Here is a 55,717-nt window from a genome sequence, read left to right as displayed (position 1 = left end):
GGCCAGCCGATGCTGGGCGCCGCCGCGCCAGATGTGGCAGATGGCCAGGGCCAGGGCGTCGGCGGCGTCGGCCGGCTTGGGCATCTCGGCCAGCCGCAGCAGCCGGGTGATCATCGTGCCGACCTGCTTCTTGTCGGCCGTGCCGCTGCCGGTGACGGCGGCCTTGACCTCGGAGGGCGTGTGCAGCGCGACGGGCAGCCCCCGCCGGGCCGCGCACAGCACGGCGATGCCGGCCGCCTGCGCGGTGCCCATGACCGTGCGGACGTTGTGCTGGCTGAAGACGCGCTCCACGGCCACGGCGTCGGGACGGATCTCGTCGAGCCACCGCTCGATGCCGGCCTCGATGCCGACCAGCCGCGTGCCGAGCTCCTCGTCGGCGCCCGTGCGCACGACCCCGACGGCCACCAGCGACAGCGGCGCGCCCGGCCGCCCCTCGACCGCGCCCAGGCCGCACCGGGTCAGCCCCGGATCGACGCCCATCACCCGCACCGGCTTGCCTCCCGCGCCGCCGAACATCTGTTCGGCACGAGACTCTACCCCGGCTGAGCTGGCCGCGCACCGTGAATCGCCCGCCGCGAACGGCGGGCGGGCCCGTCAGAAGTAGTCGAGCATGTACGGCTTGGCGGCGAAGGCCGTGTCGAGCAGCTCGTCGTGGCGGTCGTCGCCGGACATGAGGCCGGTCCTGCGCAGCGTCGCGGTGGGGACGCCGGCGTACAGGGCGGAGAAGCCGCCCGCGCTCAGCGCCGCTCCCCCGCCGGCCGCCGGGGTGGCCGTTCCTGAGCCGCCGGAGAACTCCAGCCGGAAGGAGCCGCCGCCGCGCAGCGGGTCGTCCACGGAGACCACGGCTTCGCCGGTGACGGCGGCGGGGAAGCCCCGGCGTTCGACGGCGGCGGCCACGTCCAGCACCCTGAACATCCACCGCACCTGCGTGACGTGGTCGGTGGAGCGCTCGCCCAGGAGCCACAGCACCGGGTCGTCGGGGGCGACCGGCGCGGTGACCTTGCGGGCGATGGAGGACGAGCTGCCCACCATCGACCACAGCGCCCTGCTCGTCTCCTCCGACCCGGCGACGAGGTTCTCGACGTGCATGTCGTCGCCGTTCCAGCGGTAGACGAGGTAGCCGTCGTGGGCCAGGTAGAGGAAGTCGTCCTCGTTGGACAGCCAGATGCGCCAGGCGCGCTCGTCCCAGGCGACGGGGCCGCTGGAGCGGGCGGCGGCGTGCGTGCGGTGGAGCAGGGAGACGACCTCGGCGGCGTCGTCGGGGCCCATCCTGCGCAGCTTGACCTCGCCGGACGGCCTGATGCGGCGCAGCGACTCGGCGGGCAGCGTGATCATGTGCCGGGCGCCGGCGTGCTCGTAGCCGAGCGAGCGGTAGATCGGCGTGGTGGCGGGGTAGAGCGCCGAGACGGCGTCGCCGTGGGCGGCGGCGCGTTCGATGACGGCGCGCATGATGGCGGTGCCGACGCCGTGGCCGCGGTCCTCCGGGTTGACGGTGACCCCCGCGATGCCGGCCATGGGCTGCGGACGGCCGTACCACCATTGGGTGAAGCCGCGCAGCCGGGCCGAGGCGGCGAGCCTGCCGCCCTCGAACGCGCCCAGGTAGCGGCCCTCGCCGAGCGTGGACGTCACAGTGTGACGCCACCGTTCGACGTCCGCGGCGGAGATCGGGCCGAAAGAACGTTTACGCAGGTCGAGAACGTCGTCGAGGTCGTCGGGGGTGAGATCGCGAATTTCCACAACCCCTCAACCTACGGGGTGGTACGGGCAGGTCGCGAACCGTTGACGCTGATGGCGAGCCTGTCGAGATACAGGAGCTGGGCGGCCACGACGGCGGCCAGCGCGACCGCGACGACGACCGGCGGGGTGCTCGCGCCGACGTCGGGGGCGCCGTGGTAGCCGCCGAGCCGGGCCAGCTGGGCGACGGGCACGGTGAACAGCTCCGGGGTCTGGGCCACCAGCAGCGGCCACAGCGCGTCCTGGGCGTTGACCAGCGTGACCGCCCCGGCCAGCACGCCCGCCATGGGCAGGGACGGCAGCAGGACGCCGCCGAAGAAGTCCCTGTCGTTCCGCTCGGCCAGGCCCTTGCACAGCAGGGTCAGCACCAGCAGCGCCGGGACGCTGACCAGCAGCGGGGGGAAGAGCGCGAAGAAGGTGTCCACGAGGCCCAGGTTGCGCATGTTCTGCCAGTCGGCGACGCCGAGCGGGCCCGTGCCGACGAACAGCCAGGGGGCGAACGCGAGCAGCAGCCACTCGCTGCGCGCGCCCAGGGGACGCAGGCCGCCGATGCCGAGGGCGGCCAGGTAGGCGACACCGACCGACACCAGCGCGCCGGCCACGGCGGGGACCCAGGTGTTGGCCTGCGCGCGCAGACCGCCGACGTCGGCGCCGGCGTCGCCGCCCGCCAGGACGCCGGAGATCCACGGCCAGGCGCAGACGATCCCGGCGGCCACCACGAGCACCAGCGCGACGACGCCGGTGACCACGCCCGCCGTCCCCGGCCGGGCGGGGAACGCTCCATCCCGACCGGGTCCGGGCCGGGCGGCGGTCGCGGGCCTCGGCAGGACGGTGACCCGCAGCCGGGTGGCCGCGGCGACGACGACGGCGACGACGCCGAGCCCGCCGAGAAGCACCCCTGTCAGGGCCGCGACGGCCGCACCAGGGCCGAACTGGGCCATCCGGAAGGCGTAGTCGTACTGGAGGCCCGCGAGGGTCTGTGTGGCGCGCTCAGGGCCTCCACGGGTGAGCGTCATGCCGATCGAGAACGCCTGCGTCCCCACCGCGACGGTCGCCAGCGCCACCAGCACCGCCACGACGAGCGTGGCGGGTCCGGCGGTGCCGCCGCGCAGCGCGGGCAGGAACGCCGTCAGCGCCAGCGCGCACACCACCCCGAACGTGGCGGCCACGACGACGATCCGCAGCGTCCCGGGTGCCGTGGCGGGGTCGCGCAGGCCCTCGGCCAGCGAGGCGATGCCCGGGCCGTCGGGCAGCGTCCCGCGCAGCCAGGCCGCCGCCACGCCGACCGGGGAGAACGTCACGATCGCCAGCGACAGCACGACCAGGCCCGCCCGCCTGGCCAGGGAGCCGCCCCGGTCGAGCGCCAGCGCGAGCAGCGGCCCCACCACCACGGCCACCAGCAGCGGCCCGGCGGTCAGCGAGAGCGTGAAGCCCAGGGCCCGCCAGAAGTCCTCGCCGCCCAGCACCTTGCCGTAGTTGTCCAGGCCCACGAACCTGCTCTCCTGCAGCACGCCGCCGCTGTGCAGACTGAGCACGATCGTCTGGACCGTCGGAAGGACCAGCGTGATCAGGGCGCCGAGCAGCGCGGGGACGGCCAGCAGCCAGCCCAGGGCGCGGTAGGACGCCGGGGGCCGGACGGCCGGGGACGCCGGGACAGGGGTCGGTGGGATGGGGGAACTCACGTCGCCCGACCCTAGCCGCGCAGGGGCGCGGACGCACGCGTAAAGGGCGAGTGGGCCCTTGGTGTCGAACACCCCCGGCTCCGGCGAACACCACGCAAGCCGACCTTGGCCAGGTCTTTGAGCAGGACACGGCCCGGAGAACGACCGAGGGCCCGGGGGGACGCCCCGGGCCCTCGGTCGTGCGCCGGTCAGTCGAGAGCGGCGAGGACGTCGTCGGAGACGTCGAAGTTGGCGTAGACGTTCTGGACGTCGTCGCTGTCCTCCAGCGCGTCGATCAGGCGGAACACCTTCTTGGCGCCCTCCTCGTCGAGCGGCACGCTCATCGTCGGCAGGAAGCTCGACTCGGCCGAGTCGTAGTCGATGCCGGACTCCTGCAGCGCCTTGCGGACCGGCACGAGGTCGCCGGCCTCGGAGACGACCTCGAAGGAGTCGCCCATGTCGTTGACCTCTTCGGCGCCCGCGTCGAGCACGGCCATCAGGACGGTGTCCTCGTCGAGCCCGTTCTTGGGCACGATCACGACGCCCTTGCGGTTGAACATGTACGACACCGAGCCCGGGTCGGCCAGCGAGCCGCCATTGCGGGTCAGGGCGACCCGGACCTCGGAGGCGGCGCGGTTGCGGTTGTCGGTGAGGCACTCGATGAGCACCGCGACGCCACCGGGCGCGTAGCCCTCGTACATGATGGTCTGCCAGTCGGCGCCACCGGCCTCCAGGCCGCCGCCACGCTTGCGCGCCCGCTCGATGTTGTCGTTGGGCACGGAGTTCTTCTTCGCCTTGAAGATGGCGTCGAAGAGGGTGGGGTTGGCGTCCGGGTCAGGGCCACCGGTCCGTGCCGCCACCTCGATGTTCTTGATGAGCTTCGCGAACAGCTTGCCGCGCTTGGCGTCGAGCGCGGCCTTCTTGTGCTTCGTCGTCGCCCATTTGGAGTGGCCGGACATTACCTAGAGCTCCCTCACCATGTCTACGAAGTAACGGTGCACGCGCGTGTCCCCGGTCAGCTCGGGGTGGAACGACGTCGCGAGCAACGGCCCTTGACGGACCGCGACGATCCTATCCCCAGGCTCGGCCGTGCCCAGCACCTGAACGTCGGCGCCGACCGATTCCACCCACGGAGCACGGATGAAGACAGCGTGTACGCGTTCGCCGGCGAAGTCCAGGTCCGACTCGAACGAGTCCACCTGGCGGCCGAAGGCGTTCCGCCTGACCACCATGTCGATGCCGCCGACGGTCTGCTGGCCCTCGATGCCGTCCTGGATGCGATCGGCCAGCATGATCATGCCGGCGCAGGAGCCGTAGGCGGGCAGGCCCTCCTTGATCCGCATCCGCAGCGGCTCCAGCATGTCGAAGGTGTCGGCCAGCTTCCACATGGTGGTCGACTCGCCGCCGGGGATCACCAGGCCGTCGACCGCGTCGAGCTCGGCCGGACGACGTACGGCGACGGCCGACGCGCCGGACTCCTGGAGCATGCGCGCATGCTCGCGCACGTCCCCTTGGAGAGCGAGTACACCGATCGTGGGCACAGCGATCCTTCCGTTAAGGTCCGGTTTCCGACAATTCAACACCAAGATGGCCCGGCATCTTCCTCTCAGAGCACTCTGGCGTAAAGCGGGCTCAGGCGGCGGCCTGGACGACGTCCACGCGGGCCAGGGCGCTCAGGTGGTGGCGCCGGGCGTACAGGAAGGCCATGCCGATCGCGCAGCAGGCGGCGCCGACGGCGTACGGGACGGCGATGCCGACCTCCTCGCCCAGCTTGGTCGCGATGAACGGCGCCAGCGCGCCGCCCATCCAGCGGACGAAGTTGTACCCGGCCGAGGCGACGGGCCTGGGGGCGTCGGAGACCTCCATGGCCGACTCGGTGAAGACGGTGTTGTTCAGCCCGATCGGGATGCCGGACAGGACGGTGAACACGATGATCCCGGCGTGCGCCCCGGCCGTCGCCGACACCGCGATGCCGGCCTGGAAGACCACGAGCAGGCCCAGGGCCAGGTGCAGCACGTTCACCGAGCCGATCGCCCGCTGCAGCGGCGGCGCGCCGAACACCGAGGCCAGCGCCACGCAGACGCCCCAGCCGAAGAACACCGCGCCGATGCCGTACGGCGACATGTTCAGGATGAACGGGGTGAAGGCGAGGATCGTGAAGAAGGCGAAGTTGTAGAACAGCGCGGTGAAGGCGGTCGTGGACAGGCCGCCGTGGGCCAGGGCCCTGATGGGGGCGCTGAGCTTGGTCTTGACCGCGGGCCTCGGCCCCGATCTGAGCAGGGTGGCGATCAGCACGAAGCCGACGGCCATCAGCGTGGCGGTGCCGAAGAAGGGCGCGCGCCAGTTCCAGTCGCCGAGCAGCGCCCCGGCCAGCGGTCCGGCGGAGATGCCGAGGCCGAGCGCGGCCTCGTACAGGATGATGGCCGACTCCGCGCCGCCGCTGGCCGCGCCGACGATGACGGCCAGCGCGGTGGCCACGAACAGAGCGTTGCCGAGGCCCCAGCCGGCACGGAAGCCGACGAGCTCGGCGACGCTGCCGGAGGTCCCGGCCAGCGCGGCGAACAGCACGACCAGGGCCAGCCCGGCCAGCAGCGTGCGCTTGCCGCCGATGCGGCTGGAGACCCAGCCGGTGATCAGCATGGCCACGGCGGTGACCAGGAAGTAGCTGGTGAACAGCAGGGACACCTGGCTGGGCGTGGCGTGCAGCCCTTGGGCGATGGAGGGCAGGATGGGGTCGACGAGGCCGATGCCCATGAAGGCCACGACCGCGGCGAACGCGGTGGCCCAGACGGACGTCGGCTGGCGCAGGATTCCGCCGCCGGTTTGCATGTTGTCCCCTTACTGGGTGGTTCTGTCGATGCCGAGCTTGGCCAGGACGGGCAGGGCCGCGGCGAGCACGTCGCGCTCGTCGTCGGTGAGGGCGGCCAGGTCGTGGGCGAGGCGGGCGATCCTGGCCCGGCGCACGGCGTGCAGGCGGTCGCGGCCCTCGCCGGTGAGCTCGACGGTCCTGACACGGGCGTCGGCCGGGTCGGAGCCGCGCGCCACCAGGCCGGCGTACTCCAGCCGGTTGATCTGCACGGTCATGGTCGGGAGCTGGACGGCGTGCTCCTCGGCCAGCTCGGTCATCCGGCGCGGGCCGTGTTCCAGCGAGCCGAGCACGGCGTACTGCTGGGTGGTGACGGGCTGGCCGGCGCTGGAGCGCCGCAGCAGCAGGACCAGGTGGCGCAGCACCTTGGAGACCTGCTCGGCCATCTGGGTGGGATCGTCCCTCATGCTTAGCCCAACTAACTTAGCCTGGCTAATATTCCGGGAAAAAGAAGAGGCGGCGCCCCCCAACCGGGGGACGCCGCCTGCCCAGGGCTACGGGCGCTCGGTCTCCAGCCGGACGGTGTCCTCCACCGTCACCTGCTTCCTGGCCCCGATCGCCGGGTCGAGCGGCCGCAGGTACGTCTGCCGCACCCCCGGCACCCGGTCCTCCACCACGAACGTCGCCCGCGTGTACGCCTCTGCCCCAGGCTCGTGCACCTGCGGCACGACCTTGAAGTCAGCCGTGAGCAGGTCGCGCTCCATCTTCGTCAGCACGTAACCGCGCTGGTTGTTGTAGAACTTCAGGTGCGGGTTGATCTTCAGGTACGGATGCGTCGCGGGGTCGGAGTCCGCGCCGTCGCCGCCGGTGGTGATGGAGGTGGCCACGAGCTCGGAGCCCACGGTGGGCCCGGTCGGGTCGTCGTAGTCGAGCTTCAGGTCGCTGGCCCAGTGGGCGTGCACGTCGCCGGTCAGCACCACCGCGTTGCGGACCCGGGCGTCCACCCAGCCCTGGGTGATGCGCTGCCGGGAGGCGACGTAGCCGTCCCAGGCGTCCATCGAGGTGATCTTGGCGGGGCCGGCGTTGTTGTCGCGCTGGGCGAAGAACACCTGCTGGCCCAGGATGTCCCACTGGGCGCGCGAGCGGTGGAAGCCGTCGATCAACCACTGTTCCTGCGCGGCGCCGGTGATCGAGCGCGCCGGGTCCACGGCGGCCGGGCAGTCGCGGTAGCCGTCGCCGCAGCCCTGGTCGTCGCGGTACTGGCGGGTGTCCATCATGTGGAACGTGGCCAGGCTGCCCCACCGGATCCGCCGGTAGAGCTGCATGTCGATGCCGCGCGGGATCGAGGTGCGGCGCAGCGGCATGTTCTCGTAGTAGGCGCGGAAGGCGGCGGCGCGCCTGGCCAGGAAGTCGGGCTGCGGCACCTCGGGCTTCTCGGGCACCTCGTCGGCCCAGTTGTTGTCCAGCTCGTGGTCGTCCCACACGACCAGCCAGGGCGCGGCGGCGTGCGCGGCCTGCAGGTCGGGGTCGGCCTTGTACTGGGCGTGGCGCTGGCGGTAGCCGGCCAGGGTCTCGGTCTCGGGGCCCTCGTGGTCGCGGATGTTGCCGCCGGGGATGGTGTAGGTGTCCTTGGTGTACTCGTACTGGTAGTCGCCCAGGTGCAGGACCAGGTCCGGGTGGTCCTCGGCCAGCCTGCGGTAGGAGGTGAACCAGCCGTGCTCGAACTGGGCGCAGGAGACGAAGGCCATCGAGAGCGCGCCGCCGTAGGACAGGGGGTGCGGGGCCGTGCGCGCCCGTCCCATGGGCGAGACGTACGGGCCGACGCGGAAGCGGTACCAGTACTCCCGGTCCGAGCTCAGCCGGTCGACCTCGACGTGCACGCTGTGCCCCCACTCCGGCGCGGCGACACTCACCCCCGAGCGGACGACGCGCCGCCCGCGCTCGTCGGCGTAGACCTGCCACTGCACGGTGAACGGACGCTGCGGCATGCCGCCGAAGCCGTCCTCGGCCAGCGGGTTCTGCGCCAGCCTGGTCCACAGCACGAACCCCTCGTGGTCGGGGTCGCCGCAGGCCACGCCGAGGGTGAACGGGTCGGTGGACAGTCCGCGTGCGGCCAGTGCCTGTGCGTTCTCTGCGGCGGGCTCGGGCTCGGCGCTCGCCGCCGTGGCGGGGAGCGCGGCGGCGGCGCCCGCCGCCAGCCCGGTGACGAGGAAATGCCGGCGGTTCAGCTTGGACACAGTGCGCTCCTCGGGACGATCAAGGGTGAGGGACGCCCGTAGCCTGACTGAGGTTCATGACAGATCGGTGAACCAGGGACAACACGAAAGAGGCGACATTCTTCGCGAATGCCGCCTCTTACGAAGCTTTTCATCGTCACACGACGATCATGGACCCACGACGGGCCGCCGACCTGCGACGACGCGCCGGTTCACCAGCCGCGCTCGGCCAGACGGTGAGGCTGCGGGATCTCGTCGACGTTGATGCCGACCATGGCCTCGCCGAGACCGCGCGAGACCTTGGCGACGACGTCGGCGTCGTCGTAGAACGTGGTGGCCTTGACGATGGCCGCGGCGCGCTTGGCCGGGTCGCCCGACTTGAAGATGCCCGAGCCGACGAACACGCCCTCGGCGCCGAGCTGCATCATCATGGCGGCGTCGGCCGGGGTGGCGATGCCGCCCGCGGTGAACAGCACGACCGGCAGCTTGCCGCTCCGCGCGACCTCGGCGACCAGCTCGTAGGGGGCCTGCAGCTCCTTGGCGGCCACGTAGAGCTCGTCCTCGGGCAGCGTGGTGAGGCGCTTGATCTCGGCGCGGATCGTGCGCATGTGGGTGACGGCGTTGGAGACGTCGCCGGTGCCGGCCTCGCCCTTGGAGCGGATCATGGCCGCGCCCTCGGTGATGCGGCGCAGGGCCTCGCCCAGGTTCGTGGCGCCACAGACGAAGGGCACGGTGAACTGCCACTTGTCGATGTGGTTGGCGTAGTCGGCCGGGGTGAGCACCTCGGACTCGTCGACGTAGTCGACGCCGAGCGACTGCAGGACCTTCGCCTCGACGAAGTGGCCGATGCGGGCCTTGGCCATGACGGGGATCGACACCGCGGCGATGATGCCGTCGATCATGTCGGGGTCGCTCATCCGGGACACGCCGCCCTGCGCGCGGATGTCGGCGGGCACGCGCTCAAGGGCCATGACGGCGACGGCGCCGGCATCCTCAGCGATCTTGGCCTGCTCGGCGGTGACGACGTCCATGATGACGCCACCCTTGAGCATCTCGGCCATGCCGCGCTTGACGCGGGCCGTTCCGGTGACGGGGGTGCTTTCAGGCGTGCTGGACAACGGTCTTCCTCACGGGCTCTCAGGGCGGACGGTAAGTTATCAAACCCATCGTAGGTCCTGAAGGACCCCTCCCCCGACATGCCACGATGTCAGGATTTATCACTCAAGTTGTACAGAAAGGTCATCAAGGAGTGACGGGCTTGCGGCTGGCGAGCGCGATCCAGACCTGGCCGGGGGCGAAGTTCATCGGCTCACCGCTCCCAGTCGTGAACGTCGTGCCGGTCTCCTCCGATTCCCGCTCCCAGTTGGCCGTGAAAGCTTTACCGTCGCGCAGCACGACGGCCTTGCCCTTGCCGGTGGTGTGCACGAGCGGGGTGTAGCTCTGGTGGAAGTCGTGGAACTCCGAGCGCTCGGTCTTGGTGTACTGCACGACGATCGTGGGCGCGCCGAGCTGGCCTCCCTCGGCCGCCATGTCCTTCTTGCCGTCCTGCCAGATCAGCCACTGCTTCTTGGCCTCCGACCAGGCGAAGGTGAAGCGCGCCGCGGGCCACCTGACCGTGTACGACTTCTTGTCCACACCGCCCTCGGCGGGCGCGTCGCCGAAGGTGAAGCCGATGTCCTTGGCCTCACTGGCCTTGGGCGCGCCGGACAGCAGCTTCTTGGTGTTGGCGAACAGGTTGTAGGGGGCGTAGCGGCCCGGCTGGCGGAAGTAGGCGCCGGGGTTGCGGGTGTCGCCCACGTCGTACAGCGGGGCCTTGGCTATGTACGGCAACATCTTGGTCTGCGCGCCGGAGTAGGCGAAGGCGGGCTTGCCGTACTGCGGGACGAGGTGCAGGTCGGAGATGCGGGCGCTGCGCACCGGGCCCACCTTGGCCGGGATCTTCGAGGAGAAGATCGCCATGAGCCGGGTCAGGCCGGCCTCGACCTGCTCGACGTAGACGACGTCGGCGCTCTTGAGCCCGAGCTGAGGCTTGCCCGCGGAGGTGTTCTCGATCTTCACCGCGAGCACCGGCTTGAGCTCCTCGTACGGCTGCCCGGTGAACGGATGCCCCTCGACCTTCTCGGTGGGCTCCTCGGAAGGGCTGGTCGTCGCCGCCGCCTCCGGTGCCTTGCCGGAAGCGGGCTCGTCGGACGAGCAGGCCGCGACGGGCCCCAGCACGGCCGCCCCTGCCAGAGTCACCGAGATCATCCGGGATAGCCGCACGTGCAACAACTCCTCGCCTTTGCCCAGAAATCGGGAGAAGCTTACCGGCCTCTCCACATTTGGTCATTCGGGCGACATGGTTGCCGGCGGATTGTCATCGATCTCGAAGAATTCGGGGAACTCGGTGTGGCCGGCCAGCCGCAGCGTCCTGGCCAGCCAGCGGCGCTGCGCCGTACGGGTGACGCCGACCGCGTTGTTGTAGAAGCGGCGCGAGTAGACGACCTTGGCCACCGCCGCGTCGAGCTCCTCCAGCAGGTCGCCGCCGCCGGGCGCCTCGGCCAGCTTCTCCCTGAACCGCTCCTGGTCCACCGCGGCCCGCAGCGCCCGCGACAGGTCGCTCTCGGCGTGCTCGCGCTCCTCGGGCCCGGCGATCCTGGCCTCGTGGGCGGCGGCGGCCAGCACCAGCGAGGTCGCGGGGTCGAGCAGCCGCGAGCCGGCCAGTTCGAGCACCACGGCCCGGCGCCGCATGAGCGCCGCGTCCAGTGCCTCGCGGGCCAGTTCGAGCCGGATGTGCAGGCGGTCGAGCCGGCCCGCGCGCCAGGAGATGTAGACGGCCGTGAGCACGACGACGATGCCCACGATCAGGACGATCATGGTGGATGTCACAGTAGGTCCCTAGAAGAGCTCTCGGGGGGCGGTCACAGGTCCTCCTCCACCCGGCCCGCGCCGCTGGTGGTCACCGTCTCGTAGACGCGCACCACGTCGCGGGCCACCGTGGACCAGTCGTACTTCCTGACCGCCACCAGCGCCTCGGCGGCCAGCTTGGCGCGCCGCTCGGGGGCGTCGAGCAGCGCGGCGGCCTCGCGGGCCAGCGAGGAGGCGTCGCCGTTGGCGAACAGCGCCCCGGCCTGCCCCTCGCCCAGCACCTTGCGGAAGGCCGGGATGTCGCTGGCCAGCACCGTCGCCCCCGAGGCCATGGCCTCGGCCAGCACGATGCCGAAGCTCTCGCCCCTGGTGTTGGGCGCGCAGAACACGTCGACCGAGTGGTAGGCGCGGATCTTGTCGGCCTCGCTCACCATGCCGAGCACGGTCACCCGCTCGTGGAAGGGCTTGGGCACCTTGTCGTAGACGTCCTTGGCGTCGCCGGGGCCGGCGATGAGCAGCTTCAGGCCGGGACGCTCGGCGGCCAGGGCGTTGAAGGCGTCGAGCAGGATCGGCAGGCCCTTGCGCTCTTCGTCCATGCGGCCGAGGAAGCCGATCGTGGCGCCGTCGGGGCCCCACCCGGGCAGCGGCTCGGCCTCGGTGTAGCGGGCCACGGTCACCCCGTTGGGGATCAGCACGGTGTCGCCGCCGAACTGCTCGACCAGGCTCTTGCGGGCCGCGTCGGAGACCGCGATGCGGCCGCTCAGCTTCTCCAGCGCGCTGCGCAGCAGCGGCTCGGCCACCGCGATGGCCCGCGAGCGGCTGAAGGAGGCGTGGAAGGTGGCCACGATCGGCCCCCTGGCCGCCCAGCAGGCCAGCACGCCCAGGCTCGGGATCAGCGGCTCGTGGATGTGCAGCACGTCGAAGTCGCCCGTACGCACCCAGCGCCGCACCCGCGCGGCCGACAGGAACCCGAACGACATCCGCGCCACCGACCCGTTGTACGGCACCGGCACCGCCCGGCCGGCCCCCGTGACGTACGGGGGCAGCTCGTCGTCGTCGGCGGCGGGCGCGATCACCGATACCTCGTGCCCCTGCGCCATCAGCGCCTGGGCCAGGTCGTCGATGTGCTGCTTGACGCCGCCGGGCATGTCCCAGGAGTAGGGGCAGACGATGCCGACCTTCATCTCGGCAGGTCCTCCAGCCAGAGCCGCTGCAACATGTGCCAGTCCTCCGGGTGCTCGGCGATGCCCTTCTCGAAGACGTCCGTCATGGCCTGGGCGACGGCGGCCACCTTCTGCTGCCGGGTGCCCTCGGCGGGCACCGGGATCTCCTCGTGGATGTGGATGCCCCAGTCGTCGCCCACGAAGTAGACGGTGGCCGGCAGGAGCGCGGCGCCGGTCTGCACGGCCAGCAGCGGCGGCCCGGCGGGCACCTTGGTGGTGGCGCCGAAGAAGCGCACCTCGATGCCGCTCTTGGTCAGGTCGCGCTCGGCGGGCAGGCAGACCACGCCGCCCTTGCGCACGCGGCCGGCGAGGGTGCCGAAGTTGTGGCCGTCGCCGCCGGTGAGCGGCAGCACCTCCATGCCGAGCCCCTCGCGGAAGGCGACGTAGCGGCGGAACAGCGACTCGGGCCGCAGCCGCTCGGCGACCGTGGTGAACGGGTGGCCGACGCCGACCAGCCAGGCGCCCGCCGCGTCCCAGTTGCCCATGTGCGGCAGGGCCAGCACCACGCCCCGGCCCGCGGCCAGGGTGTCGTGGATGTGCTCGGCCCCGATGACGTGCGTGCGCCGGACGACCTCGGCCCGCGGGATCGCGGGCAGGCGGAAGACCTCGTGGAAGTAGCGGAAGTAGGAACGCATGCCGGCCCTGCTCAGCTCGCGCAGCTCGGCGCTGCCGGCGTCGATGCCGGTGACCCTGGCCAGGTTGGACTCCAGGCGGCGCACGGACTTGCCGCGTCTGCGCCACACCCGGTCGGCCAGGAGGCGGAAGACCGCCGCCGTGGGACGCTGGGGCAGCAGCGGGACCAGCTTCCAGCCCGCCGCGAAGCCCGCTGCCACGATGCGGTCGCCGATGGACGCCTTCTCGCTCATCGCTCCCTCGTCTGCCGGTGGACGTGCACGACCCGCTGCACGACGGTGATGGTGGAGGCCGCCGCCAGCAGCCACATGCCGAGCGGCAGCACGTACGGCACCCCGACGCCCGAGAAGAAGGTCGCGACCAGGGCCACGACCAGCCGTTCCGGGCGCTCGGCCAGCCCCACGTCCGCCGTGAGCCCGAGGCCCTCGGCCCTGGCCTTGGCGTAGGAGACCAGGGAGCCGGCGACGAGGCAGGCCAGCGTCACGCCGGCCATCAGCGTGTCGCCCCCGGCGACGAAATACAGGATCAGGCCGGCGAAGATGGCGGCGTCGGCCACCCGGTCGAGCGTGGAGTCGAGGAAGGCGCCCCAGACGGTGCCGCCCTTGCCGCCGAGCCGGGCCACGACGCCGTCGAGCAGGTCGAACAGCACGAAGACGGTGATGAGCAGCGCCCCCCAGGCCAGGTGGCCCGTCGGGAACAGGAGCAGGGCGGAGATCACCGTGCCGAGGGTGCCGATCGCCGTGACGGCGTTCGGGCCGATCCCGCGGCCGACGAGAGCCCTGCCCAGCGGGGTGAGTATCCGGGTCATGGCCGGTCGCAGGAGTTTGAGCATCGCGGTCCGATCGTAGGCCATCACGTGAGCGGCCACTTTCTTTGCCCCACACCCCTTGTGATATTCGCCACAGGGGTATTTGGTGAACACACCGCGTCCATGCGGTTTCTGACACCCTCCGCGCGGGCGCGGCGTTGGATGCACACCGACGACGCGGGAGGCGAAGTGGCGGATAGGAACTCTGGCGGGGCCATGGGAGCCGCGGGCAGGGCACCCACGGCCGACAGGGCGGATGCCATACGCAATGTCGTGCTGGTCGGCCACTCGGGAGCGGGCAAGACCACCCTGGTCGAGCAGCTGCTCGCGGCGACGGGCACCGTCCAGCGGCCGGGCCGGGTGGAGGACGGCAACACGGTCAGCGACTTCGACGAGGTCGAGGTGCGCCAGCAGCGGTCGGTCAACCTGGCGCTGGCGCCGCTCGTGCACAACGGCATCAAGATCAACCTGCTGGACACCCCGGGTTACGCCGACTTCGTGGGCGACCTGCGCGCCGGGCTGCGCGCCGCCGACGCCGCCCTGTTCGTCGTGTCGGCCTCCGAGGGGATCGACGGGCTCACCCGGATGCTCTGGGAGGAGTGCGCCCAGGTCGGCATGCCCAGGGCGGTGGTGATCACCAAGATCGACCACCAGCGCGCCGACTTCGACGACGTGCTGACCACCTGCCAGGACGTCTTCGGCGACGGCGTCGCCCCGCTGTACCTGCCGGTGATCACCAACGGGCACGTCAACGGCCTGATCGGGCTGCTGTCGCAGAAGTTCTACAACTACGCGACCGGCACCCGCACCGAGAAGGAGCCCGGCGCCGAGTACGAGGCCCAGATCGAGGAACGGCGCGGCGACCTGATCGAGGGCATCATCCAGGAGAGCGAGGACGAGTCGCTCATGGACCGCTACCTGGCGGGCGAGCCCATCGACACCAAGGTCCTGGTCGACGACCTGGAGAAGGCGGTCGCGCGCGGCAGCTTCTTCCCGGTGTTGTGCAGCGGCCTCGGCGACGGCCACGCGGTGGGCATGACGGAGCTGCTGGAGCTGGTGACCCAGGGCTTCCCCTCGCCGCTGGAACACCCGATGCCCGAGATCACCGACCTGTCCGGCAAGCCGGTCGGCGGCATCGCGTGCGACCCCGACGGCCCGCTCGTGGCCGAGGTCGTCAAGACCACCAGCGACCCGTACGTGGGCCGCATCAGCCTCGTCCGCGTCTTCTCCGGCACGCTCCGCCCCGACATGACCGTGCACGTCTCCGGCCACGGCCTGGCCGACCGCGGGCACGAGGACCACGACGTGGACGAGCGCATCGGCACGCTGACCAGCCCGCTCGGCAAGGCCCAACGCCCGGCGGCCAAGGGCTCGGCCGGCGACATCGTGGCCGTGGCCAAGCTGTCGCGCGCCGAGACCGGCGACACCCTGTCGGAGGTGGACCGGCCGCTGCTGATGACGTCGTGGCAGATGCCCGACCCGCTGCTGCCGGTGGCCATCAGGGCCAGGTCGAAGGCCGACGAGGACAAGCTCGCCCAGGCGCTCGGCCGGCTCGTGGCCGAGGACCCGACGCTGCGGCTGGAGAACAACGCCGAGACCAGGCAGCTCGTGCTGTGGTGCATGGGCGAGGCGCACACCGACGTGCTGCTCGACCGCCTGGCCAACCGTCACGGCGTCGAGGTCGAGCGGATCGAGCTGCGGGTGCCGCTGCGCGAGACGTTCGGCGGCAGGTGCCAGGCGATGGGCCGCAACGTCAAGCAGACCGGCGGCCACGGCCAGTACGCGATCTGCCACCTGGAGGTCGAGCCCCTGCCCTCGGGCGGCGGGTTCGAGTTCGTGGACAAGATCGTGGGCGGGGTGGTTCCCCGGCAGTTCATCCCGTCGGTGGAGAAGGGCGTGCGGGCCCAGATGGAGCGCGGCGTGGTCGCCGGCTACCCGATGGTGGACGTGCGCGTCACGCTCTACGACGGCAAGGCGCACTCCGTCGACTCCTCCGACATGGCCTTCCAGATCGCCGGGCAGCTGGCGCTGAAGGAGGCGGCCTCGAAGGTCTCAACCCTGCTCCTGGAGCCGGTGGACGAGCTGTCGGTGCTGGTGGCCGACGACTACGTGGGCTCGGTGATGTCCGACCTGTCCTCCCGGCGCGGACGCGTGCTCGGCACCGAGCCGGTGGGCACCGGGCGCACGCTGGTCAAGGCCGAGGTGCCCGAGCTGGAGATCACCCGGTACGCCATCGACCTGCGCTCGATGTCGCACGGCACCGGGACGTTCACACGCACGTTCCTGCGCTACGAGCCGCTGCCGCCGAACCTGGCGAGCAAGGTGGCGGCGGCCACAGAGTGAGCGACGGGTGAGCGACGGGTGAGCGACGGTTCGGACGGTGGAGAGCCGGGAGGGAGCCTGTCCCTCCCGGCCCGCACGTTTCATCACCCCCCTACCGTTTCGTAACAGAAGCATCACGACTGCATTTCTTTTTTCAGGTCCGAACAGGCAGGAGCAGGTGCCACACTGGGTTGCACTATGCGAACTGGACGCCCACTCCTAGCCGCTGCAGCCCTCGCGGTCGTGACCACCGGCGCCGCCTACGTGTTCGGCCCCGGCGCCACCCCGAGCCCCGCAGCGACCAAGAAGACGACGACCACCACCGCTCCCGCCGAGGTGACGGCGGCCTGCAAGCCCGACGCCCGGTATCCCAAGCGCCAGTTGCGCGGGGTGTGGATCGCGACCGTCAAGAACATCGACTGGCCCTCGCGCGCCGGCCTCGGCCAGGCCCGCCAGAAGGCCGAGTACGTCAAGATCCTCGACAGCGCGGTCAAGCGCAATCTCAACGCCGTCTTCGTCCAGGTCCGGCCCGCGTCCGACGCGCTCTACCGCTCCTCGCTGGAGCCCTGGTCCCAGTACCTGACGGGCACCGCGGGCAAGGACCCGGGCTGGGACCCGCTGCCGTTCCTCATCGACGAGGCCCACAAGCGCAACCTTGAGTTCCACGCCTGGTTCAACCCCTACCGCGCGGCCGAGAACGCCGACCTGTCCAAGCTGCCGGCGAACCACCCGGCCAAGCAGCACCGCGACTGGACGGTCAAGTACGGCGGCGGCCTCTACTACAACCCGGGCCTGCCGCAGGTGCGCGAGCACGTCACCAAGGTCATCACCGACGTGGTCAGCCGCTACGACATCGACGGCGTGCACTTCGACGACTACTTCTACCCCTACCCGGGCGGCGGGGGCACGTTCGACGACAAGGCGGCCTTCGCCAAGTACGGCAAGGGCCAGAAGCTGGCCGACTGGCGCCGGGAGAACGTGAACAAGCTCGTGGCCAAGGTCGACGAGGCCGTCCACGAGACGAAGAACCACGTCAAGTTCGGCATCAGCCCGTTCGGGATCTGGCGCAACAAGTCCAACGACCCCGACGGGTCCGCGACGGCCGGCATGTCCGCCTACGACTCGATCTACGCCGATGCCCGCGCCTGGATCAAGGCCGGCACGGTCGACTACGTGGCCCCGCAGCTCTACTGGCCGCGCGGCTTCAAGGCGGCCGACTACAAGGCGCTGACGTCGTGGTGGGCGGGCGCGGTCGAGGACACCGACGTCCAGCTCTACATCGGCCAGGCGCTCTACCAGGTCGGCACCAGGACCAACGCGGCCTGGGCCAACCCGGGCGAGCTGTCGGCGCACCTGACGGTGAACCGGCGCTACGAAGAGGTCGACGGCGACATCTACTTCAGCGCCAAGCAGCTCCTGACCAACCCGCTCGGCGCGATCGACCGCGTGGCCAAGGAGCACTACAGCCGTCCGGCGCTGCTGCCGATCATGGAGGACCGCGGCGGCGAGGCCCCCGACAGGCCGGCCGACGCCAAGGCGAGCGGCTCCACCGTGTCCTGGACGCCGTCCAAGGGGGCTCGGGCGTATGCGGTGTACCGGGTGCCGGAGTCGGGCAAGGACTGCCACACCACCGACGCCCGCAACCTGGCGGCCGTGGTGACGGGAACGTCGTACACGGCCAAGCCGGGCACGTACCTGATCACCTCGCTCGACCGGCAGACCCACGAGAGCAAGCCGGTGAAGGTCAAGGTGGACAAGGGCTGAGGCCCGTCCCGCCACGCGCGCTCCACGACGCCACGCCCGGCCCGCGGGCGTGGCGTCGTCGTGTTCCGGCGACCGGCGGCTCGACAGCCGGTCTGCGTGGCGTCGGCGTGTTCCCGGTGGCTCAGTGCCCCGTCTGTTCCCACGCGCGGGCCAGGGCGGCCACCGCCTGGTCGAGGAGGGCGGGCGGCAGAGCGAAGCTGAGGCGCAGGCGGTCGCGGTGGCGGCCGTCCGGGGAGAACAGGGAGCCGGGGGCCACCGCGACGCCGTGCTCGCGGGCGGCGGCGGCGAACCTGTCGGTGTCGGCGCCGGGCAGACGCGCCCACACCGACAGACCCCCCTCGGGGCGTGACCAGGTCCACGACGGCAGGCGCGCGGACAGCGCGGCGGTGAAGTGGTCGCGACGGCGGGCCAGCTCGGCCAGCCAGGGCCTGACGGGGTCGCCGTCGAGCAGGTCGGCGGCCAGCCGCTGGGAGACGGCGCTGGTGGCCAGGTCGGCGTCCAGCTTGGCCTCCAGCAGCCGGGCCAGCAGCGGCTCGGACGCGGTCAGCCAGCCGACCCGCAGTCCGCCCCACAACACCTTCGACAACGAGCCGACCGTCACCGTGCCGTGCGGATGGGCCAGGGCCAGCGGCTCGGGCGACCGTGCGCCGTCGAACACCACGGGCGCGAGCGTACGGTCCTCGACCAGCGGGACGTCCGCCGCGGCGGCCAGTTCGGCCACGTGCCGCAGGTCGGCCACGCGGCCGGTGGGGTTGTCCACGGGCAGCGCGTACACGGCGGCCGGGCGGTGACGGGCGAGCGCGTCGCGCACGGCGTCCGGGACGGCGAGGTCCACGGGCACGGCGTGGGCCCCCGCGCGCCGGAACACGCTGAGCGCTCCGCCGTAGGCCGGGTCGCCGACCAGCACGCGGTCGCCGGGCCGCAGCAGCACCCGGGCCGCCAGGTCGATGCCCTGCTGGGCGCCCGAGGTCACCAGGATCTCGTGGTGCGGCCCGCCGTCCAGGGCGGCCAGCACGGCGCGCAGCCGGGAGTCGCCCATGGCGTCGTAGCCGTGCCCGCTCGGCGCGCGCATCAGGGCGGCGGCGTCCAGCGGGGGCACGGCCAGGTGCGAGGGATCGGGGACGACCGAGGTGGACAGGTCGGCCAGCACCGCGCCGCCCTGGAGCAGGCCGCCGAACGTCGGGACGCCCAGCACGTACGTGCCGCTGCCGTGCCGGCGTTCGCACAGGCCCTCCTCGCACAGGGCGTTGAAGGCGGCGGCGACCGTCCCGCGGCTGAGCCCGACCGCCTGGGCCAGGTCGCGCTCGGACGGCAGGCGGGTGCCCGCGGTGATGGCGCCGGTCTGGGCCAGGTCGGTCAGCGCGCCCGCCAGCCGGCGGCTGGCCGTGCCCTCGTGCAGCCGGAGCCGGTCGCGGAGCAGGGTGACGAGATCCTCTTCTCTTCCCACGCCACTATTATCCCGTTACTGTGCCACTTATCAATGAATTGGCCTACATATCGGGATTGTTTGGGGCCATTTACGGAGAGGAGCGGCACGATGCGGGAAGCCGAGCACATCTGGATGGACGGCGAGCTGGTGCCCTGGGGTGAGGCCCGCGTGCACGTCCTGACGCACGCCCTCCACTACGGCACCGCCGTGCTGGAGGGCACCAGGGCCTTCGACACGCCCGACGGCCCGGCGGTGTTCCGGCTCGACGAGCATCTGCGGCGGCTGGCGTGCAGCGCGCGGATCATCGGGATGCCGCTGCCGTACACGCTGGACGAACTGCGCGCGGCCACGCTGGCCACGGTCGCGGCCAACGGCCAGTCCTCGTGCTACATCCGCCACCTGGCGCACCGCGGTTACGGCGAGATGGGCGTGGCGGCGCGCGGTTGCCCGACGGTCGTGTCGATCGCGTCCTGGGAGTGGGGCGCGCTGCTCGACGCGGGCGTGCGGTTGATGACCAGTTCGTGGCAGCGCAACGACCACCGGGTGACGCCGACCGCGGCCAAGGCCACCGGCCCCTACCTGAACTCGGTGATGGCCAAGGCCGAGGCCCTGCAGGCGGGCTTCGACGAGGCGGTGCTGCTGAACGCGGCCGGCAACGTCAGCGAGTGCACGGGCGCCAACGTCTTCGTCGTGCGCGACGGCGCCCTGACCACGCCTCCGCCGCACGCCGGCGCGCTGGAGGGCATCACGCAGGACACCGTCGCCCGGCTGGCCGCCGACCTGGGGCTCACGGTCACCAGGCAGGACCTGCTGCGCACCGACCTGTACACGGCCGACGAGATCTTCGTCTGCGGCACGGCGGCCGGGGTCGTGCACGTCAGCGCGGTCGACCACTGCGAGTTCGGCGGCCCCGGGCCGGTCACCGGCAAGCTGGCCGACGCCTACGAGGCCGCCGTGCACGGCCGCGACGACCGCTACCGCCACTGGCTCACCCCCGTGCGCGGCTGAGGCACCGGGTGCTTCCCCGCCCGTGAGAAGGTAGGGGAACCGGTGGCGCCGGACCACGACGTGCTCTAGCGTGCCACGGACGTCATCGATCGCTGGAGGTCGTCGGGGTGAGGCGTTCGCTCGTGGCGCTGGCCGTTCTGGCCGGTTCCGTACTGCTCGGCCTGCAGGGCACGGCCACGGCCGCCGAGGCTGCCCGTGACGCGGGCAGTGAGGCGGGCAGGGAGGCGGGCAGGGAGGCGGGCAGGGAGGCGGGCAGGGAGGCGGGCAGGGAGGCGGGCAGTGAGGCGGGCAGTGAGGCGGGCAGGGTGGCGCTCATCGGCGTCCCCGGCCTCCACTGGGACGACGTCACCCAGGCCGACGCCCCCAACCTGTGGGAGCTGACGCGCGGCAGCGCGATCGGCTCGCTGTCGGTGCGCACGGTCAGCAACATCACCTGCCCCTACGACGGCTGGCTCACGGTGTCGGCCGGCACCAGGTCGGCCGCCGGCTACTCCTGCGGCGCGCCGCCGGCCCCCGAGACCCGGGGCGCGGGCGCGGTCATCCCCGACTACCGCTACCTCATCGACGTGGCCGGGCAGCGCAACGCCGGCACCCTGGGCGAGGCGCTGAAGGCGGCGGGCCGGTGCTCGATCGCGATCGGCCCCGGCGCCGCGCTCGCGCTGGCCGACCGGCAGGGCGAGGTGCAGCGCTACCGCACCTCCCCGCTCCAGGTCAGCACGGCCGACCTGGAGCAGTGCCCGATGACCGCCATGGACGTCGACGACCTCGTCCACCCCTACCTGACCAGCGGCAAGCTGCCCAAGGTGCCCGAGCAGCTCGGCCCCAAGGAGCGCCGCGACGCGCTCCGACTGGCCGACGCCAAGGCCGGCGCGCTGCTGTCGATCCTGCCTGCCGGCACCACGGTGCTGCTCGCGGGCCTGTCCGACCACGGTTCCGTGCCCCACCTGCGGGTGGCCGCGCTGCGCGAGCCGGGAGCGCAGGGGCACCTGCTGGGCGCGGCCTCGACCCGCCGCGCCGACATCTCGATCCTGCCCGACCTGACCGCGACCGTGCTGGCCCGGCTCGGCGTCCCGGCGCCGGCCACGGTCGTCGGCGTGCCGCTGCAGGTGGGCGAGGCCGGCGCGACGGTCGACCGGCTGAGCCGGGCCGACTCGACCGCGCAGGCCATCCGGTCGATCAAGGGCGTGTACTTCACCGTCGTGGCGGTGCTGCAGGTGCTGTTCTACGTGATCGCGTTCCTGCTGCTGCGCCGGCGCAAGGGGCTGTCGCCGGTGCGCCTGGCCGCGGTGGCGCTGGCCGCGCTGCCCGTCTCCAGCTATCTGGTCAACCTGCTGCCCTGGTCGAGCCTGCCGCAGCTGATCGCCGGGGTGCTCGGCTGGGTCGTCGTGGTCACGGCGCTGGCCTTCGGCGGGCCCTGGCGGCGCCGTCCGCTCGGGCCGCTCGCCGTGGTGGCCGGCCTCACCGCGCTCACGCTCGCCGGTGACCTGCTGACCGGCACGACGTTGCAGCTCAACAGCGTCATGGGCTACAGCGCCGAGGTGGGGGCCCGCTACTACGGCCTGGGCAACATCCCGTTCGCGCTGCTGGCCACCGGCACGCTGCTGGCCACCACCGTGATCGCCCACCGGTGGCCGGGGCGGCCAGGGGTGGCCGCGATCGTGGTGCTCGGGGCGTTCGCGATGGTGCTGGGCGGCTCCGGCATGGGCAGCGACTTCGGCGGGGTGATCGCGTTCGTGCCGGGCATCGCGGTGACCGCGCTGCTGGTGGCCGGCAAGCGGGTGTCGATCGTGAAGCTGGGGGCGTTCTGCGTGGCCGGGGCGGTGATCGTGATGACGTTCGCCGTGCTCAACTACCTGCGTCCGCCCGACGAGCAGACGCACCTGGGCCGGTTCGTGGGTCAGGTGATCAGCGGCGAGGCGTTCGAGGTGATCTTCCGCAAGCTCCAGGCCATGCTGGCCACGCTGCTCAGCCCCAACCTCATGCCCATCGTGATCGCGGCCGTGGCCTTCCTCGTCTACGCGATCATGCGGCCCGAGCAGGCCAGCGCGGGCGTGGTGCCGGCGGCGTTCCGCCACTCCCCCGCCCTGCGCGCCGGTCTGATCGGCACGCTGGTCAGCGGGGTGATCGGGATGCTGGTCAACGACTCGGGGGCCGCGGTGTTGTCGATGGCGCTGGCGCTGGCCGTGCCGCTGCTGCTCGCGGCGGGCATCGGCGCGCTCGGCCGCGAACAGCCGGCGGAGGCGCCCGCCGCCGCCCATCTGGCCCGTGCGGCCGACTAGGTCAGTACGACCAGGCCGGGCGCCGGGTCAGCGTCCGGCCTGCGGGTGACGCCGCAGCACCACGAGGACGACCAGTGCCGCGGGGACGGCCAGCGCGAAACCGGTGACCATGCCGACGCCGAGCCCGGCGGCCTCCTGGAGCCAGCCCAGAGCCGCGTACAGCGCTCCCGCCGCCGCGGCGGACACCCCGAGAACCATCCCCGCGGCGCTCGCCGGCTCCCCGGGCGCCAGGTCCTGCGCGAGGACGACGGTGACGGGGCTGCCGACGTACAGGAGGGCTCCGGCGAGCGCGGCGGCGAGGAAGTAGGGGACGCCGCCCGGTTCGAGCGTGACGATCGCGATCAACGGCACCGGCGCGGCGGCGAGCGACCCGATCAGCACGCGGCGGCGGCCGACCCGCGGCGCGAGCACACCACCGAGCAGCGCGCCGAGCCCCGCGGCCAGCGAGAACACGGCGAGCGTCCAGCCGAGCAGCCCGGCGTCGGCCGCCACGCCGTGCTCGCGGACCAGCCAGAGGGGCATCGAGCTGGTGAAGGTCACGAAGGCCAGGCTCGCCAGGGTCGCGGCCAGGGTGAGCCCGCCGATGGGACCGCGCAGCAGCCGGAACCGGAAGAGCGTCCGCAGGGGACGGCGACCGTGCGGCTCCCAGTCGGGCAGCAGCAGGAAGACCAGGACGGCGAACAGCACGCCGGGAACCATCAGCCACGGCGTGACCTCGACCCCGAACGCCGAGACCGCGGAGAGGATCAGCACCGGCCCGAGGGCGAACCCGGCCATCCCGCCGGCGGTGAACAACCCCACGCCCAGCGTGCGATTCGGCACGGTGGGGCCACCGGCCACCGCCGTGCCCACGGGGTGCAGCGCCGCCGCCCCCATGCCGCCGATGATCAGCAGGGCGAAGACCGCCGCCAGCGCGGGCGCGACGCCGATCAGGCTGAGGAACAGCGAGGCCATGAGCACGCCCGTCGCCCCGACCACGCGCAGGCTGCGGTCCTCGGCCATCGCACCGAAGAACGGCTGGGTGACCGACGACGAGATCGAGTAGACGGCGACGAGCACGGCCAGCAGGGCCGGTCCCAGCCCGAACCGCGCCTGCAACGTCGGCAGCAGGGCCCCGAGCATCGCGGTGATGGCGTCGTTGACGAAATGCACGCCGGCGAGGAAGACGGCGAGCGAGGTCCCGCCGAGGACGCCGGGCTTGCGGATCACGTGTGGCATGTCGGACTCCTTCGGTCGTGCCGGTAATACCATAGGGAGGTATGGTGTTATTCCGCACATCGGACCGTCCGGAGAAAAGGCCGATCGCCAGCGGTGGCGACACGGGGGTGGGGTATGGTGACGCTCAAGCCGGGCACGCTTCGAGCTGGGCACGCTTCGAGCTGGGCGGGCTTCGAGCTGGGCGCGCTCAAGCCGGACGCCCTCAAGCCGAGCACGCCCGAAACCGGACACGCTTAGGGCCCCGTCGAGGTCGGCGCTCGTCGGGGCGGTGTCAGGTGGTGGCGGTGCCTAGTCCGTCCAGGCGTCGGCCAGCAGTTGCCGGGTGTCGTGCAGGAGCTGGGGCAGCACCTTCGTCTGGGCCACCACGGGCATGAAGTTCGTGTCGCCGCCCCACCTCGGCACGACGTGCTGGTGCAGGTGGGCGGCGATACCGGCGCCCGCGACGTGGCCCAGGTTCATGCCCACGTTGAAGCCCTGCGCGCCGCTGGCCCTGCGCAGCGCGCGCAGCGACCGCTGGGTGAACTCGCCCAGCTCCACCACCTCGGCCGGGGTCAGCTCGTCGTAGTCGGACACGTGCCGGAAGGGCACGACCATCAGGTGGCCGGAGTTGTACGGGTAGAGGTTGAGCACGGCGTAGACGACCTCTCCCCTGGCCACGATCAGGCCGTCCTCGTCGCTCATCCGAGGGATCTCGTCGAACGGGCAGCCGTCGCCGGGCCCGGTGCCCGTCGGCTTGTTCTCGCCCTTGATGTAGGCCATGCGATGCGGGGTCCACAGCCGCTGGAAGTTGTCGGGCGCCCCGGCTCCTGCCTGATCGTGCATACCAAGCAGCATAGGACCCCGGGCAACGGGCCGCTCTCCCGGCGCGACCCCGGCCTCGCACGGCGTCCCCTGCTTGTACAGCCGCTTCGGCCCCGAACGGCACGGCGATCCCGGGTTTCCACGGCGGCCCTAGGGTGGGGACATGGCACAGCGACTCGAACCCATGCCCACCGACTGGCGGCGCGCCCTGGCCGTCGTGGCCCACCCCGACGACCTGGAGTACGGCTGCGCCTCCGCCGTCGCCACCTGGACCGACGCCGGACGCGAGGTCTCCTACCTGATGGCCACCCGCGGCGAGGCGGGCATCGACACCCTCGACCCCGCCGCGTGCGGGCCGGTGCGCGAGCGGGAGGAGCGGGCCAGCGCCGCCGTGGTCGGGGTGTCCAGTGTGGAGTTCCTCGACCACGCCGACGGGGTCGTCGAGTACGGCACGGCGCTCAGGCGGGACATCGCCGCCGCGATCCGCAGGCATCGCCCCGAGCTGGTGATCACCCTCAATCCCGACGACACGTGGGGCGGCACGTACTGGAACACGCCGGACCATCGGGCGGTGGGCCGGGCCGTGCTGGACGCCGCCGGAGACGCCGGAAATCGCTGGATATTTCCTGACACCGACGCCGCCCCCTGGAACGGCGTCCGCTGGGTCGCCGTCGCCGGCTCCAACTCCCCCACCCACGCCGTGGACGTCACCGACGGGCTGGCGCGGGGCGTGCGGTCGCTGCTGGAGCACCGCGCCTACATCGAGGCCCTGACCGACCAGGACCCGGAGGTCTACGCCCGCGAGCTGATCGAGGGCTCCGCGCGGGAGGCCGCCGAACTCTTCGACGGCCGCCCGGCGGTCACGTTCCGCCTGTTCCCCCGCTAGCGGCCAGGGGCACCCCGGCGACGCATCGGAAGGCGACCCGGTGCCCGCCCGGGGCGACCCGGCGGGAGCCTGAGCCGCCCGGAGAACGGCTCAGGCCCGGCGGATCAGACCTGGACGCGCTGCTCCACGGCGTTGACGATCTCGGCGATGGCCTCCTCGACGGGCACGCCGTTCTTCTGCTCGCCGTTGCGGTAACGGAAGGACACCGCGCCGTTGGCGATGTCGTCGTCACCGGCCAGCAGCATGTACGGGACCTTCGCCTTCTGCGCGTTGCGGATCTTCTTCTGCATGCGGTCGTCGGCCGCGTCGACCTCGACCCTGATGCCCCGCGCGCGCAGCTGCTTGGCGACGTCCTGGAGGTAGGGCACGTGGGCGTCGGCGATCGGGATGCCGACCACCTGCACCGGCGCCAGCCACGCGGGGAACGCCCCGGCGTAGTGCTCGACCAGGACGCCGAAGAACCGCTCGACCGAGCCGAACAGCGCCCGGTGGATCATGACCGGCTGCTGCCGGGAGCCGTCGGCCGCCTGGTACTGCAGGTCGAACAGCTCGGGCAGGTTGAAGTCGAGCTGAATGGTGGACATCTGCCAGGTGCGGCCGATGGCGTCGCGCACCTGGACGGAGATCTTCGGCCCGTAGAAGGCCGCGCCGCCCGGGTCCATCACCAGGTGGAGGTTCTCCGCCTCGGCCACCTCGCGCAGCGTCGCGGTGGCCTCCTCCCACGCCTCGTCGGAGCCGACGTACTTCTCCGGGTCCTTGGTGGACAGCTCCAGGTAGAAGTCCTCCAGGCCGTAGTCGCGCAGCAGTTCGAGCACGAAGCGCAGCAGCGAGGTCAGCTCGTCGCGCATCTGCTCGCGGCTGCAGTAGATGTGCGCGTCGTCCTGGGTCAGGCCGCGCACCCGGGTCAGGCCGTGGACCACGCCGGACTTCTCGTAGCGGTAGACCGTGCCGAACTCGAACAGCCGCAGCGGCAGCTCGCGGTAGGACCGCCCGCGCGCCCTGAAGATCAGGTTGTGCATCGGACAGTTCATCGGCTTGAGGTAGTAGCGGGCGCCCTCCAGCTCCATGGGCGGGAACATCCCGTCCTTGTACCAGTCGAGGTGGCCCGAGACCTGGTAGAGGTTCTCCTTGGTGATGTGCGGGGTGTTGACGAACTCGTAGCCGGCCTCCTCGTGCCTGCGCCGCGAGTAGTCCTCCATCACCTTGCGGATCACGCCGCCCTTGGGGTGGAAGACCGCCAGGCCCGAGCCCAGCTCGTCGGGGAAGGAGAACAGGTCGAGCTCGGCGCCCAGCCTGCGGTGGTCGCGCCGCTCGGCCTCCTCCAGCATGCGCAGGTATTCGTCCTGCTTGTCGCGGGACTCCCAGGCGGTGCCGTAGATGCGCTGGAGCTGCGGGTTCTTCTCGCTGCCGCGCCAGTAGGCGCCGCCGGAGCGCATGAGCTTGAACGCCGGGATCGACCGGGTGGAGGGCACGTGCGGCCCGCGGCACAGGTCCTTCCAGCACAGCTCGCCGCTCTTGGGGTCGAGGTTGTCGTAGATCGTGAGCTGCCCGGCCCCGACCTCGACGCTCTCCTCGTCGGCCGCGCCGCCCTTGAGCCCGATCAGCTCCAGCTTGTACGGCTCGGCGGCCAGCTCCTCGCGCGCCTCGTCGTCGCTGACGGCCCGGCGGGAGAACAGCTGCCCCTGCTTGACGATCTCCCGCATGCGCTTCTCGACGCGCTTGAGGTCGTCGGGGTTGAACGCCTGCTTGACGTCGAAGTCGTAGTAGAAGCCGTTCTCCACGGGCGGGCCGATGCCCAGCTTGGCCTCGGGGAACAGCTCCTGCACCGCCTGGGCCATGACGTGGGCGGTGGAGTGTCGGACGATGGCCCTGCCGTCCTCGCTGGAGACCTCGATCGGCTCGACGACGTCGTCCTGGGCCAGCGGGTGGGCCAGGTCGCGCGGCTCGCCGTTGACCCGGGCCGCGATGACCGTTCGGCCGTCGGCCTCCAGCGCCTCACCGGCCGTCGTGCCGGCCGCGACCACACGCTCGGCTCCGGCGAGGGTGATGCGTAGCTCGGCTGACACGGTGTCTCCCTTGGATCGCGCTCGATGCCCGGCACCGAGGCTGGTTCGATGGTGAACACCGATGCTATCGCGGGTGAAACCCCAGCCTTGTCAGGTCCTGGCGGCTGCCGTGGAAGACGTTCCGGTCGAGCGGGCTGCCGACATATTGGTGAATCGTCCAGTCGCGCCACGGCGGCGGCACGAGGGGCTCGCCGCGCGGTCGCTCCGGGGAGGCGATCCACAGCGGGTAGTCGGCCAGGCCGGCGCAGTTCCCCGCGCGGGCGAACCAGTGGAAGGTGTAGATGAAGGGCCGCAGGCCGGCGTGCCGCTCGACGTGGTGGCACCAGCGGCGCGCGTACCTGGCGACCTGCTCGGGCCGCTGCCCGTCGCCGGTCTCCAGGTCGAGCGCCACCAGGTCGCCCCTGCGCAGGCCGCCGGCCGACCTGAGCACCGCCAGGAAGTGCCGGGCGTGCTCGATCGGGTCGCCCTTGGGCCGGGCGAAGTGGTAGGCGCCGCACACCAGCCAGCTCTCGCGCATGCCGGACCAGTTGCGGGCGAACCACCTGTCGGTCCAGTCGCCGCCCTCGGTGGCCTTGGCGAAGGCGAAGGAGACCCCGGCCTCGGCGTGGCCGGCCCAGTCGACGGAGCCCTGCCAGTTCGACACGTCTATGCCATGCAGCAAGCGCTTCATCTTGCCGGAGTTTATTGAGATGTCCCCCTATGAACCCTTCGACGCGCCGATGAGCAGCTCACGGGTGCGTTCCCGCTCGGCGAAGGTCGCGCCGACGAAGTCGGTCACCCCGGCCTCCCTCAGCCGCTGGAGCTGGGCGAGCACGGACTCCTCGTCGCCGACGACCGCGACGTCGCCCGGCCCGGCGGCCCCCTCGCGGTCGAGCATGGCGCGGTAGGAGGGGAGCGTGCCGTAGACGGCGAAGATCTCGTTGGCGCGCTCGACCGCGCCGGCGGGGTCGTCGGTGACGCAGACGGGCAGCGCGCAGACGATCCGCGGCGCCGGGCGGCCGGCCTCCGCGGCGGCGGCGGTGATGGTCGGGGCGACGTGCTCGGCCACCGTCCTCGGGCCGGTCATCCACAAGACCGTGCCGTCGGCCACCGTGCCGGCGAGCTTCAGCATGCGCGGGCCGAGAGCGGCGATGAGCACGGGGAAGCCCGCGCCCGGCGTGGTGAGCCGCACGTCGGCCCTGATCGTCTCGCCCGCCGATTTGACCTGCTCGCCCCGGCTCGCCGGGAGCAGCACGTCGAGGTACTCCTTCATGTGGCGGTAGGGCCGCTCGAAGCTGAGGCCGAACATGTGCTCGATGACGACCTGGTGGGACAGGCCGATGCCGAGCGCCAGCCGGCCGCCGAGCGCGGCGTTGGCCGTCATCGCCTGCTGGGCCAGGGCGGCCGGGTGCCGCGGGAAGGTGGGCACGACGGAGGTGCCGAGCTCGATGCCGGGCACCTGACTGCCGGCCACGGCCAGGGCGGTGAGGGCGTCGAGGCCGAAGATGTGGGACAGCCAGGCGGAGGCGAAGCCGTCCTCGGCCGCCTGGGCGATGTCGTCGCGGAGCGCGCCGAGCGGGTCGGGCCCTTGCCGTTCGTTCAGGAAATATCCGAAACGCATGGAAACAGAACTCCATTCTGGAGGCGGACGCGCCTGTATCTTCCCACGCCGCCCGGTGCGCTCACCCGTACGAAGGGGACGGATTTGTAAAGTGGCCTCATGACGCACGATCGCGCAGGACAGCCCGCCCAGCCCGCCGACCTGGTCGACGTCGCCCGGCTGGTGACCTCCTACTACGCCCTGCATCCCGACCCCGCCGAGGTGGCGCAGCGGGTGGCGTTCGGCACGTCGGGCCATCGCGGGTCATCGCTGCGGACGGCCTTCAACGAGGACCACATCCTGGCCACCAGCCAGGCCATCTGCGAATACCGCGCGTCCCAGGGCACCGACGGGCCGCTGTTCCTGGGCATCGACACGCACGCGCTGTCCGAGCCCGCCCGCGTGTCGGCGCTGGAGGTGTTCGCCGCCAACGACGTCGAGGTGCTGATCGACGCGCGCGACGGCTACACGCCGACGCCCGCCGTCTCGCACGCCGTCCTGCGGCACAACCGGGGCCGCACGTCGGGGCTCGCCGACGGCGTGGTGGTGACGCCGTCGCACAACCCGCCCTCCGACGGCGGCTTCAAGTACAACCCGCCGCACGGCGGGCCCGCCGACACCGACGCCACCTCCTGGATCCAGGACCGCGCCAACCAGCTGCTGGCCGACGGCATGAAGGGCGTGTCCCGGATCTCCTACGCCAAGGCCCTCGACGCGGCCGGCCGCTACGACTTCCTCGGCACGTACGTCGACGACCTGCCGTCGGTGGTGGACCTCGACGCGATCAGGTCGGCCGGGGTGCGCATCGGGGCCGACCCGCTGGGCGGGGCGAGCGTGGCCTACTGGGGCGAGATCGCCGAGCGGCACCGCCTCGACCTGACCGTGGTCAACCCGCTGGTCGACCCCACCTGGCGGTTCATGACGCTCGACTGGGACGGCAAGATCCGCATGGACTGCTCCTCGCCGTACGCGATGGCGTCCCTGATCGCCCAGCGGGACAGGTACGACATCGCCACCGGCAACGACGCCGACGCCGACCGCCACGGCGTCGTCACCCCCGACGGCCTGATGAACCCCAACCACTACCTGGCCGTCGCCATCTCCTACCTGTACGCCCACCGCGACGGCTGGCCCGCCGACGCCGGGGTCGGCAAGACGATGGTGAGCAGCGGCGTCATCGACCGGGTCGCCGCCTCGCTCGGGCGGCGCCTGTACGAGGTGCCGGTCGGTTTCAAGTGGTTCGTCCCCGGGCTGCTCGACGGCTCGCTGGGGTTCGGCGGCGAGGAGAGCGCGGGGGCCTCGTTCCTGCGGCGCGACGGCTCGCCCTGGTCCACTGACAAGGACGGCCTCATCCTGGCCCTGCTGGCCTCGGAGATCCTGGCCGTGACCGGCGAGTCGCCGAGCGCGCACTACCGCCGCCTGACCGGGCGGTTCGGCGAGCCCGCCTACGCCCGGGTCGACGCGCCCGCCACCCGCGAGGAGAAGGCGGTGCTGGCCAAGCTGTCGGCCGACCAGGTGACGGCGTCGTCGCTGGCCGGCGAGCCGATCACGGCGGTGCAGACCGCGGCCCCCGGCAACGGCGCGGCGCTGGGCGGCGTGAAGGTCTCGACCGAGAACGCCTGGTTCGCCGCCCGCCCGTCGGGCACCGAGGACGTCTACAAGATCTACGCCGAGTCCTTCAAGGGGCCCGACCACCTGGCCAAGGTGCAGGAGGAGGCCCGCTCGCTGGTCTCGGCGGCCCTGGGCTGACCCGGCCGCCTCAGCGGGGCAGCTCGCGGGCGGTGGCGGTGGGCATGCCGGTGCGCCCGAGGTCGGCGTGCCGGCCCGCCAGCACGCCCGCGCGGTAGCCCGTGCCGCTGGTCGTCGGGACCGACATGCGGATGCGCGGATAGTGGGCGGCCACCGCCACGTCCACCTCGGCCCGGCGGTCGGCCAGCACCAGCGCGGTGCCGGCCCCGGCCGCCTCGGCCTCGGTCTCGGCGCGCGACTCGGCCTCGCGCAGCAGCCGGTACACCTCGTCGGTGAACCCCAGCAGCCACGAGCGCCGGTAGGCCCGCGCGGTGGCGAGCTCGCCCGGCGGCGTTACGCGGGCCAGGCCGGAGGCCATCTGCAGCAGCAGCGACGTGGCCAGCACGTCGGCGCGTTCGAGGTCGGCGGCGAAGCCGAACACGTGCACCCGCTGGCCGCCGTCGCCGCGCCCGATCAGCAGCGGGCGGCAGCGTACGGCCTGGGCGACCAGGCTGACCAGGCGGGCCTTCTCCCTGGCCCAGGGGGCGGGCAGGGTGACGATCCGGTCGCCGGGGGTCTGGCGGGTGCCGGGCGGCGGGAGGGTCTCGATACCGTACTTGGCCATCAGGGCGGAGGCCGCCGCCAGGAAGGTGGCCCGCTCGTGCTCGTTGTCCGTGCGTTCGGCCTTGGCCAGGAGTTTCCTGACGCGTTCGAGCGTGCGCTCCCGCAACCGAGCTCCCCCTACTTGGCCAGCACCCGCCCGTCGTCGGCGATGGCCGGGAAGGCGCCGGTGTCGACGATGCCGTGCTGCTGGTACAGAGCCTCGATCAGGGCGTGTGCCTGCGGCTCCAGCTTCCACAGGGCACGATACTCGCGCGCGGTGGCCAGCGGGACGCCGATCTCCTGGGCGATGTCCAGCGAGCGCGGCACGATGCGCTTGGCGATCTGCCGGTCCCAGAACTCGCGGGCGGCCCTGATCTGGGCGGCGCGCTGGGCGGTGTCGACGACCTGGGGGGTGGCGTCGAACACCTCGACGTCCTCGTCGTCGTCCTCGACGAGTTCCACCAGCGCGGGCGGCAGCGCCGGGCGGGCGGGCACGGGACGGTGGTCGGCCTCGGGCTCCCACGGCACGCGCGGGTCGGCGTCGATGAGCGCGGTGGTGTTGTACAGGGCGGCGATCTGGGCCAGCAGCGCTTCCTGGCGCTGCTGGTCGACGGCCAGGCCGGTGTGCTCGACGGCCTGGTCCATGGCCTTGTCGAGCCTGGCCAGCGCGGCGCGCATCTTGCGTTCGGAGCCGCCGCCGTCGCGCAGGGCCTTGGCCCGCTTGGCGGCCAGGGCGACGCGGGTGAGCCGGCGGTGGGCGTCGACCTCGGAGGCCGTACGGTCGCTGACCTCGGCCAGGCCCATGCGGACGAGCAGGCGTTCGGGGGTCAGGCGCCAGTTGATGCGGCCGGTGCCGCGGATGCGGTGGCGTTCGATGGCCATGCCGCGTTCCCAGAGCCAGGCGGCGACCAGGGGGGCGGCCAGGCGGAAGAGGGCTTCGGGGAGGCTGCGGGCGTCCATGCTGGACAGGACGGCGGTCAGGCAGGTCAGCGCCCAGACCGCGATGCCGTCGATGCCGGCGGAGAAGTTCTCCCGCATGTTGCGGCGGGCGCGGACGGCCGAGGTGATGATGGCGACCTCTATGAAGGCGAACAGCAGCAGCCGGAGCGGTCCGTCGAGGCCCAGCACGTCGCCGGAGAAGCGCCACATGCCCTGGGCGGACACGCCGGTGGCGATGGAGGCGGCGACGACGGTGAGCACGTCCTCGACGGGACGGGGGGCGACGTATCGGGCGAATAACCAGCTGCCTGCCCGCCAGGCCATCCTGAGCACCAAGAACGCCAGCACGAGCCCGGCCAGCCCCAGCAGGGCGATGACGGCGGTGGCGAACGGCTTTTCGGCGACGAAGGCTGCTATTTCCTCAAATGTCGGCATCAGTCACTATCCGCGAGGCTCAAGTCCAGCTTGTCTTGCGACGAGATCATCGCAGACTGTCGCCCCCTTGTACGCCAAACGCCACCGATTTCCCCTGTCTCCCACCGGTTGCTGTGACACACGCCGTACCGGAAGGGGGTTGTGGCTAGTCGGCGGCCTGCGCCGCGCCGCACAATGAGGTGAAAGGAGGGGATTGTGAGCGTGCGATCTCGCCGCCCCCGCGCTCTCGCCGGCGGGACACCGGGCCACGGCCCGGCCGCCCCCTCCCCCGGGGCCCCTCGAAGAACGCGCCACACCCCGGCCGCGCCGAGCGGCCGACGAGAGAGGCAGCCGATCAGGAGGCCGGACGGGCGGCCAGATGGACGACCGGGCGAGCGACCAGGTAGGACGTGAGGGTGAGCGGCAATTTCGTCCTTTCGGAGGGCAACAGTCGCCTGTCCGGATGGGACCATCTACCGAGGGATTTATCCCAACATAGTGTGATGTATCCCAGCAGGACGGATATCCATGTCTGACTCAGAGTTCCCCTTCGTCCAGTTCATGCGCGAGGACTTCGACCCGGTCGCCGAGCTCGGCCGCATCCGGGCCGAGCACGCCGTCTTCCCCATGAAGATCCCCGGCGACCAGACCGTGCACCTGGTCACCCGCTGGGAGGACGTGCGCGGTGTCCTCGGCGACCACGAGCACTTCAGCAACGACTTCGCCGGCATCTCCGGCCTCGGCTCCAACCAGGAGGACCCCGGCGGCCTCGGCTTCCGCGACCCGCCCGAGCACACGCGGCTGCGCAAGTACCTGACGCCCGAGTTCACCATGCGCCGCCTGCGCCGGCTGGAGCCGCGCATCGAGGCGATGGTCGAGGAGCACCTGGACCGCATCGAGGCCAAGGGCCCGCCCGCGGACCTGGTCGAGGACTTCGCGCTGCCGATCCCGTCGCTGGTGGTGTGCGAGCTGCTCGGCGTCCCGTACGAGGAGCGCGCCGACTTCGTCAAGATCAGCAAGGACCGGTTCGACCTGTCGGCCGGACCCGAGGCGTCCCTGCAGGCGATCAACGACGCGATGGCGTACCTGGTGGACCTGGTCGCCCGCGAGCGGCGCGATCCCGGCGAGGGCCTGCTCGGCCAGCTCCTGCGCGACCACGGCGACGACCTCGACGACCGCACGCTGGCCAGTATGTCCGACGGCCTGCTCACCGGCGGCCACGACACCAGCACCAGCATGCTCGCGCTCGGCTCCCTGTGGCTCATGCGCAACCCGGAGCAGGCCGCCAAGGTGCGCGAGGTGGACGGCTACGTCAACGACGTGGTCGAGGAGCTGCTGCGCTACATGACGGTCGTGCAGGTGGCCTTCCCGCGTTTCGCCCGCGAGGACCTGGAGCTGCACGGTGTGCCGATCAAGAAGGGCGAGATGGTGCTGTGCTCGCTGACCGGCGCCAACCGCGACCCCTCACTGGGCCCGGACATGGACGAGGTGCGTCCCGGCCGCGAGACCGCCGGCTCGCACCTGGCCTTCGGCCACGGCATCCACCGCTGCATCGGCGCGCCGCTCGCCCAGATGGAGATGCGCATCGCCTTCCCCGCCCTGCTGCGCCGCTTCCCGGACCTGCACGTCTCGGGCGAGGTGCCGTTCCGGGAGCTGGCCATCGTCTACGGCGTCAAGGAGCTACCCGTCGCCTGGTAGAGCGGCTACGTTCACAGTGTGAACGAGCCCGTCATCGACCTGGCCTCGATCGGCGCCGTCGTGTTCGACACCGACGGCGTGGTCACCGACACCGCTCGCGGGCACGCGGCCGCCTGGAAACACGTCTTCGACGCCTTCCTGCGCGGCCGCTCCCAGCCGTTCGACATCCGTGACGACTACCTCCGGCACGTCGACGGCCGGCCGCGGCTCGACGGCGTCCGCACCTTCCTCGCCTCCCGCGGCCTCGACGTGCCCGAAGGCGATCCCGGCGACGAGCCCGGCGCGCCCACCGTGCACGGGCTCGGCCTGGCCAAGGACCAGATCTTCATCGCGCAGGTGGACAAGTACGGCGTGGCCGCCTTCCCCGCCACCGTGGCGCTGCTGCACGAGCTGCGCCGCAGGGGCGCCCGCACGGCCGCCGTCTCGGCCAGCCTGCACGGCCGCAGGCTGGTGACCGCCGCAGGCGTGGCGCACCTGTTCGACCTGGTCGTGGACGGCGGCGACGCGGCCCTGATGAACCTGCCGGGCAAGCCGCACCCCGCCCTGTTCCTGGAGGCCGTGCGCCGCCTGGCGCTGCCCGCCGCCAGGGCCGCCGTGGTGGACGCGGCGCTGCCGGGCGTCGAGGCGGGCGCCAAGGGCGGCTTCGGGCTGGTGGTCGCGGTCACCCGGGACGGTCCCGGCGACGCCGCCGCGCTCACCGGGCACGGCGCCCACGTCGTGGTGCCCGAGCTGGGCGAGCTGGGCGTGCGCGGCAGGGTCCTACCCTTGAGGGCGTGACGGTTCTGATCGATCCCCCCAACTGGCCGGGGCCGCGCGGCCTGATGTGGTCACACCTGGTCAGCGACAGCTCGCTGGAGGAGCTGCACGCGTTCGCGGCTCGGCTCGGGGTGCCCGGCCGGGCCTTCGACCGGGACCACTACGACGTGCCGGAGACCGTGCACGCGCGGGCGGTGTCGCTGGGCGCCGAGCCGGTCGGCTCGCAGGAGCTGCTGCGCCGCCTGATCGCCGCCGGGCTGCGCCGCCGCAAACGCCGCACGCCCTAACCCGCCGCGTCGAGGCGGGCCAGCTCGGCGTCCATGTTGGCGCGGGCGCGTTCCTCCCACAGGTCGCGCGCCCGGTCCGTACGGTAGAGCCGCGGCGCGGCCAGCAGCCTGCGCAGCACCTGCGAGCGGCCCAGCCGGAACAGGTCGTCGGGCACGTGCGCGTACTCGCGGCGGATGTCGGCGGCGTAGGCGTCGTAGCCGGGGCGGCCCAGCACGGCCAGGTCGGCGTCGCACAGCACGGCCCCGTCGCGGTCGCCGGCGGCCACCGTGTCGTGCGCGGCGGTCAGGCGGACCAGCCGGGCGGTCGCGGCGACCCGGGCGGGCGGCACCCCGCAGCGCGGCAGGCGGGCCTGGGCGAGCTGGGCGCTGCGCTCCTCGTCCCAGCCGGGCCTGCCGTCGTAGACGGCGTCGTGGAACCAGGCGGCCAGGCGCACCGCGGCGGGGTCGGCGGCCTCCCCTGCCAGGTCGTCGACGGCGGCCAGCACGGCGGCCAGGTGGGCGAGGGTGTGGTAGCGGCGGTGGGGTTCGGCCCAGCGGGCGATCAGCTCGGCGCCGGCGGCCCGCGCGGCCGGCGAGCCGCCCGCCAGCGCGAGCCAGTCGGCGGCGAGCCTGGCCGACGTGCCGGAGGGCCCGGCCGAGCGGTCGTCGATCATGTCCCCACCGTACTGGCCGGGGCGGGGACGCCGGGTTTCCGGCCGGCCGTACGACGTCCGGCGGTCCCGTTTGTGTCCTTGAATACACCCGGTATTTACCCGCCTGTCCCACCGCTCTGCCTCTCCGTACGGGGACCTGATTCCCCCCGGAAAGGAGACAGCGACATGGCGACCGGTGAGTTCCAGGTGATGAAGGTCCCGGCCGAGCAGTTGAACGGCGTCCTGCACGGCCAGGTTGTCGACCCGGGCGCCCAGCCCACGAACGTCGTGAGATGCGGCGAGGGCTGGACCGTGGACGTGAGCTGGGAGGTCGGCGGCGAGTTGGTCGACTGGCTGGCGGGACGGTGGCACTTGGAGATCATCGCCGACCTGCTGGGAGGTGGTGAGACCCGCCACCCCACGCCTCCTGTGGAGATGACGTTCACCCCTGGATCGGGACGGTACACCGCGTCCGTCCCGATGCGCGGCCAGCTCGGCCCCGGCACCTATGACCTGGTGGTCAACCTCACGACGACGACGGCCGCCGGCTCCGCGGGGGCGCTCGGTGGCTTCGTCGTGATCAGCAAGATATCGGTGAAGGAATGACGGCCGCCGCCCCGGGCGCCTCCCGGGGCGGCCCGGCGCCCTGCAAGCACACCGCAAGTCGCCCGCCCTACGCTCCGGGCTGGCGGTCGAACGGGGCAATGCGCGACCGCCGCCCTGTATCTCACGTCACCGGGTGCGCTCTGACCCGGTGAGGATCGACGGTCCCAGGGGGGACCACTGACGGGAGACCCCATGTCCGAAGTGGAACAAGCGCTTGCGCCAGGCGCTCCGATGACGGCTGACGACGTGCTCCGCATCGCCGCCTGCAAGGACAGGAACCCTGCTCTGGAGGCCATGGTCATCGCCCATGGCTACCACCGCGTCGCCGGGGACCTCGCCCAGCACCTGGGCCAGGACGCGACCAACTGGTACTGCTACGCCAAATGGACGTCCAAGGCGATCGCCGAGAGCCTCGACCTGACCCCCGGCTCACCCTTCCTGACCGGTTTCGGCGACCGGCTGCACGTTCCCGCGCGCCTGCGCCGCCTGTTCCGCGCCACGTTGCTGACCCTGCTGGGCCCCAGCTACCAGCTCGGGCTGGCGCTGGCCAACCGGGCGATCTTCCTGGAGACCGCGAGCCTGGCGGCCAACCTGTGGAACGGCACGCCCGACTGCTACGTCAAGGTGAGCCCGGAGTCGGAGAACACGCCGATGCCGCCGGAGTTCCTGTCCGGGCTGCTGGAGGAGGCCGACGAGCGCTACCTGCGGGACGCGGCCCTGCTGCTGACCGAGGCGCACGCGTCCACCGACCCGGACGAGCGGGCCGAGCTGATGTTCGGGGCGAGCGTGGCGTTGTCGGCGTACGAGCAGAAGCGCGCGCAGAAGGCTCTGGAGCTGGTGCTGTACCGGCCGGTGCGGTGGCTGACGCGGGTGTCGTGGCGGTCGTTGCGCTCGCTGGTGACCCGGCGGCCCTTCCCCCGCTTCCCGCTGTTCAGCGCCCGGCACGAGGACCAGCCGTGGCTGACGCGGGTGCTGGAGGCCAAGTGGTCCTCGCTGTACACCCGCCACCTGTTCGCCGTGCGCACGCCGCTCAGCGACATCAAGGTCGGTCGGCCGCTCACCCCGCCCCCGGGCGTGGACATGGCGCTCGCCTGGCGGCCGATCCGCAACGAGAAGGTGCGCAAGCTCACCGAGGAGTTCATCCCCGACGACGTCGAGCAGGCCACGGCCGGGGTGGCCGACTGGGTGTCCTACCCCGACCGCATGCGCTTCATCGTCGGCTACTTCCGCACCTACCAGCGGGTGGGCGCGCTGTACGACCCGCCGTTCGGCCCGGAGCTGACCGCGGCCCTGGAGGCGGAGACGGCCCGCGGCACGCTGCCGGAGCCGGTGCCCGACGACGCCGGGACGCTCGCGGCCGGCCGGCTGCTCCCCGGGATGCGGCGCAAGGTCTACGCCTTCCCCGAGGAGACCGATCCCGACGCCTACGAGATGGCGCGCTTCGACTTCGAGCCCTTCCTGGAGGCGATCCCTCTTGACCGGTCAGGAAAGTAGGAGTCAGTCCAGGAAGTCCCTGGTGATCTCGCGGTCCTGCAGGAGGCCGCGCAGCTTGGCGAAGCAGCGGGCCCGGGTGGGGCCGATGCTGCCGACCGGGCGGCCCAGCCTGCGGGCGACGTCCACGTAGTGCGGCTCGGAGGTTTCCGTGAGTGCTCGAAACAGCACGCGCTGGGCCGTGGGCAGCTCCTCGACCAGCTCCTCCAGCGTGCCGGCCAGCCAGATCCTGGCCAGTTCCCTGTCGACGTCGTCCGTGCTGCCGAGGGTGTCGAGATCGGGCGTGCAGATCTCCCGGGTGCGCCTGGTCAGCTTCAGGCACTCGCGGAAGGCGATCGTGGCCAGCCAGCCGGGCATGCGCTGGGGGTCCTCGACGCGCTTGAGGTTCTGCCAGGCCAGCAGCCAGGTGGTCTGGAGCACGTCCTGGGCGTCCTCGTGGCCGAGCCTGAAGCGCCGGATCCTGGACCGCAGCATCGGCGTGAACTCCTCGACCAGCCGCTCCCACGCCTGGGCGTCGCCCTCCTGGGCGTCCGACACGAGGCTGGCGGTGTCGCGGCGCTCCAACGTATCCAACTGCATCATCGTCTCCCCGCCGGCCGGGGTCCTTGGGGGTCAACCTTGTTCGGCCGGCCCCCCAACGGTGCTCCCGGCGGTCTTCGCGCACTGTCGCGGACGACACAGTGCGGGTGTGGCGCTCGTCACATTCGGGAGATCGCTTACCACTTACTGCCCGATCGGCGTTCGCGTCCTAAAGTTCTTCCATGAGCGCCAGCAGCGGGGCGGTTCCGCACGACGTCCAGGCGGTGGCCGCCGTGCTGGCGGAGGTTCCGCTGTTCCGCGTGCTCGGAGAGGCCGGGATCACCGGCACCGTGCGCGCCGGGGTGGCGCGCCGATACCGCAACGGGCAGATCATCCTGCATCAGGGCGACCCGGGCGAGTCCCTGTACGTGCTGCTGGACGGCCTGGTGAAGGTCGTCTTCACCACCGAGCACGGCGACGAGATCGTGCTCAACATGCTGGGCCGCGCGGAGACGTTCGGCGAGATGGCGCTGCTGGACGACTCGCCGCGCTCGGCGTCGATCATCGCCGTGCGGCCCTGCTGGATCTTCGCGCTGCCCAGGGCGCGGCTGCTGGAGCTGATGCGGGAGCATCCCGGGCTCGCCGACGAGTTCCTGCGCATGCTCGGGCAGATGGTGCGCCGGCTCACCGGGCAGGCCGCCGACCTGGCCTTCCTCGACCTGGGCGGGCGCCTGGCCAAGCTGCTGCTGCAACTGTCGGTCAGGCGCGGCCAGGCCCAGGGCCCGGTCGTGGACATGCCGGGGCTGACCCAGTCCGACCTCGCCGCGCTCATCGGCGCGTCGCGGCCGGCGGTCAACCGGGCCCTGCAGTCGCTCGCCGCCCGCGGCCTCATCGCCGTCAAGGGGCGGACCATCACGCTGCTGGACGTCGAGGCACTGCGCAAACGCGGGGGCCTCTGACCAGATCTGGAGTACGGGGAACATGAACGAGCACGAGAAGGCCGCCGCCGAGCGCTGGCCCGCGGAACGTTTCCGGCAATTACGACAGCAGGCCGACCCGGACATCGACAAGATCGTGGCCGGTTACCTGGAGACCAGACCCGACGGTGACAACGCCCTGTCCATGCTGCGCGCGGTCGTGGTGGAGCTGGGCCTCGCCAAGCGGGAGGCGCGGGCGCCCTCGGGCGAGACCGGCCCCTCGGCCATCTTCGACGCCATCGACTTCAACAAGGACCTGCCCGAGTGGGGTGAGGACGCCGAGCTGCTGGCCCGCGGCCAGGCCGTCTTCTCCGACTACGGGCTGTACCAGGCGGTCGCGCTGTTCTGCAAGTGCCTGCCCATGGCCTACGTCGAGGTCTCCAGCGCCAAGGTGCTGGCCGGGGTGTCCGACCTGGCCACCCACAGCCTCACCCGTCGGGTCGCCGAGACCGGCCAGATGCTGGTGGACGTCATGGGCCTCAAGGCCACCGACAGCCTGACCCCGGGCCGTCCCGGGCACACGACGGCGATCGGGCTGCGCATCCTGCACTCCTTCGTGCGCGCCCTGGCCGCCGAGCACTTCGGCGACGACTGGGACACCGCCAGGTTCGGCCCGCCGGTCAACCAGGAACTGCTGCTGGCCACCATCTTCGACTTCTCGGTCGTCACGTGGGAGGCTCTGGAGAGCATGGGGGTGCGCCTCAGCGACGACGACAGGGCCGCCCATCTGTACACGTGGAGCGTCTTCGGCCACCTCATGGGCGTCGAGGCGTGCCGCGACCGTCCGCTCACCCTGCACGACGTGCCGCCGGTCAGCGAACGGCTCGGCCGCCTGTACGAGTCGAGCGAAGAGGGCCGCAGGCTGATGGCCGTGCTGCTGGCGGAGATGGAGGAGTTCATGCACCTGGGCTGGCGCAAACTGCCGCGCAGCCTGGTGCACTGGGTCTTCCGCGACGCCCGCTACAACGCCGCCCAGGTCCCGGCGCTGCTCGACGTGCCGCCGCCGGCGTGGTGGTTCAACGCGCTGTTCGCGGCGGCCAGGGCCGGCAACCGGTACGGCCGCCTGATGGGCCCGGTCGACGCGGTGGTGCGCTGGCTGGTGCGCCGGGCGGGCAAGCACATCGTCATCGCCATGATCGACCGCCACTCGGGCGGCCACGCCGCCTTCCAGATCCCGCAGGAGCTGGCCTCCCAGTGGCGGGTCAGGCAGTCGAAGGCGGCGCGCCGGACGCGCAAGCTGCGCCACAGCGTCCGCAAGGGCGTGCGCAGAAGCGTCGGCCAGGCCGCCAGGGCTCCGGTGCGGAGGGAGGGACAACCCGCGTGAGCACCCCGCACGAGCCGGGCACCCTGACCACGGCGACCATCCTGTTCACCGACGTGGTCAGCTCCACCGCCATGCGGATCAGGCTCGGCGAGGAACGCGCCAACGTCGTCTTCCGCCGCCTCTACCAGCTCCTGCACTCGGTGGTCACGGCCAGCGGCTCGACGTTCACCAAGAGCCTGGGCGACGGGCTGATGGCGGTGTTCGGCTCGGCCACGGCGGGGCTCGACGCGATCATCGCCGTCGAGCAGGCCGTCGCGGCCGAGAACGAGCGGGCGCTGGAGAAGATCTCGATCAGGGCCGCGCTGGCCTCGGGCGACGTGTGCTGGGGGGACGACGACGTCAGCGGGCTGCCCACGGTGGAGGCGGCCCGCCTGGTCGCGGTGGCCGAGGGCGGCCAGGTGCTCTGCACCGACCTGGTGCGCCGGCTGGCCCAGGGCCGCAGCCGCCACGAGTTCAAGGACCTCGGCCGGCTGCCGGGCAAGGGCCTGCGCGAGCCGATGCACACCTACGAGCTCCACTGGCAGAACGCCGACAACCAGCACGCCGGCGGCCTGGCGCCCTGGCTGGACAGCGGGCACGTGCTGCCGTTCGTGGGCCGGGACGAGGAGCTGCGGGCGCTGGAGGAGGAGCTGCGGGCGGCCGAGTTCGGCAGCGGGCTGGTGATCCTCCAGGGCGATCCGGGGGTCGGCAAGACGCGGCTGGCCTCGGTCGTGGCGCAGCGGGCGCTCAAGCGGCAGTTCACGGTGCTGGCGGGGCGGTGCACCGATCCGGCGCGGCAGGCGTACGAGCCGATCGCGGGGGCGGTGGAGCGGCTGGCCCGCACGTCGCCGGCGTTGCTGCTGCGGGCCGGGGTCGACCAGCAGTGCGGGCAGCTCGTCCGGCTCGCGCCCTCGCTGGCGGCTCCCCCGCTGTCGCTGGCCGTGCCGCCCGCCACCGAGCCGGTCTCCGAGCGCTACCACCTGATGGCCGCGGCCCGTACGCTCATCGAGCGCCTGGCCACCGTGCGGCCGGTGCTGCTGGTGATCGACGACCTCCAGTGGGCGACGCTGGAGTCGTTGCAGATGCTGCACTCCCTGATGTGGGACGCCGACTCGCTGCCGCTGCTGATCCTGGCCACCTCGCGCCCGGTGCCGGTCGAGTCGGCGATGCCCGAGCTGCACAAGCTGACCGCCGACGGCCGCGTCGTCCAGGTCTCCTCCTTCGGCATGGACGAGGTCAGCCGGGCCCTGTCGGAGGTGCGCAGCGACGGCGACCCCGAGCAGCTCTACCGGATCACCGGCGGGAACGCGTTCCTGGTCACCGAGGTGGCCAGGGAGCTGTCGGCGGGCGCCGACCTCGACGCGCTGACCGTCCCCGACTCGGTCACCCGCATGGTCCGGGCGCGTCTGGCCCAGCTCCACCCCGACGCCCGCGACCTGGTCAGCCTGCTGGCCGTGGCCGAACGCATGGAGTCGGCCGCGCTGCGCCTGGGCCTCGGCCTGGACGAGGCGCGTTTCGTGGCCGCCGTCGAGGAGGCCATGGGCGCCGGCCTGGTGACCATGGCCGACGGCGGCCAGTGCCAGTTCTCCCACGAGCTGACCCGCACCGCCCTGTACGCCACGCTGTCGGCCCCGCGCGCCGGGCTGCTGCACGGCCGGGTCGCCGACGCCCTGTGCCGGGCCGACCCGCAGGCCATGGAGTCGCGCCCGTACGTCGTGGCCACCCATCTGCTGGCCGCCGCCGAGCACGGCCGCGACCCCCGCCGTACGGCCGAGGCCGCCGAGGCGGGCGTGCAGGCGGCCCGCCACGCGCTGGCCGGGCTGGCCCACCGCGAGGCGGTCACCTGGTACCAGCGGGTGCTCGGCCTGCTGGAGGACTTCCCCGGCGCCTCCCCCGAGCGGCGCGCCGAGCTGCTGATGGACTGCGGCCGGGCGATGTGGCTGGCCGGGCACCCGGAGGCCAGGCAGACCCTGCACCAGGCCGCCGAGCTGGCCAGGGAGTGCGGGCGCGACGACCTGATCGTGGTGGCCGCGCTCGGCGGCGACCGCGGCTTCTCCAGCATCTCCGCCGCCCCCGACCAGCGCCGCATCGCGCTGCTGACCGAGGCGCGCAAGCTGGTGGACTCCACCGACCTGAGCACGCGGGCGCTGCTGGCCGCCCAGCTCGCCTCCGAGCTCATCTGGGCGCCCGACGGCGAGCGGCGCTTCGCGCTGAGCGACGAGGCGGTCGCGCTGGCCCGCAAGTCGGGCGACCCGCGCACGCTGGCCAGCGTGCTCGGCATGCGCAGCCTGACGATCATCCCCGCCGACCCGCTGCACCAGCGCCACCGCGACGGCGACGAGATGCTGGAGGCGGCCCGCCGGACGGGCGACGACCTGGCGCTGTTCCACGCCTACGTGCAGCGCACCCCGCCCGTGCTGGACAGCGGCGACACCGTGCGCGCCGCGACGTTGCTCGACCAGGCCGACGAGCTGGCCCGCCGGCTGGCCCAGCCGCAGCTCAACTGGCTGATCGGCTACTCCAGGGCGGGCCTGACGCTCATGCAGGGCGACCTGGCCCAGGCCGAATCCGAGGCGCTGTCGGCCATGCGGCTCGGCACCGAGATCGGCCGCCGCCTGGAGGCCGTGGCCATCTACTCCGAGCAGATCTCCGAGATCCGCCGCCTCCAGGGGCGGCTGTGGGAGCTGGGCGACCGGCTGCGCCGCGCCGCCCAGGCGCCCCGGGTGGACCCGGTGCACGCCGTGCTGCGCTACCTGTGCGAGATGGGCGACGAGGAGGCCGGGCCGTTGCTCGACCGCATCCTGGCCGACCGCGGCGGCGTGCCGCCGCGCAACATGGCCCACCGGCCCGCCCTGGACAACCTGGCCGTGGCCGCCGCGCACCTGCGCCGTCCGGAGCTGGCCGAGCGGTTGTACGCCTCGCTGGCCGCCGACGGCGAGACGTTCGGCCACGGCACGGTCGCCCACCACTGCGGCCACCACTACCTGGCCCACCTGTGCGTGACGATGGGCGACCCGCGGCGGGCGAGCGAGCACTTCGAGGCCGCCGCCGAGGTGCACGAACGCAGCGGGGTGCCGCTCATGCTGGCCGAGTCGCTGCTCGACTGGGCCGACCTGCTCGACACCTCCGACGCGGGCGGCCCCGCCCCGGCCGCGCTGCGCGAGTGGTGCGCCTCGCTGCTGCCCGGCCGCGGCGCGCTCCTGCTCGACCGCCGGCTGCCCGCGCACCCCGTTTAACCTGCGACGACATCGGGCAGCCCGGCACGGGGGAAGCGCGATGAAGGGGTACGGGGTTCACGGATGGCCGGGAGATTTCCGCCGATCGGGGCGTACGCATTCCTGTCGGACTGCCACACGGCGGCGCTCGTCGCGCCCGGCGGGGCGGTGGAGTGGATGTGCGCGCCGCGCTTCGACGGCCCGAGCGTGTTCGCGCGGGTCCTCGACCGGGGGCTCGGCGGGGCGTGGGAGTTCGACGTGGCGGGCGCCCGGGTCGACGGGTGCGCCTACGTCGAGGAGACGCTGGTGCTGCGCACCCGCTGGGTCGGCCGCGAGTGCGAGGTCGTCGTGCACGACTTCTTCGCCACCGCGCGGCCCGAGGCGGGCGGCGACGGCGTGGTGCCCGTCCGGCTGCTGGTGCGGTGGGCCAGGTGCGAGCGCGGGCGGGCGGTCGTGCGCTCGCGGGTGCTGGCCAGGCCCGACTACGCCACCCGCGAGGGCCGCTGGACGCCGCGCGACGGCGTGCTGGCCGAGGAGTCCGGCATGCTGCTGACCGGCACGCCGGAGCCGGTGGCCGAGACCACGCTCGGCGAGGGCGAGTCGTGGGCGGTCGCGCTCGACTACGCGGGGCAGGGCCACGCGCCCGTCCGGGATCCGGAGCGGCTGCTGGAGGCCACGGTGCGGTCGTGGCGTTCGTGGTCGTCGCGCTCGGCGTACGGCGGGGCGGGGGCGCGGCAGGTACGGCACAGCGCGGTCGTGCTGCGCGGGCTGCTGTTCGACGAGAGCGGCGGGCTGCTCGCGGCGCCCACGACGTCGCTGCCGGAGTGGCTGGGCGGGCCGCGCAACTGGGACTACCGGTACGTGTGGCACCGCGACGCCGCGCTGATGGTGCTCGCGCTGCTGCGGCTCGGCCATCGCGAGGAGGCGGGCCGCTACCTGACGTTCCTGCTCGGGCAGTGCGCGATCCACGAGGGGGACCTGCCGCCGGTGTTCGGCGTCGACGGCGGGCCGGTCGCCGGCGAGACGGTCCTCGGCCACCTGGAGGGGTACGCGGGCTCGCGTCCGGTGCGGATCGGCAACGACGCCGCCGGGCAGCACCAGCTCGACGGCTACGGCCACATCCTCGACGCGGCCCTGGCCTACCACGGCGTGACCGGCGAGCTGAGCGGCGGCCCGGTGCTGTGGCGGCTGGTGGAGCGGGCCCGCGGACGCTGGCGCGAGCCGGACGCCGGCATCTGGGAGGTGCGCGGCGGCGAACGCCACTGGACCTACTCCAAGCTGTACGCCTGGGTCTGCTTCGACCGCGCGGTCCGGCTGGCGGAGGCGTCCGGCGAGCGCGGCCTGCCGCTGGCGGAGTGGCGGGCCGAGCGCGAGGCCGTCCGGGCCGAGCTGCTCGAACGCGGCTTCAACACCCGCGTCGGCGCCTTCACCCAGTCCTACGGCTCCGACCAGGCCGACGGCTCGCTGCTGCGGCTGCCGCTGCTCGGCTTCCTGGACGGCGACGACCCCCGCGTGCTCGGCACCCTCGACCACATCCAGTCGCGCCTGGGCGAGGGCGGGGCCCTGGTGCACCGCTATGACCCCGAGACCACCCGCGACGGGGTGGACGGGCCGGAGGGCGCGTTCCTGATGTGCTCGTTCGAGATGGTGTCGGCGCTGGTGCTGGCCGGGCGCACGGCCGAGGCCCGCGACCGGTTCGAGACGTTGTGCGCGCGGGCCGAGCCGCTCGGCCTGTTCGCCGAGGAGATGACCGGCGACGGGCACATGGCGGGGAACTATCCGCAGGCGTTCACGCATCTGGCGCTGATCGAGGCGGCGCTCAACCTCGACGCCTCCGGCACCGTCGAGGCCCTGCACGACTGGGCCGAACACGGAGGCTGATGATGGCCGCCTCGCGGCGGAGGCGGCCGGGAGCGTGCTCGGCGAGCTGGCGGGCTCGGGGCACGTCGTCGTCCAGGCCGACCTGGCCGATCCCGAGGGCGTGCGGCGCATGGCCGACGAGGCGGCCGGGGCGCTGGGCGGGATCGACGTCCTGGTCAACAACGCGGGCCTCTACCATCTCCACCCGATCACCACCACGTCGTACGAGGAGTGGCAGGCCGCCTGGCGCCAGGCGTTCGAGGTGAACCTGCTGGGCGCGGCCAACCTCGCCTGGTGCGCCCTGCGGCACATGCGCGCCGGCGGCCGCATCGTGAACGTCACCTCGCGCGGCGCCTTCCGCGGCGAGCCCGACGCCCCCGGCTACGGCGCCAGCAAGGCGGGCCTGAACGCGATGAGCCAGTCACTGGCGGTGGCGCTGGCCCCGCACGGCATCGCGGTCGCCGCCGTGGCCCCCGGCTTCGTGGCGACGGACATGACCACCGAACACCTCAAGCCGCCCGCGGGGGACGGGATCCGCGCCCAGAGCCCGTTCGGCGGGGTCGGCGAGCCGGACGAGATCGCCGCCGCGGTGCTCTACCTGGCCTCCCCGGCCGCCGAATGGGCCAGCGGCACCGTCCTCGACCTCAACGGCGCCTCCTACCTCCGCCAGGGGCCGTGCCCCTGATCGACGAATTGCCGGAAAACGCCTCTTGTTTCGGTGTCGGTGGGTAGCTTGCCGCACGAAGGTTCCCGGGACGAGAGAGGAAGACCGGACTCGATGAAAACGCGCAAGCACATCGCACGGCTCATCGTCGGCGCGGGCACGATGGCGGCCGTGCTGGCCGTGAGCGGCGGGGTGGCCCACGCCGCCGGACCGTACCCGTACGCGGGCGCCGACGACGTCGGCCGCCGTCTGACGGTGTGCGCGGACGACCTGATGGTCCGCGACTTCGTCGGCAACCTCCGCCGCGGCCAGAGCTTCACCGTCAAGGGCTTCGACGGCGCGTACAAGGAATGGGTGTACGGCTTCGCCTACGGCAACGTCAACGCCGACGGCTGGGTCGAGAACGGCTGGTTCTGCGACGCCTGACGCCGCACCGTCCGGCGGGGCCCGTGACCAGGTTCGCCCTGGTCACGGGCCTTTCTCGTGCTCGGCGTGGTAGCGCGACACTACTTCCGGCGTCGTAGTCGCGGCCGCCAATTGATCCCGCTGGGGTAGCGGCAGATGAGTCCGCAGGTGGGACGCCAGGAGGCTCCGGCCGGACGACGATTACCAGTCATGAGAACCCGAGTCAGGTACCTCCACGGCGCCGCGTTGGTGGCGACCGGGCTGCTGGCGGGCGCGTTCGGATACGGTGCGGCCAACGTGGTGCCCACGTTCGGAGCCGTGCCGCTGGACGTGCGGCTGACCTTCCACACCACGATGATGAAGGTCAACGAGCCGGTCATGCAGAGCGCGATGGCGCTGGCCATCCTGACCACCTTCGGCCTGGCGGTCGCCGCGCGCGACCTGCCGCGCAGGCTGGCCTCGGGCGCCGGTGCGCTGGCGCTGGCCTCGTTGCTGATCACGGTGTTCGGCAACATCCCGCTGCACGCGCGGTTCCGGGAGTGGGCCGCCGGTCAGGCGCCGGTCGGCCACGCCGAGATCTTCCAGCGCTGGGAGCTGTTCCACACGCTGCGCACCCTGACCGCGCTGGCCGCCTTCGTGCTGATCGTCGTCGCCGCGGTCGCCGCACGCCCCTCGACCCGTGCCGCGGTCGCCGCGCACCCCTCGACCTCTTAGGAGAACCGTCATGTTCCTGCGTATCGCGCTCGTCGCGCAGACCGTCGCCCTGCTGCTCCAGGCCGTCACCGCCGGGCTGCTGCTGAGCTCGCCGGACGGCCGGGCGGCCCACAGCGCCACGGCCCTGGCCGTCGCGGCCACCGTGCTGCTGTACCTGGTCGCCGCGGTGATGACCCGGCAGCGGGCCGCCATCCTGCCCGCCGTGGGCATGCTGGTGATGACGCTGGCCCAGATGGCGCTGGGCATGGCGCACGTCAAGAGCGTGCACGTGCCGCTCGGCGTGCTCATGTTCGGCGGGAGCCTGGTGCAGACCACGCGGATCTGGGCCGCCGGCCGCCTCCGGACGGCGTCGGCGGCATGACCGGCGTGACCGGCATGACGAGACGTCAGGCGCTGCGGCTGCTCGGCGTGGGCGCGGCGCTGGGCGTCTCGGGGTGCTCGCTGCTGACCCGCACCCCGCTGCCGCAGCTCCTGACGAGCACCGCGCCGCTGCCCGCGCCGTACGCCGTGCCGCTGCCGCTGCCCGCGGTGGCGAAGCCGTCCAGGACCGACGCGGGCGCCGACTACTACGAGCTCGTCCAGCGTCCGGCCGAGGTGGAGATCCTGCCGGGGCTGCGCACCCCGATCTGGGGGTACGACGGGCAGTTCCCCGGGCCCACCATCCGCGCGCGCTCGGGCCGCAGGACCGTCGTGCGCGTCGCCAACAGCCTGCCCGCGCCGACGGTCACCCACCTGCACGGCGGGCACACCCCGCCGGAGTCCGACGGCTTCCCCACCGACCTGGTCCAGCCGGGCGCCCGGCGCGACTACGTCTTCCCGCTGGAGCAGCGCGCGGCCACGCTCTGGTACCACGACCACCGCATGGACCACACCGGGCCGCAGGTCTGGCGCGGCCTGGCCGGCTTCTTCCTCGTGGACGACGACGATCAGGACAAGCTGCCGCTCCCGTCGGGCGAACGGGACGTGCCGCTGCTGATCTGCGACCGGTCCTTCCAGGCCGACGGGACGATGCCCTACCCGGCCAGGCCCGACGGCCCCGGCTCCCGCGAGCCGTTCATGGGCGGCGTGCTGGGCGACGTCATCCTGGTCAACGGCGCGCCCTGGCCGCGGCTCGGCGTGGACCGGGCCCGCTACCGCCTGCGGCTGCTCAACGCCTCCAACGCCCGCACGTACGAGCTGGCCCTGTCGCCCGGCGGCACCCTGACCCGGATCGGCAGCGACGGCGGCCTGCTGGCGGCGCCGCGTCCCGCCCGGCAGGTACGGCTGGCGCCCGGCGAACGCGCCGACGTGATCGTGGACTTCGCCGCCTACCGGGTCGGCGACCACGTCGAGCTGCGCAACCTCCTGGGCGAGGGCCCGCAGGCCCAGGTGATGCGCTTCACCGTCGAGCGCGACGCCCGCGACGACTCGGCGATCCCCGCGACGCTGTCCACCGTCGAGCGTCTCGACCCGGCGGCGGCCACGGCGACCCGCGACTTCGAGTTCAGCAGCGGCGACCTGGGCGGCCACACCGGCTGGCTGATCAACGGCAAGCCCTTCGACGTCCGCCGCGTCGATGCCCGGCCCAAGCTCGGCCAGGTCGAGGTCTGGCGGCTGACCAGCGACGTCGCCCATCCCGTCCACCTGCATCTGGCGCCCTTCCAGGTGCTCTCGGTCGGCGGCGAACGGCCGGAGGGCCCACCGGAGTGGAAGGACACCGTCGAACTGCGGGAGGCGCAGACCGTCGAGATCATCACCCGTTTCACCGGCTACCGCGGCCGGTACGTCATGCACTGCCACAATCTCGAACACGAGGACATGGCCATGATGAGCACCTTCGAGGTGGTCTGATGCCCGACTTCCACGCTTTTCTGACGCGGCTGCCGCACGAGCTGGCCTTCAGCGAGGAGGACCCGGCCGCGATCGTGGACCGCTACTACACCCCAGACCTCGAATACCGCAACGACGGCGTCGTCCTGGACCGCCGGCGGCTGATCGACCACGCCGGTCCGGCCCGCAGGAACGCGCGCGAGCTGGACGTCCAGGTCCACGAGACCCTGCTCGACGGCGACCGGGCCGCCGCCCGCTTCACCATGACCGTCCTGACCAGGAAGGACAGGACGCTGCGGATCGAGGCCCACGTGTTCGCCCGGCTCGCCCCCGACGGGCGGGTCCGCCGCGTCGACTCGATCACCCGGACGGTCTCCTGACGCCGCGCCCGGTCGTTCTAACGGGGGTTGCTGGCGCGCCAGGCGACGTAGTCGGCGACCGCTTTGACCAGGTCGAAGGCCGGTTCGAAGCCGGTGTCGCGGGTGAGCCGGGCGATGTCGAGGAACGGATTGTCGCCGGGGCCGCCGGATCTTCCCGGCAGGAGGTCGAGCGGCGGGCCGGGGACGATCGCCCGTACGGCTTCGGCGAGGTCGCGGTTGGTGAAGGGCCTGCCGCTGGAGACGTTGTAGGTGGTGTGCGGCAGCGCCCGCGCGGTCGTCAGCAGGGCGATCGCGCGCCCGGCGTCGGGCGCGTAACAGCTGTCGCCGCCGTCGCCGGCGTGCGGCGGCGGCGGTGACTCGCCGCGGAGCACGGCGCTGATGTACGGCGGGATGTGGTTGAACGGCGACTCCGGGTCCATCAGCGGCCCCCAGATGCTGCCGATCCTGAGCACGACCGGCTGCACCCCGCTCCCCCGCAGGCCCTGCGTGGTCAGGGGCTCGACCGCCTTCTTGAAGGCGACGATCGGGTGCGGCAGGTCCGCGGCGGGCAGCGCGAGCTCCTCGTGCCACCGGCTTTCCGGGCGTCCGGCGTAGACGCCGAGGCTGCCCGCGACGGCGAACCGGCGCACCCTCCGGACGCGGGCCACCTCCAGCGCGTTGAGCAGGCCGGTCGTGTCGGTGCGGAAGAAGTCCAGCGGGTCCTCGCCGGGGATGCCGCCGGCCAGGTGGACGATGTCGCCGACGTCGTGGCGGGCGGCCAGGGCCAGGAAGGCGTCGCGGTCGGTGACGTCGAGCGGTTCCACGGTGACCCGGCCGGCGAGGAAGGAGGGGACCTCGGTCCGGCGGTGCGTGGTGACGACGACCCGGTGTCCGAGGTCGGCGAGCGCGCGGGCGGTGTGCGCGCCGATCATGCCCAGCCCTCCGGTGACGAGGATCATCGGGTCACCTCGTAGCGCAGGTGGGTCACGCCCGGCGCGGGGACGACCTCGGCCAGGCGCAGGCGTACGTGCCCGGGAAGCTCCTGGAAGAACGGCCGGCCGCCGCCGAGCAGGACGGGCACCTGGTGCAGGACCACCTCGTCGACGAGGCCCGCCTTCAGCGCCTCGGTGACCATCCCCCCTCCCATGAGGCCGACGTCCTTGCCGCCGGCGGCCTCGCGGGCGGCGGCGATCGCGTCCTGGATGCCGGTGCTGACCAGGGTCTGGCGGTCGGTGATCTCCGGCGCCGGGCGGTGGCTGAGGACGACCAGCCGCACGCCCGGATGGGGGCCGCCGCCGCCGAAGTGGTCGGAGTCGTCGTAGGTGTGGCGACCGGCGACGACCGCGCCGACGCGGGCGGCCAGGGTGTCGAAGAACCGGGCGCTGGGCCCGCTCAGTTTGAACCCGTCGAAGACCTGGCTGGGGGTGTCGCCGTCGAAGTACCAGTCGAACAGCGTGCTCCCGTCGCCGAGGCCGCGCCCGGCGCCGGGGTCGCGCCCGGTGATGTAGCCGTCGACCGACACGGCGTGGGCGCTGATGACCTTGCTCATCTCTGTGATCCTTTCCGGGGTTTCCTGAGGAGACTTCACGACCGTACCATTCGGAGTTCCCTCAGGGAACTGTGAACGTGCCGGGAAGCCGTCGTCGCCGGAAAGTCTCGTCGCGCCGCCGCGCGACCGGCAGATGCAGAAGTGGACGATCGGCGATGACGAACGTCATCGCCGATCGCCCCCCTGGCCGTCGGCTGGAGAACGGCCCGCGCCCCCTAGACCGTCGTCGCGATCCAGCCGACGGTCTCGACGGCGTGGTAGCCGTCGCTCTTGACAGTGCCGGTCACCAGGACCTCGTTGAAGCGAATCTTGAAGCCCTGGTGGGTGACGTCGGCGATCCTGAGGCCCGGCGTGTACGGGCCGTTGAACGTCTGGACGGCGGGGATGACGACGACCTGGGCCCCCTGCGGGAAGGGGGTGGGGAAGGTGACCCGGGTGAAGGTGGAGGTGTTGCCGCCGGTCTCCTCAACCGGGTGCTGGGAGTCGAGCTGGAGGATGCCCGTCTGGATCATGCTCATGCGAGGTCTCCCTGGTTGCGGAACGGATTCTCACCGAGAGTATTCGGAGCGTCACGTTGAGCGCCACGGAGGATTCCGTTTCCCACGGGCACCGGAAGCAGACCTCAACAACACTGGACAGATCGTGTCGGCAACGGCGGCCTTGGTGAGCGGGGTGGGCGTGACTGCCGTCACGATGACGGCCCCTGCGGTCGACGGTCACTCCCCCGCCAGTACGTCCGCCCCGAATTTCGTGAAATAGGCGGCGGTCTCGGCGTCGGCCGGGTAGTACGACTCGATCGAGATCTCGTCCAGGGTGATGTCCATCGGGGTGCCGAACGTGGTGGTGGTCGAGAAGAGCCGCAGTTCGACGTCGCCGAACCGGAAGATCATCGCAACGGTGACCTCGGACCCGATCGACCGGCCCGGCTCCTCGAAGCCCCGCGCGGGCTGTTCCTCGGGACCCGGCGCGAGCAGTTCCTCGTAGATCGCGTGGAGTTCGGCGTCGGGCGCGACGACGAGCTGGCGCGAGATCCGGGCCCGGAGCACCGCGCGCACCTCGGGCAGGTTGACGATCCGGGGAGCGAGCCCGCGGCCCTCCAGGCCGAGCCGCAGGATGTTGATCGGCGGACGCAGCAGGTCGGGCGCGACGTCCACGAGGAACGCGTCGATGGCGCGGTTGGCCATCACGATGTTCCACCGGCGGTCGAGGACCACCGCCGGGTACGGCTCGTGGGCGCGCAGCACCCGAGCGATCGCGTCCCCGGCCGTCGCCAGCGCGTCCCCGGTGAGCGGACGTTCGGCGTACCGGGGGGCGAAACCGGCGGCCAGCAGCAGCCGGTTGCGTTCGCGCAGCGGAATGTCGAGCTGGTCGGCGAGCCGCAGGATCATGTCGGCGCTCGGGTTGGACTTGCCGGTCTCCACCAGGCTCACGTGACGGGCCGAGACGTCGGCGGCGATCGCGAGATCGAGCTGGCTGAGCCTCCGGCGGTGCCGCCAGTGCCGCAACATTTCCCCGACAGTGCGCATGGCCGTCGAGATTACTCGCCGCCCGCCATGAAATCCCCTTTCATCGACATCCTCCGCAGGGCTGGAAACACTGTTTCCATGACGACCGACAACAAGGCCATCGTTCAGCGCGCGCTCACGGAACTGATCGGAACGGGCGACGTCGACGCGCTCGCGCCGCTGCTCCACGACGACTTCCTCCATCACCGGCCCGATGCGGAGAACTCGACCAAGGCGGAATGGCTGGACGCCGTGCGTTCCGCGCTCACCCCGCTGGCCGGCATGCGCGTGGAGATCGACCACGTGCTGGCCGACGGCGACCACGTCGTGATGCACTCACGCCGGTGGGCGCCCGACGGCGGGCCGGAGATCGTGGTCGTCGACATCTGGCGCCTGGACGGCGGCCTCATCGCCGAGGCGTGGGAGATCATCGAACCGGTCTCCCAGGCCGCCGCCAACCTGACATGGTGGGCCCCGACCACCCCCTGAGCGCGCACGCCGCGTCCTCTCACTGGGGCACGGCGGCGTCAACTGCTGGGCGGGAGCATGTCCTGGCGCCCTTGTGCGGCAGGGGAGCGAATCGTCATGCCGCCGTCGACGACGAGGAGCTGGCCCGTCATGTACCGCGATTCGTCGGAGGCGAGGAAGACCATGGTGTGGCCGATGTCCTCCGGGTCGCCCAGATAGGGCAGGGCGTTCACTCGTTCGAGGCTCTCGACGACCTCCTCAGGGAGATTGCCCAGCAGAGCAGGGGTGACCACCGCGCCCGGCGCCACGGCGTTGCAGCGGACGCGCTGCGGGCCGTACTGCACGGCGATCGACTTCGTGATGTTGATGACGGCGGCCTTCACCGCGCCGTAGGCGATCTGGAGGACGTCTCCCACCAGACCGGCCACCGAGGCGGTGTTGACGACCGAGCCGCCGCCACCTTTGATCAGGTGCGGAAGTGCGTGCCGGGTGCCCAGGAGCGTGCTTCGTAGGGCCGGTTGGGGGCCTTCGCGTCCGGTGAGGACGTGGCGCGTGGTGAGGGCGTCCCCGACGAAGACGGCGTCGGCGAGCGGGGCGTGCACCGCCACGCTGCCCGCAGCAGCCACCCGGCCCTGTCGATTACATGCCATGTTTGCTGCTGTCGTTCATGCGGGCCACCGTCGGGGAGCACCCAGGACACCGGCAGTCCGGCGATCCGGCCACGGCGCCCCCTGGCGCACCTCGCCGGACCGGGTGCGCCAGGCGGTTCAGCCGGACCCCTTTACAACGTAGATCACTTAGCGGAAGCGGCGCGCGAGCGCCAGAGCAGCCACACGAAGTACGGCGTGCCGAGCAGCGCGGTGACCAGCCCGGCCGGCACCTGGGCGGGTGCGATGACGGTACGGCCCAGCGTGTCGGCCAGGCTCACCAGCACCGCCCCGAGCACCGCCGCGGCGGGCAGGAGCCGGACGTGCCTGCCGCCGACGAGCGCGCGGGCGGCGTGCGGGGCGACGAGCCCGACGAACCCCACCACGCCGACGGCCGAGACCGCGGTGGAGGTGAGGAGCACGGCGCCGCCCAGCGCCAGCAGCCGCACGGGTTCGAGCGGCACGCCGAGCACCCGGGGCGTGTCCTCGTCCAGCGCGAGCAGGTCGAGGTCGCGCCGCAGCCACAGAGCCAGTGGCAGGAAGAGCGCTAGCGCCACGGCGACCGGCAGGAGCTGGGCGGGGACCCGTCCGTAGGTGGAACCGGAGAGCCACGTGAGCGCCTTGGCGGTGTTCCACGGGTCGGACCTGACGATGATCAGCACGGTGACCGCGTTGAACAGCGCGTGCGCGCCGATGCCCATGAGCACGAGCCGGTCGGAGCTGAGCCCGCCGCGCCAGGCCAGCAGGTAGACCAGGGCGAAGGCGGCGAGCGCGCCGAGCCCGGCGGCGCCGGACACCGCGGCGATCCCGGCCATGGGCACGAGGGTGAGCGTCGCGACCGCCGCCGCGCCGGCGCCCGCGGTGATGCCGAGCACGCCCGGTTCTGCCAGCGGGTTGCGGGAGACGGCCTGGAAGGCCGCGCCGGAGACGGCGAGCGCCGCACCGGCCAGGACCGCCGCGGCGACGCGGGGCCAGCGCTGATCGAGCACGTACGTCAGCGCCTTGCCGGTCCTGCCCTGCAGCCAGTTGGCGACGTCGCCGAGCAGCAGCCAGGTGTCGCCGCCGAGCAGGCCCAGCACGACGGCGCCGGCCAGCAGCGCCGTACCGGACAGGAGGATCACCGCGAAGGCGGCGCGGCCGGGGTCGGCGGTGCGGACGGTCGGCGGCTGCCTGGTCGGGCCGGCGTCGCGGTGCCGGCGGGCCAGCCACAGGAGCACGCCCGCGCCCAGCATCGCGGTCACCACGCCCGGCGGCACGTCCACCCCGGCCCGGGCGCCGAGCACGAAGCG

The 55,717-nt window shown here is 72.4% G+C and carries 52 protein-coding genes (2 of these 52 running past the window's edge); 22 read left to right on the top strand and 30 right to left on the bottom strand.

The annotated features are described in order from the left end of the window. From ruvC to pgsA, 14 genes are all read right to left on the bottom strand, one after another. Positions 1–489 carry the 5' portion of a crossover junction endodeoxyribonuclease RuvC gene (gene ruvC / locus ACIA8R_RS08030; RefSeq protein WP_357703420.1) on the bottom strand. The gene continues 33 nt to the left of window position 1, outside the view, so only the first 489 of its 522 coding nucleotides appear in the window; it begins with the start codon at positions 487–489; the stop codon falls past the left edge of the window. Positions 490–594: 105 nt separating this feature from the next. After that, entirely contained in the window at positions 595–1,737 is a 1,143-nt protein-coding gene (eis, locus tag ACIA8R_RS08025) for a GNAT family N-acetyltransferase (RefSeq protein WP_364097422.1), read from the bottom strand. An 11-nt stretch (positions 1,738–1,748) separates the two neighbouring features. Next, positions 1,749–3,416 carry a sugar ABC transporter permease gene (locus tag ACIA8R_RS08020; RefSeq protein ID WP_364097425.1) on the bottom strand — a complete coding sequence of 556 codons (1,668 nt, stop codon included), beginning with the start codon at positions 3,414–3,416 and terminating at the stop codon, positions 1,749–1,751. Positions 3,417–3,604: 188 nt separating this feature from the next. Next, complete coding sequence (locus ACIA8R_RS08015; RefSeq protein ID WP_357703269.1) at positions 3,605–4,354, bottom strand: YebC/PmpR family DNA-binding transcriptional regulator; 750 nt, start codon at positions 4,352–4,354, stop codon at positions 3,605–3,607. Positions 4,355–4,357: 3 nt separating this feature from the next. After that, positions 4,358–4,936 (bottom strand): pyridoxal 5'-phosphate synthase glutaminase subunit PdxT, encoded by a 579-nt coding sequence (pdxT, locus tag ACIA8R_RS08010; protein WP_357703267.1) that lies wholly within the window; start codon positions 4,934–4,936, stop codon positions 4,358–4,360. Positions 4,937–5,027: 91 nt separating this feature from the next. Next, the gene (locus tag ACIA8R_RS08005) at positions 5,028–6,224 is read right to left on the bottom strand and encodes an MFS transporter (RefSeq protein WP_364097428.1); all 1,197 of its coding nucleotides are present in this window, start codon (positions 6,222–6,224) and stop codon (positions 5,028–5,030) included. A 9-nt stretch (positions 6,225–6,233) separates the two neighbouring features. Further along, complete coding sequence (locus ACIA8R_RS08000) at positions 6,234–6,668, bottom strand: MarR family transcriptional regulator (protein WP_357703263.1); 435 nt, start codon at positions 6,666–6,668, stop codon at positions 6,234–6,236. A gap of 87 nt (positions 6,669–6,755) precedes the next feature. Continuing rightward, positions 6,756–8,438, bottom strand: a complete 1,683-nt coding sequence (locus tag ACIA8R_RS07995; RefSeq protein WP_364097434.1) for an alkaline phosphatase D family protein — start codon at positions 8,436–8,438, stop codon at positions 6,756–6,758. A 191-nt stretch (positions 8,439–8,629) separates the two neighbouring features. Continuing rightward, positions 8,630–9,535 (bottom strand): pyridoxal 5'-phosphate synthase lyase subunit PdxS, encoded by a 906-nt coding sequence (gene pdxS, locus ACIA8R_RS07990; RefSeq protein ID WP_357703260.1) that lies wholly within the window; start codon positions 9,533–9,535, stop codon positions 8,630–8,632. Positions 9,536–9,659: 124 nt separating this feature from the next. Further along, a complete protein-coding gene (locus tag ACIA8R_RS07985) occupies positions 9,660–10,679 on the bottom strand; it encodes a DUF3048 domain-containing protein (RefSeq protein ID WP_397037238.1) in 1,020 nt (339 codons plus the stop codon). Positions 10,680–10,742: 63 nt separating this feature from the next. After that, positions 10,743–11,273: a hypothetical protein gene (locus ACIA8R_RS07980; RefSeq protein WP_397037236.1), complete on the bottom strand. Its 531-nt coding sequence runs from the start codon at positions 11,271–11,273 to the stop codon at positions 10,743–10,745. A 44-nt stretch (positions 11,274–11,317) separates the two neighbouring features. Further along, on the bottom strand, positions 11,318–12,448 hold the full coding sequence (locus ACIA8R_RS07975; RefSeq protein WP_364097440.1) for a glycosyltransferase family 4 protein: 1,131 nt from the start codon (positions 12,446–12,448) through the stop codon (positions 11,318–11,320). Next, on the bottom strand, positions 12,445–13,353 hold the full coding sequence (locus ACIA8R_RS07970) for a phosphatidylinositol mannoside acyltransferase (protein ID WP_357703252.1): 909 nt from the start codon (positions 13,351–13,353) through the stop codon (positions 12,445–12,447). The genes ACIA8R_RS07975 and ACIA8R_RS07970 overlap by 4 nt, the downstream gene beginning before the upstream one ends. Then, positions 13,350–13,973, bottom strand: coding sequence for a phosphatidylinositol phosphate synthase (gene pgsA, locus ACIA8R_RS07965; RefSeq protein ID WP_357703418.1), 624 nt, complete (start codon positions 13,971–13,973; stop codon positions 13,350–13,352). Before pgsA ends, ACIA8R_RS07970 begins: the two co-directional genes overlap by 4 nt. Positions 13,974–14,144: 171 nt before the next feature. Here pgsA and ACIA8R_RS07960 point away from each other — a divergent pair, with 171 nt between their 5' ends. Together ACIA8R_RS07960 and ACIA8R_RS07955 are read left to right on the top strand one after the other, a co-directional pair. Next, positions 14,145–16,271 carry an elongation factor G-like protein EF-G2 gene (locus tag ACIA8R_RS07960; protein ID WP_397037234.1) on the top strand — a complete coding sequence of 709 codons (2,127 nt, stop codon included), beginning with the start codon at positions 14,145–14,147 and terminating at the stop codon, positions 16,269–16,271. Between the two features lie 222 nt (positions 16,272–16,493). Continuing rightward, a complete protein-coding gene (locus ACIA8R_RS07955; RefSeq protein ID WP_397037232.1) occupies positions 16,494–18,014 on the top strand; it encodes a glycoside hydrolase family 10 protein in 1,521 nt (506 codons plus the stop codon). Between the two features lie 121 nt (positions 18,015–18,135). On the opposite strand, the gene ACIA8R_RS07950 is transcribed toward ACIA8R_RS07955, so the two are convergent. Next, the gene (locus tag ACIA8R_RS07950; RefSeq protein ID WP_397037230.1) at positions 18,136–19,461 is read right to left on the bottom strand and encodes a PLP-dependent aminotransferase family protein; all 1,326 of its coding nucleotides are present in this window, start codon (positions 19,459–19,461) and stop codon (positions 18,136–18,138) included. Positions 19,462–19,551: 90 nt separating this feature from the next. Between ACIA8R_RS07950 and ACIA8R_RS07945 the strand changes: the two genes are divergently transcribed. Both ACIA8R_RS07945 and ACIA8R_RS07940 read left to right on the top strand, forming a co-directional pair. Further along, positions 19,552–20,451: a branched-chain amino acid transaminase gene (locus ACIA8R_RS07945; RefSeq protein WP_397037228.1), complete on the top strand. Its 900-nt coding sequence runs from the start codon at positions 19,552–19,554 to the stop codon at positions 20,449–20,451. A gap of 107 nt (positions 20,452–20,558) precedes the next feature. Continuing rightward, positions 20,559–22,730, top strand: a complete 2,172-nt coding sequence (locus tag ACIA8R_RS07940) for a hypothetical protein (protein WP_397037226.1) — start codon at positions 20,559–20,561, stop codon at positions 22,728–22,730. Between the two features lie 27 nt (positions 22,731–22,757). Here ACIA8R_RS07940 and ACIA8R_RS07935 read toward each other — a convergent pair whose 3' ends face one another. Together ACIA8R_RS07935 and ACIA8R_RS07930 are read right to left on the bottom strand one after the other, a co-directional pair. Next, entirely contained in the window at positions 22,758–23,948 is a 1,191-nt protein-coding gene (locus ACIA8R_RS07935; protein ID WP_364097454.1) for an MFS transporter, read from the bottom strand. 288 nt (positions 23,949–24,236) lie between these two features. Further along, positions 24,237–24,770, bottom strand: coding sequence for an HIT domain-containing protein (locus ACIA8R_RS07930; RefSeq protein WP_364097457.1), 534 nt, complete (start codon positions 24,768–24,770; stop codon positions 24,237–24,239). A gap of 142 nt (positions 24,771–24,912) precedes the next feature. Between ACIA8R_RS07930 and ACIA8R_RS07925 the strand changes: the two genes are divergently transcribed. Continuing rightward, the gene (locus ACIA8R_RS07925; protein ID WP_397037223.1) at positions 24,913–25,635 is read left to right on the top strand and encodes a PIG-L deacetylase family protein; all 723 of its coding nucleotides are present in this window, start codon (positions 24,913–24,915) and stop codon (positions 25,633–25,635) included. A 104-nt stretch (positions 25,636–25,739) separates the two neighbouring features. On the opposite strand, the gene thrS is transcribed toward ACIA8R_RS07925, so the two are convergent. From thrS to ACIA8R_RS07910, 3 genes are all read right to left on the bottom strand, one after another. Next, positions 25,740–27,701 (bottom strand): threonine--tRNA ligase, encoded by a 1,962-nt coding sequence (gene thrS / locus ACIA8R_RS07920; protein ID WP_357703234.1) that lies wholly within the window; start codon positions 27,699–27,701, stop codon positions 25,740–25,742. Positions 27,702–27,765: 64 nt separating this feature from the next. Next, positions 27,766–28,371, bottom strand: a complete 606-nt coding sequence (locus ACIA8R_RS07915; protein ID WP_357703232.1) for a glycoside hydrolase family 25 protein — start codon at positions 28,369–28,371, stop codon at positions 27,766–27,768. Positions 28,372–28,398: 27 nt separating this feature from the next. Beyond that, positions 28,399–29,301, bottom strand: coding sequence for an LLM class F420-dependent oxidoreductase (locus ACIA8R_RS07910; RefSeq protein WP_357703230.1), 903 nt, complete (start codon positions 29,299–29,301; stop codon positions 28,399–28,401). A 99-nt stretch (positions 29,302–29,400) separates the two neighbouring features. On the opposite strand from ACIA8R_RS07910, the gene pgm reads away from it, so the two are divergent. After that, positions 29,401–31,029 (top strand): phosphoglucomutase (alpha-D-glucose-1,6-bisphosphate-dependent), encoded by a 1,629-nt coding sequence (gene pgm, locus ACIA8R_RS07905; protein WP_397037221.1) that lies wholly within the window; start codon positions 29,401–29,403, stop codon positions 31,027–31,029. Between the two features lie 10 nt (positions 31,030–31,039). On the opposite strand, the gene ACIA8R_RS07900 is transcribed toward pgm, so the two are convergent. Together ACIA8R_RS07900 and ACIA8R_RS07895 are read right to left on the bottom strand one after the other, a co-directional pair. Then, positions 31,040–31,738 carry a DUF2786 domain-containing protein gene (locus ACIA8R_RS07900; protein WP_357703227.1) on the bottom strand — a complete coding sequence of 233 codons (699 nt, stop codon included), beginning with the start codon at positions 31,736–31,738 and terminating at the stop codon, positions 31,040–31,042. Between the two features lie 11 nt (positions 31,739–31,749). Continuing rightward, the gene (locus ACIA8R_RS07895; protein WP_357703225.1) at positions 31,750–32,985 is read right to left on the bottom strand and encodes a hypothetical protein; all 1,236 of its coding nucleotides are present in this window, start codon (positions 32,983–32,985) and stop codon (positions 31,750–31,752) included. Between the two features lie 507 nt (positions 32,986–33,492). Between ACIA8R_RS07895 and ACIA8R_RS07890 the strand changes: the two genes are divergently transcribed. The 3 genes from ACIA8R_RS07890 to ACIA8R_RS07880 are packed head-to-tail and all read left to right on the top strand — an operon-like array spanning position 33,493 to position 35,705. Continuing rightward, positions 33,493–34,662: a cytochrome P450 gene (locus ACIA8R_RS07890; protein ID WP_397037218.1), complete on the top strand. Its 1,170-nt coding sequence runs from the start codon at positions 33,493–33,495 to the stop codon at positions 34,660–34,662. Positions 34,663–34,680: 18 nt separating this feature from the next. After that, positions 34,681–35,439: an HAD family hydrolase gene (locus tag ACIA8R_RS07885; protein ID WP_357703221.1), complete on the top strand. Its 759-nt coding sequence runs from the start codon at positions 34,681–34,683 to the stop codon at positions 35,437–35,439. Continuing rightward, positions 35,436–35,705, top strand: coding sequence for a DUF4031 domain-containing protein (locus ACIA8R_RS07880; protein ID WP_357703219.1), 270 nt, complete (start codon positions 35,436–35,438; stop codon positions 35,703–35,705). Before ACIA8R_RS07885 ends, ACIA8R_RS07880 begins: the two co-directional genes overlap by 4 nt. Here ACIA8R_RS07880 and ACIA8R_RS07875 read toward each other — a convergent pair. Beyond that, positions 35,702–36,358, bottom strand: a complete 657-nt coding sequence (locus ACIA8R_RS07875; protein ID WP_397037216.1) for a metal-dependent phosphohydrolase — start codon at positions 36,356–36,358, stop codon at positions 35,702–35,704. The genes ACIA8R_RS07880 and ACIA8R_RS07875 overlap by 4 nt on opposite strands. A gap of 165 nt (positions 36,359–36,523) precedes the next feature. On the opposite strand from ACIA8R_RS07875, the gene ACIA8R_RS07870 reads away from it, so the two are divergent. Together ACIA8R_RS07870 and ACIA8R_RS07865 are read left to right on the top strand one after the other, a co-directional pair. Beyond that, on the top strand, positions 36,524–36,943 hold the full coding sequence (locus ACIA8R_RS07870) for a hypothetical protein (RefSeq protein WP_357703215.1): 420 nt from the start codon (positions 36,524–36,526) through the stop codon (positions 36,941–36,943). A gap of 231 nt (positions 36,944–37,174) precedes the next feature. Further along, on the top strand, positions 37,175–38,437 hold the full coding sequence (locus ACIA8R_RS07865; protein WP_364097471.1) for a hypothetical protein: 1,263 nt from the start codon (positions 37,175–37,177) through the stop codon (positions 38,435–38,437). Positions 38,438–38,440: 3 nt separating this feature from the next. On the opposite strand, the gene ACIA8R_RS07860 is transcribed toward ACIA8R_RS07865, so the two are convergent. Continuing rightward, positions 38,441–39,016, bottom strand: coding sequence for an RNA polymerase sigma factor (locus ACIA8R_RS07860; protein ID WP_397037213.1), 576 nt, complete (start codon positions 39,014–39,016; stop codon positions 38,441–38,443). A 179-nt stretch (positions 39,017–39,195) separates the two neighbouring features. Here ACIA8R_RS07860 and ACIA8R_RS07855 point away from each other — a divergent pair, with 179 nt between their 5' ends. The 10 genes from ACIA8R_RS07855 (at position 39,196) to ACIA8R_RS07810 (ending at position 50,280) form a co-directional block, all read left to right on the top strand. Beyond that, entirely contained in the window at positions 39,196–39,912 is a 717-nt protein-coding gene (locus tag ACIA8R_RS07855) for a Crp/Fnr family transcriptional regulator (protein WP_357703210.1), read from the top strand. Between the two features lie 22 nt (positions 39,913–39,934). Continuing rightward, a complete protein-coding gene (locus ACIA8R_RS07850; RefSeq protein ID WP_397037211.1) occupies positions 39,935–41,254 on the top strand; it encodes an oxygenase MpaB family protein in 1,320 nt (439 codons plus the stop codon). Next, positions 41,251–44,469 (top strand): AAA family ATPase, encoded by a 3,219-nt coding sequence (locus ACIA8R_RS07845; protein WP_357703206.1) that lies wholly within the window; start codon positions 41,251–41,253, stop codon positions 44,467–44,469. Before ACIA8R_RS07850 ends, ACIA8R_RS07845 begins: the two co-directional genes overlap by 4 nt. A gap of 63 nt (positions 44,470–44,532) precedes the next feature. Continuing rightward, on the top strand, positions 44,533–46,329 hold the full coding sequence (locus ACIA8R_RS07840; RefSeq protein WP_357703204.1) for a glycoside hydrolase family 15 protein: 1,797 nt from the start codon (positions 44,533–44,535) through the stop codon (positions 46,327–46,329). Between the two features lie 34 nt (positions 46,330–46,363). Next, complete coding sequence (locus ACIA8R_RS07835) at positions 46,364–46,993, top strand: SDR family NAD(P)-dependent oxidoreductase (RefSeq protein WP_397037208.1); 630 nt, start codon at positions 46,364–46,366, stop codon at positions 46,991–46,993. Positions 46,994–47,086: 93 nt separating this feature from the next. After that, a complete protein-coding gene (locus tag ACIA8R_RS07830; RefSeq protein ID WP_397037206.1) occupies positions 47,087–47,398 on the top strand; it encodes a hypothetical protein in 312 nt (103 codons plus the stop codon). A gap of 189 nt (positions 47,399–47,587) precedes the next feature. Beyond that, on the top strand, positions 47,588–48,091 hold the full coding sequence (locus ACIA8R_RS07825; RefSeq protein WP_397037204.1) for an anthrone oxygenase family protein: 504 nt from the start codon (positions 47,588–47,590) through the stop codon (positions 48,089–48,091). Between the two features lie 10 nt (positions 48,092–48,101). Continuing rightward, positions 48,102–48,452 (top strand): hypothetical protein, encoded by a 351-nt coding sequence (locus ACIA8R_RS07820; protein ID WP_364097490.1) that lies wholly within the window; start codon positions 48,102–48,104, stop codon positions 48,450–48,452. Then, positions 48,449–49,921, top strand: coding sequence for a multicopper oxidase family protein (locus ACIA8R_RS07815; protein ID WP_397037202.1), 1,473 nt, complete (start codon positions 48,449–48,451; stop codon positions 49,919–49,921). Before ACIA8R_RS07820 ends, ACIA8R_RS07815 begins: the two co-directional genes overlap by 4 nt. After that, a complete protein-coding gene (locus ACIA8R_RS07810; protein WP_364097496.1) occupies positions 49,921–50,280 on the top strand; it encodes a nuclear transport factor 2 family protein in 360 nt (119 codons plus the stop codon). The genes ACIA8R_RS07815 and ACIA8R_RS07810 overlap by 1 nt, the downstream gene beginning before the upstream one ends. Before the next feature lie 17 nt (positions 50,281–50,297). On the opposite strand, the gene ACIA8R_RS07805 is transcribed toward ACIA8R_RS07810, so the two are convergent. The 4 genes from ACIA8R_RS07805 to ACIA8R_RS07790 form a co-directional block, all read right to left on the bottom strand. Continuing rightward, the gene (locus tag ACIA8R_RS07805; RefSeq protein ID WP_397037200.1) at positions 50,298–51,218 is read right to left on the bottom strand and encodes an NAD-dependent epimerase/dehydratase family protein; all 921 of its coding nucleotides are present in this window, start codon (positions 51,216–51,218) and stop codon (positions 50,298–50,300) included. After that, a complete protein-coding gene (locus ACIA8R_RS07800) occupies positions 51,215–51,808 on the bottom strand; it encodes a dihydrofolate reductase family protein (protein ID WP_357703188.1) in 594 nt (197 codons plus the stop codon). The genes ACIA8R_RS07805 and ACIA8R_RS07800 overlap by 4 nt, the downstream gene beginning before the upstream one ends. A 215-nt stretch (positions 51,809–52,023) precedes the next feature. Continuing rightward, positions 52,024–52,326: a hypothetical protein gene (locus tag ACIA8R_RS07795; protein ID WP_364096573.1), complete on the bottom strand. Its 303-nt coding sequence runs from the start codon at positions 52,324–52,326 to the stop codon at positions 52,024–52,026. A 198-nt stretch (positions 52,327–52,524) separates the two neighbouring features. Then, the gene (locus tag ACIA8R_RS07790) at positions 52,525–53,334 is read right to left on the bottom strand and encodes a helix-turn-helix domain-containing protein (protein ID WP_397037198.1); all 810 of its coding nucleotides are present in this window, start codon (positions 53,332–53,334) and stop codon (positions 52,525–52,527) included. A 78-nt stretch (positions 53,335–53,412) separates the two neighbouring features. Between ACIA8R_RS07790 and ACIA8R_RS07785 the strand changes: the two genes are divergently transcribed. Further along, entirely contained in the window at positions 53,413–53,802 is a 390-nt protein-coding gene (locus ACIA8R_RS07785) for a nuclear transport factor 2 family protein (protein ID WP_397037196.1), read from the top strand. A gap of 38 nt (positions 53,803–53,840) precedes the next feature. Here the strand turns inward: ACIA8R_RS07785 and ACIA8R_RS07780 are convergent, their stop codons facing one another. Then, positions 53,841–54,431 (bottom strand): SDR family NAD(P)-dependent oxidoreductase, encoded by a 591-nt coding sequence (locus tag ACIA8R_RS07780; protein WP_397037194.1) that lies wholly within the window; start codon positions 54,429–54,431, stop codon positions 53,841–53,843. Between the two features lie 143 nt (positions 54,432–54,574). Further along, positions 54,575–55,717, bottom strand: the 3' portion of a protein-coding gene (locus tag ACIA8R_RS07775; RefSeq protein WP_397037192.1) for an iron ABC transporter permease. Its footprint extends 909 nt past the window's final position; only the last 1,143 of its 2,052 coding nucleotides appear in the window; its start codon lies off the right edge, out of view — the gene reads right to left on this strand; the stop codon is at positions 54,575–54,577.

The organism is Nonomuraea sp. NPDC051191 (assembly GCF_044455665.1).
Classification (GTDB): domain Bacteria; phylum Actinomycetota; class Actinomycetes; order Streptosporangiales; family Streptosporangiaceae; genus Nonomuraea.
This window is presented reverse-complemented; position numbering and strand designations above follow the sequence as displayed.

What these genes read in the sequence shown, in the direction of transcription:
- ACIA8R_RS08015 (WP_357703269.1), bottom strand. Translation starts at nt 4,354, where the DNA reads ATGTCCGGCCACTCCAAATGGGCGACGACGAAGCACAAGAAGGCCGCG.
- ACIA8R_RS08005 (WP_364097428.1), bottom strand. Translation starts at nt 6,224, where the DNA reads ATGCAAACCGGCGGCGGAATCCTGCGCCAGCCGACGTCCGTCTGGGCC.
- ACIA8R_RS08000 (WP_357703263.1), bottom strand. Translation starts at nt 6,668, where the DNA reads ATGAGGGACGATCCCACCCAGATGGCCGAGCAGGTCTCCAAGGTGCTG.
- ACIA8R_RS07980 (WP_397037236.1), bottom strand. Translation starts at nt 11,273, where the DNA reads ATGATCGTCCTGATCGTGGGCATCGTCGTCGTGCTCACGGCCGTCTAC.
- ACIA8R_RS07975 (WP_364097440.1), bottom strand. Translation starts at nt 12,448, where the DNA reads ATGAAGGTCGGCATCGTCTGCCCCTACTCCTGGGACATGCCCGGCGGC.
- ACIA8R_RS07970 (WP_357703252.1), bottom strand. Translation starts at nt 13,353, where the DNA reads ATGAGCGAGAAGGCGTCCATCGGCGACCGCATCGTGGCAGCGGGCTTC.
- pgsA (WP_357703418.1), bottom strand. Translation starts at nt 13,973, where the DNA reads ATGGCCTACGATCGGACCGCGATGCTCAAACTCCTGCGACCGGCCATG.
- ACIA8R_RS07960 (WP_397037234.1), top strand. Translation starts at nt 14,145, where the DNA reads ATGGGAGCCGCGGGCAGGGCACCCACGGCCGACAGGGCGGATGCCATA.
- ACIA8R_RS07945 (WP_397037228.1), top strand. Translation starts at nt 19,552, where the DNA reads ATGCGGGAAGCCGAGCACATCTGGATGGACGGCGAGCTGGTGCCCTGG.
- ACIA8R_RS07935 (WP_364097454.1), bottom strand. Translation starts at nt 23,948, where the DNA reads ATGCCACACGTGATCCGCAAGCCCGGCGTCCTCGGCGGGACCTCGCTC.
- ACIA8R_RS07930 (WP_364097457.1), bottom strand. Translation starts at nt 24,770, where the DNA reads ATGCACGATCAGGCAGGAGCCGGGGCGCCCGACAACTTCCAGCGGCTG.
- ACIA8R_RS07925 (WP_397037223.1), top strand. Translation starts at nt 24,913, where the DNA reads ATGGCACAGCGACTCGAACCCATGCCCACCGACTGGCGGCGCGCCCTG.
- ACIA8R_RS07915 (WP_357703232.1), bottom strand. Translation starts at nt 28,371, where the DNA reads ATGAAGCGCTTGCTGCATGGCATAGACGTGTCGAACTGGCAGGGCTCC.
- ACIA8R_RS07910 (WP_357703230.1), bottom strand. Translation starts at nt 29,301, where the DNA reads ATGCGTTTCGGATATTTCCTGAACGAACGGCAAGGGCCCGACCCGCTC.
- pgm (WP_397037221.1), top strand. Translation starts at nt 29,401, where the DNA reads ATGACGCACGATCGCGCAGGACAGCCCGCCCAGCCCGCCGACCTGGTC.
- ACIA8R_RS07895 (WP_357703225.1), bottom strand. Translation starts at nt 32,985, where the DNA reads ATGCCGACATTTGAGGAAATAGCAGCCTTCGTCGCCGAAAAGCCGTTC.
- ACIA8R_RS07890 (WP_397037218.1), top strand. Translation starts at nt 33,493, where the DNA reads ATGTCTGACTCAGAGTTCCCCTTCGTCCAGTTCATGCGCGAGGACTTC.
- ACIA8R_RS07875 (WP_397037216.1), bottom strand. Translation starts at nt 36,358, where the DNA reads ATGATCGACGACCGCTCGGCCGGGCCCTCCGGCACGTCGGCCAGGCTC.
- ACIA8R_RS07870 (WP_357703215.1), top strand. Translation starts at nt 36,524, where the DNA reads ATGGCGACCGGTGAGTTCCAGGTGATGAAGGTCCCGGCCGAGCAGTTG.
- ACIA8R_RS07865 (WP_364097471.1), top strand. Translation starts at nt 37,175, where the DNA reads ATGACGGCTGACGACGTGCTCCGCATCGCCGCCTGCAAGGACAGGAAC.
- ACIA8R_RS07860 (WP_397037213.1), bottom strand. Translation starts at nt 39,016, where the DNA reads ATGATGCAGTTGGATACGTTGGAGCGCCGCGACACCGCCAGCCTCGTG.
- ACIA8R_RS07855 (WP_357703210.1), top strand. Translation starts at nt 39,196, where the DNA reads ATGAGCGCCAGCAGCGGGGCGGTTCCGCACGACGTCCAGGCGGTGGCC.
- ACIA8R_RS07850 (WP_397037211.1), top strand. Translation starts at nt 39,935, where the DNA reads ATGAACGAGCACGAGAAGGCCGCCGCCGAGCGCTGGCCCGCGGAACGT.
- ACIA8R_RS07840 (WP_357703204.1), top strand. Translation starts at nt 44,533, where the DNA reads ATGGCCGGGAGATTTCCGCCGATCGGGGCGTACGCATTCCTGTCGGAC.
- ACIA8R_RS07830 (WP_397037206.1), top strand. Translation starts at nt 47,087, where the DNA reads ATGAAAACGCGCAAGCACATCGCACGGCTCATCGTCGGCGCGGGCACG.
- ACIA8R_RS07825 (WP_397037204.1), top strand. Translation starts at nt 47,588, where the DNA reads ATGAGAACCCGAGTCAGGTACCTCCACGGCGCCGCGTTGGTGGCGACC.
- ACIA8R_RS07820 (WP_364097490.1), top strand. Translation starts at nt 48,102, where the DNA reads ATGTTCCTGCGTATCGCGCTCGTCGCGCAGACCGTCGCCCTGCTGCTC.
- ACIA8R_RS07815 (WP_397037202.1), top strand. Translation starts at nt 48,449, where the DNA reads ATGACCGGCGTGACCGGCATGACGAGACGTCAGGCGCTGCGGCTGCTC.
- ACIA8R_RS07810 (WP_364097496.1), top strand. Translation starts at nt 49,921, where the DNA reads ATGCCCGACTTCCACGCTTTTCTGACGCGGCTGCCGCACGAGCTGGCC.
- ACIA8R_RS07805 (WP_397037200.1), bottom strand. Translation starts at nt 51,218, where the DNA reads ATGATCCTCGTCACCGGAGGGCTGGGCATGATCGGCGCGCACACCGCC.
- ACIA8R_RS07800 (WP_357703188.1), bottom strand. Translation starts at nt 51,808, where the DNA reads ATGAGCAAGGTCATCAGCGCCCACGCCGTGTCGGTCGACGGCTACATC.
- ACIA8R_RS07795 (WP_364096573.1), bottom strand. Translation starts at nt 52,326, where the DNA reads ATGAGCATGATCCAGACGGGCATCCTCCAGCTCGACTCCCAGCACCCG.
- ACIA8R_RS07790 (WP_397037198.1), bottom strand. Translation starts at nt 53,334, where the DNA reads ATGCGCACTGTCGGGGAAATGTTGCGGCACTGGCGGCACCGCCGGAGG.
- ACIA8R_RS07785 (WP_397037196.1), top strand. Translation starts at nt 53,413, where the DNA reads ATGACGACCGACAACAAGGCCATCGTTCAGCGCGCGCTCACGGAACTG.
- ACIA8R_RS07780 (WP_397037194.1), bottom strand. Translation starts at nt 54,431, where the DNA reads ATGGCATGTAATCGACAGGGCCGGGTGGCTGCTGCGGGCAGCGTGGCG.